This window comes from Streptomyces sp. NPDC059248 (assembly GCF_042753905.1).
Taxonomy (GTDB): Bacteria; Actinomycetota; Actinomycetes; order Streptomycetales; family Streptomycetaceae; genus Streptomyces.
Map to the genome: position 1 here is coordinate 1 of NZ_JBHYZV010000036.1, position 57500 is coordinate 57500.

A 57500-nucleotide genomic window follows, 5' to 3' on the forward strand; every position below is an offset into this window, starting at 1 on the left:
CGTGGCGCGGAAGATCGCGGCGGTGGCGGAACTGGCCGACCTGGCGGCGACGGTGGGGATCGCGTTGGCGGCGGCGCCGTTCACGATGGGTCTGATTCGACCTAGGATCGCAGGACCGCCCGCATGATCGCCCCGGAAGTCCGCCGGCTGCTCGACACGGCACGCGCCCTCCTGCCTCGCGAGACGGAGTGGAGCATGATGAACTCCGTTCCCGCCGGGCACACGGGTCGCCTGGATCCCTCCCTGCCCGAGACGTACCGCGAGTACCTCGGTGTCGTCGACGGCGGCATCTTCAGCGCGGTGGTCCTGCATGACGCCGGGTACGCCGCCCGGAGCCAGTTCCTCGCGGATACCGTCGACGGCGCCCCGGTCACTCTGGGACAGCAGGACTGGTTCTGTTTCGGCAAGATCAATGAGGACCCGCTCTTCCTGCGGCGCGCCGACGGTACCGTGTGGGGTTTTCCCGACCAGGGTGTCATCTGGTGGCAGAGCGATGTCTTCGAGCAGTGGGGCGACGACCTGAACGCCTTTCTCCGCGACACCGTCTTCGGCTCCGGCTACCGGACCATCAGCGGTACCGAAGACGAGGATCCCTGGTGGCAGGTGCTGCGGGAGATGGGGCGGGTCTGAGGCCGGGGCCGTGCGGGAGGGCGCCCGGCGCGAGGCCGCCTCCGGTGTGTCGCGGACGAACGCCACCACCGAGGGGTCGTAGAGGGCAGCGCGCCATAGGGGTTGTCGGTGTCGGGGAGGAAGGTGGCCTCGCCGTCGAAGAGGAAGATCGGATCCCCGGCCCGCGCGCCGGCTCCCATCCGGTCGGGACGCCGCCTCCTGTGCCGGTCAGAGGCCCGGTGTCGGCGTTCCGGTGCCCGGTGCTACAGTGCCGAACAGGTGCTATCAGAGCATCTGCCGACGAGGGTGGCCGTACCGGTTCCGCGTAAAGACGGCCTCGTTGGAGGCTGAAATGCCGAAGACGCCCGATCCCCTCGACCGCGACGAAGCGGTCACAGCGCGACATGAATCCCCGCACCATGAGCACGGCGACGGTCCGTCGCCTTCCCCTTCGCACTCCCACTCCCACAGTCATGGGCACGCCCACTCGCACAGCGACGCCTTCGCCGCGAAGGAAGGCAAATGGGCGCAGCTGGCCGAGGAGCGGATCTCCCTCTTCCGGCATGACGAGGAGATCCAGCGGGGCCTGGCGCACGGATTGCCCGGGTCCCCGACGCTCGTCGACAAGACGATCCCGACGTTCTCACGCGGTGAACTGCCGCACTTCGCCGGTGAACGGGGGACGTTCCTCAAGTCCCCCTTCCTGGAGGACGTGAACGAGGTCGAGGACGCCGAGGTGGCCGTCTTCGGCGCGCCCCTCGACTCCGGTGCCACCTACCGGCCCGGAGCCCGGTTCGGCCCGCAGGGCATCCGGCGGTCCACGAACCTGTTCGGTACCTACTGCTTCGAGCTGGGCGTCGATCTGCGCGAGCAGCTCAACATGGTCGACATCGGCGACGTGTTCACCATCCCCGGCAATCTGGAGAAGTCGTTCGACCAGATCAGCCAGGCGATGGCGCATGTCTACCAGCGGGGGGTGTTCCCGGTCATCCTGGGCGGTGACCACTCCATCGGATACCCCACCATCCGGGGCATGGCGCCGTACGTCGACGGGAACATCGGGATCATCCACTTCGACCGGCATGTGGACACCCAGGAGACCGATCTCGACGAACGTATGCACACCACGCCGTGGTTCCACGCGACGAACATCAAGAACGCGCCCGCGACCAATCTGGTCCAGGTCGGCATCGGCGGCTGGCAGGCGCCGCGCGCCGGGGTCAAGGTCGGGCGGGAGCGCGGCACCACGGTGATCACGGTGGGCGACGTCGAACGGGTCGGGATCGACAAGGTCGCCGAGATCGCGCTGGAGACGGCGTGGAAGGGTGCCAAGGCGGTCTATCTCTCCTTCGACATCGACGTCATCGACGCGGGCTTCGTCCCCGGCACCGGCTGGCCGGAACCCGGCGGGCTGTTGCCGCGGGAAGCCCTCAACCTCATCAGGAAGATCTCGGCACCCGGCCTCGCCGGACTGGAGGTCGTCGAGTGCGCCCCGCCGTACGACTGGGCGGAACAGACGGCGTTGCTCAGCTCGCGGGTGATCCTGGACTCGCTCGCCGTACTGGTCAAGGAAGGACATCTGGGTCGGAAGGCGGCGGTCAAGGACCGGCACGCGTGGGGGCCGCCGACGGCGCTCTGACAGCGCTCGGACAGCGCTCTGAGGGCGGTGGTCGGCCGGGGTCGTGACCCGATCCCGCCGCCGTGACGTCGGGCGCAGCCCGGCCGGGGTGCCGACGGGCCGGGAGCGGCGATCGCTCCCGGCCCGTGGTCGGCGCGCCGCGTGACCGCGCGATCCGGGGTTCCCCGGTGAACACCCGCGATCCAGCCGGCCGGCGGTGTCGGTGACCTGGACGTCGATTTTGGGGCCGTAGAAGGCGGCTTCTCCCTCGGTGGCTTCGTAGGGCAGTCCTGAGTGGTCGAGGATGTCGGTGAGCTGGATGGCCCGTACCCGGGTCAGTCCGCCGAGTACGCCGGAGAGTTCGGAGCGGTACATGCCGCCGAGTTCGGCGATGCGCAGGGGCAGTTCGCGGTAGCTGTGGGAGCGGGAGCGGTAGATCACGGCGTGGTGGGGGCAGAGGCTGGGGCGCAGGACGATCTGCTCTCCGCCGAGGTCCATCGGGGGGAACATGTCGTCGCTGTAGTGGGCCCAGTGTCCGGAGATCTCGTACAGTTCCCGCTTGCCGAGGACGGGTGAGTACACGTGCTGGTAGCCCGCTCGCCGTTCGGCGGCGCGGATGTACTCCTCGGCACCCGCGCGGCGACCTCACGGTAGGCGCCGTCCAGCGGCGCGGCCCTTGCCGCCGGGTGGGGGAGTTCGGCTCGGGGTGCGGCGCGGACAGTACCGGACGCCGCCGGGAGTCCGTGAGCAAGCCCGTGCCGATCCCGGCGGGCCCGGCCTTCTTGCGCCTCGTCAGGTCCGGCAGCGACTTCGACGCCTTCAGGACTGGCAGGCCCCCGGCTCAGCCGGAGTGTGCTGAGCCGTCGGGGTCCGTGGGGCGAGGGCGTCAGGCGTGGCGGCGGGGGCGGACCGGGGTGTCAGCCGGGCGACCAGTACGGCGAGTACCACGCCGCCCGCGACGGTCAGCGCCGCCCATCCCGGCAATGTGCCGGCGCCGGCGCCCCCGGAGAGCAGGGCGCCCCCCAGCGCCGACCCCGTGGCGGAACCGAGGTACATCGCGGCCATCTGGAGGGCGACGACGGACATGGCCTGCTCGGTGCGGTCCCGGGTGAGCGCCTGTTGCAGGACCGGCACGCTGATCCAGCCGCTCGCACCCCACACCGCGGTGGCGATCAGCCATGCCGCGGGGTCGTCGACGAGCCAGACGACGAGGAGGGAGGCGAGGAGGAAAGCCGGGACGACCGGCATCAGCCGTCGGGGGCCCAGCGTGTCCAGTGGTCTGCCGATCAGGCCGGAACCGAGTACGCCGCCGATGCCCCAGGCCCATACGAGTGCGAAGCCCCAGCCGTCCAGGCCGCTTTCGTCGGCCATCGGCAGCAGATAGGTGTAGAGACCGAGGCTCGCCAGCCCCAGGACGAAGGAGAGCGCGATGCCGAGGGCGACGCGTGGGCTCCTGAGCGCGGCGCCGTTCCCCGAGCGGCGGGAGTCGGGAAGCCGTGGCAGCGTGCCGGAGCGCAGGGCGAGGGCGAGCATACTCAGGACGCCGATGAGCACGACGAAGCCCATCGTCCCGCGCCACCCCACCTGTTCGCCGATCAGCATGCCCAGCGGCACGCCGGCGACGGTCCCGGTGGAAAGGCCGAAGGTGACCATCGCCATCGCGCGCCCGCGCTCGTGGTCCGCCACGAGGGCTCCGGCCGTCGCCGTGGCGACCGCGGTGAGCACGCCGGCCCCCGCGCCCGCGACCACGCGGGAGGCCAGGAAGACACCCAGTGTCGGTGCCAGCGCCGTGGCGAGGTTGCCGAGGTTGAACGTACCGAGCGCGACCAGCAGCCCGGTACGGGTCGACCCGCCGACCAGGACGCGCGAGAGTAACGGGCCCGCAGCCGCGTAGGCGGCTGTGAACGCGGTGACACCCAGTCCGATCGCGCCGGCCGTCGTGGCCAGGGAGCCGGCCATGTCCGGCAGGACACCGGCCAGCACATAGGCGTCGATACCCAGGGAGACCGCGGCGACGACCAGCGGCCAGATCTTTCCGATCACGCGACATCCCCCTCGGCCCCGGCCCCGGCCGCGTCCTCGTAACCGGCCAGGACCGTCCGAACCAGGCCGGGGAACCGGGCCTCGAGGTCCTCGGCGCGCAGCCGGATCAGGCACTTGCGTCCCTCGGCGCGGACGAAGACCACCCCGGACTCCCGCAGCAGGCCGGTGTGATGGGTCAGCGTCGAGCGCGGCAGGTCGGGGCCGAGCTCCAGGCTGTCGACCTCCCCGCGCTCGGTGAGGACGCGGACCATCGTCAGGCGCAGGGGCTCACTGAGCGCGAACAGCACGCGCGGGAGCGCGATCTCAGCCGTATCGGGATGGTGGTACGTGCGGGCAGCCGCCATCGCTGCACTCCAATCGTTCGGGAATTCTCGAACGAATATAGTGCGGGAATTCTCGAACGATCAACCCCCGGCGGCACGGTCTCGCACCGGTGCCCCTGTCGCGCGGGGGTCGCGGGCCGCCCCGCGAACCCGGGGTGGGTGAGGGGTGGTGGTCGAACGGGCCGATCCGTATCCGTCCCGGCCGGTGCTGGCTGGTTTCCGCTGCTCACGGCGGGTGCCCTTGCTCCCGTGGACACGTGCGACCTAGGGTGAATGCGCTTTCATCGTGCATCGGCCCCGGCCCTGCGCGGGACATCCACGAGACAGAAGAAGCGGACGGTCGGTCTGCGTGAGCGCCCCCACTGTGTACGACGTCGCCGAGAAATCCGGCGTCTCCATCGCGACGGTGTCCCGGGTCTACCGGAACCCCGATTCGGTACGCGCCGGGACCCGGGAACGGGTCCTGGAGGCCGCCCGGGAGCTGGGGTACGTACCGAGCGGCAGTGCGCGAGGGCTGGCCAGCCGGGCCACCGGTGTCCTCGGGCTCTGCTTCCCCGACTACGCCGATCCCGACGCCGAGGCGGACGCCGCCGACGCCGATGACGACGACTCCGCCGTGATGCTCTACTCGGACCAGATCATCCGGGGGATGGAGCGCGCCGCCAGGCGCCACGGCTACGCCCTGCTCATCGCGGCGTCCCTGGAAGGCGGGCCCAGAAGCCTGGTGGAGCAGGTCGCCGGACGGGTCGACGGCTTCGCGGTCCTGGCGCGTACCGTGCCCACCGAGGAGTTGGAGATCATCTCGCGGCGGCTGCCGGTGGTCATGCTGGCCGGGCCGCGCGAGATCGACCACCTCGACCACATCGAGGTCGCCAACGCCGAGGGCGAGCGCGAGCTGACCCGTCATCTCGTCCGGGACCACGGACTGCGCCGGCTGGCCTTCGTCGGCGGGGAACGGGACTCGCCGGACGCCGAGGCCAGGTTCGACGGCTTCCGCGAGGCGTGCCGGGACGCGGGGATCGCGGTGGCGGGCGAGCCGGACGTCCGGGTCACGATGATGACCCAGGCCGAAGGGGCGCGGGCGACCGATGCCCTGCTCGACCGGCCGGGACCGCGCCCGGAGGCGTTGCTGTTCGCGAACGACCAGATGGCGATCGGCGCGCTGCACGCCCTGGAGCGCCGGGGTGTCCGGGTGCCAGGCGACATGGCCGTCGTGGGGTTCGACGGCATCCCCCTGAGCCGGATCGTGCGCCCGGCGCTGGCGACGGTCCGGCAGCCGATGCGGCGACTGGGGGAGGAGGCGGTGGATCTGCTCGTCCGCCGGCTCGGCGACCGCTCGCGGGAGCCCGTCTCCTTGATGCTGCCCGTCTCGGTGGCGCGGCGGGGCAGCTGCGGCTGCCCCGTGACGTCTCCCGCCTGAGCCGCCGTACGGCGAATACCCCGCCTCCCGCCCGGCGCCGACCCGCCGGGCGGGAGGCTTTTCCGTCCCCGTGGGGAGGGCGTTCCGCCGCCCATGAGAGCCCCGCATCCGCTGCGGCGGATGCGGGATGCGCCACAGGGGCTTCCGGTTCGCGAACGGCACGATCTAGCGTGCGGAGGAGGCCATTCCGAATGGCCGCGCCGTTACGCAAGCGTTACCTCAAGGGTTCTTGTGGATGTCCGAGGGCTGGCGCAGGGTGATGTATGCGCTTACAGGCAGCGCATACATCACCGGTTTGGGATATGCCGGACGCTCAAGGAGGAGCCCCATGCACCGCACCACCGGATCAGCCTCGGCCGCCCTCGTCCTCGCGGCCCTGCTCTCGCTCTCGGCGTGCGGCGGCTCCGGTGGGTCCCAGGCGGCGGCCGACGAGGAGCAGACACTGACGGTCTGGGCCATGGGCACCGAGGGCGAGAAGCTGGGCGCCGTCGCCGACGCGTACGAGAAGAAGAATCCGCACATCACCGTGAAGGTGACCCCGGTCGGCTGGGACGTGGCCCATCAGAAGCAGGTCTCCGCCGCCGCGGCCGGGAAGCTGCCCGATGTGATGCAGATGGGCAGCACCTTCATGGGCGAGTTCGCCGAACTCGGCGTCCTGGAGCCCGTCGACACCGGCACGTTCCGCAAGGACGACTTCTTCGACGCGTCCTGGGAGAGCAATGTGGTCGACGGCGAGGTCTACGGGGTGCCCTGGTACACCGAGGCCCGTGTGCTGTACTACCGGACCGATCTGGCGCGTCAGGCCGGGATCACGAAGCCGCCGACGACCTGGGCGGAGATGTCGGCGCTCGCCACCGCCTACCAGAAGCAGGCGAAGGCCACCTGGGGCATCTCCCTCCAGCCCTACAACCTCGACGCCTGGCAGACCTGGCTGCCGTTCTTCTACTCGGCCGGCGGCGAGCTGACCAAGGACGGCAAGCCCGCCCTCGACAGCCCCGCCGCGGTCACCGCCCTCGCGGAGTACGGCGCGTACTTCGACAAGGGGCTGTCGAAGAAGAGCGTCCAGCCCGGCTACGACGTGGTCAAGGACTTCGGCAACGGCAGCGTCCCGATGTTCCTGTCCGGCCCCTGGCAGACCACGAACATCGCCGAGAACCAGCCCCAGCTCAAGGGGAAGTGGGCCGTGGCCCCACTGCCCGCCGGGGCCTCGTCCACCTCCTGGGCCGGCGGCTCCAGCCTGGTGATCTCGAAGGACAGTGAGCACAAGGCCGCCGCCGCGGACTTCATCGCCCATCTCGCCGCTCCCGCGACCCAGGCCGACTGGTACGAGCGCACCACCGACCTGCCCGCCAACAAGGCCGCCTGGGAGCAGGGCAAGCTCGCGAGCGACCCGGCGGCCCGGGTCTTCCGCACCCAGCTGGAGAGCGCCAAGGCCATCCCGGCGCTCGCGGAGTGGGCCGAGATCGGGTCGAAGATCGACGCCGCCGTCGAGTCGGTGACCCAGGGCAAGGCCACACCGGAGCAGGCCGCGAAGAAGATGCAGTCCGAGACCGCGCCGCTGGTCGGCTAGAGCATGAGCACCGTCACCGAACCGGCCGCCGGGGCCGCCGCCCCGACGTCCCCGGCCGCGCCCGCGTCCCGCGGCCCCCGGCGCTCCAAGCGGCGGGCGGGCACCCACCATCTGGCGGGCTGGCTGTTCTCCACCCCCTTCCTGGTGCTGTTCGCCGTCTTCATGGCGATGCCGATCCTCGCCACCCTGGCGATGAGCTTCACCGACTTCGGCCTCCGCAATGTCACCGACCCGCTCTCCGCGGAGTTCATCGGCTTCGAGAACTACACCCGGCTCTTCGAGGACGAGAAGTTCCTCCAGGCGCTCTTCAACACGGGGTACTTCGTCGTCGTCGGCGTCCCCCTGACCATCGGCGCGGGACTCGTCGTCGCCGTCCTGCTCAACAACGGCATCGACCGGCTGCGTACCTTCTTCCGGATCGGTTTCTACGCCCCCGTCGTCACCAGCATCGTGGCCATCGCCGTCGTCTGGCGCTTCGTCCTCGACCCGGCCGACGGCCTGGTCGCGGGGATCGCCGCCGAACTGGGCACCACCGCACCCGACTTCCTGGGCTCCGAGACCCTGGCGATGCCGTCCCTCATCGTGATGGCGATCTGGCGGAACCTCGGCACGGTGATGGTCCTCTTCATCGCGGGCCTCCAGGCCATCCCCGCCGAGGTCCGCGAGGCGGCCCGGCTCGACGGCGCCGGTATGTGGCAGGAGTTCCGCTCGATCACCGTTCCGCTGCTGCGGCCCACCCTGCTGTACGCGACCGTGATCACCACCATCGGCTATCTCAACGTCTTCGAGGAACCGTTCGTCATGACGAACGGCGGCCCCTCCAACAGCACTCTCACCGTCTCCTTGAACATGTACCGGGAAGGCTTCAGCTTCTTCCATATGGGCTACGCGAGCGCCATGGCCTATGTGCTGTTCGTCGTGATCATGGCTGTCACGGTGCTCCAGCTGCGTCTGCTGAAGGACAACACGAAATGAGCGGCACCGCCCGGACGAACCGGATGAAGAAGCCCGCCGCCTACCTCCTGCTGGGCGCGGGACTGGTCCTGATGGCTGCCCCCTTCCTCTGGATGGCGCTCTCCGCCTTCAAGACGAAGCCGGACCTGGCCGCCAGCCCCCCGGTGTGGATCCCCACCGAGTGGACCCTCGCCAACTTCCGCGAGCTGCTCGACCTCCTCGACCTGCCCCGCTACTTCCTGAACTCGACCATCGTCGCCACCCTGGTCACCCTCTCCAACCTGGTCTTCTGCTCGATGCTGGGGTACGCCCTGGCCAAGCTGGACTTCGCGGGCCGCAACAAGGTCTTCGCCCTGGTCCTGGGCGCCCTGATGGTGCCCGGGAACCTGATGCTGCTGCCGCTGTTCGTCCTCATGAGCAAGATGCAGCTCATCGATTCCTATGCCGGGCTCGTCCTCCCCTTCGCCGCGGGCGCCTTCGGGGTCTTCCTGATGCGCCAGTTCATGGTGTCGGTCCCGGACGAGCTGCTGGAAGCGGCCCGGCTGGACGGCGCGGGGGAGTGGTACATCTTCTGGCGGATCGTGATGCCGCTGGTGAAGCCGGCGCTCGCGACCCTGGCGATCCTCACCTTCCTCCAGTCGTGGAACAACTTCGTCTGGCCCCTGATCGCCACCAACGACCCCGACAAATACACCCTGCCCGTGGCCCTGGCGACCTTCGCCACCGACCCCAACCGGGCCAACGGTGCCAACGGAGTCCTGATGGCCGGGTCCTTCCTGGTCGTCCTCCCCGTGCTGCTGATCTTCGCCGTGCTCCAGCGGCACTTCACCCAGGGCATCGCCACCGCCGGGCTCAAGTAGCCCGCCGGCCGCGCCTCCGTCCCCCTTCCTTCTCCGGCTCCTTCCCCTGCCACCGGACACCCCGTCCCCGGCGGCGTCCGCCGCCATGCCCCCGACGAAGAGGTCTGTACTGCCATGAGCGACAAGTCCACCGCCCACGCCGACTGGGATTCCCGTATCGGCAAGCCCAGCGACAACCGGATCACCGGGGTCGGAGAACTGCCGCCGCCGGGCGGGCTGCTCGCCGTCGGCGGGACCGGCCATGTCCTGCTGGACTGGGAGCCCGTCGAGGGCGCGCTCGGTTATCTCGTCCACCGGGCCGACCGCGCCGACGGCCCCTACGAGCCCCTCGACCACCTCGGCGGCGATGTGCTCGCCGTCCCGCACCCGCCGTACGCCGACACCCTGGCCGAGCCCGGCCGCGACTACTACTACAAGGTCGCCACCTGGTCCGACGGCGGCGCCGGGCAACAATCCGGCACCGTCACCGGGCGGCCCCGGGCCGCGGGCGACACTCCCGCCCCGGTCGCGGTCGCCGTCGACGCCTCCGCCACGCCCGTCGCGCTCCCCCCGGTATGGAACCGGATGATCGGCGCCGAACACTTCTCCCTGCTGCTGTGGGACGAGCCCGGCCCCGGCGGCTCCGACGTCGCGGCCGAGTACGCCGAGTCCCTGGGCATCGTCCGGGACGAACTCGGGGTACGCACCGTCCGCGCGCACGGCACCTTCCTGCCGGAGACCGTCGCCGTCGGACCCGACGGGTCCTTCGACTTCACCGGCCTCGACGCCGTCTACGACCGCTTCCTCGCCACCGGGCTCAAGCCCGTGGTCGAACTCTCCTTCATGCCGCGGGAACTCACCGCCGACCCCGACTACACCGTCTTCGCCTACCAGGCGCAGGTCTCCGTCCCGGCGGAGTGGGAGCGCTGGGGCGACCTGTGCCGGGACCTCACCGTCCACCTCCAGGACCGCTACGGCCGGGACGAGGTCGCCGGGTGGGAGTTCGAGGTGTGGAACGAGGCCAATCTGGAGGTGTTCTGGAACGGCACCCAGGACGACTACCACCGGCTGTACGAGATCGCCGTCACGGCCGTCAAGGGTGTCGACGAGCGCATCCGCGTCGGCGGACCGTCCTCCGCCGCCGCGGGCTGGGTCGGCGCCCTGCTCGAACACTGCCGTCAGCACGACGTCCCCGTCGACTTCGTCTCCACCCACACCTACGGCAACGCCCCCCTCGACTTCCGCCCCATGACCCGAGGCTTCGCCGAGGCCACCGGCCGGGCCGAGCCCGAGATCCTCTGGACCGAGTGGGGCGTCACCCCGACCCACTTCCACCCCGTCAGCGACTCCGTCTTCGCCGCCCCCTTCGTCCTGCGCGGCATGCGGAGCGCCCTCGACTCCGCCGACTGCCTCGCCTACTGGGTGGCCTCCGACCAGTTCGAGGAGCTGGGCTGGCCGCCCCGCCTCTTCCACGGCGGCTTCGGTCTGCTGACCGTCGGCAATCTGCGCAAGCCGCGCTTCTGGGCGCTGCGGCTGCTGACCCTCCTCCAGGGCGGCCGGATCCCCGCCGTGGCGACCGGGGACGGGGCACAGGCCCTGGTCGAATGCCTGGCCACCAGGGTCGACGACGCCTCCTCCGTCGACGTCCTGCTCTGGAACGGCACCCTCGACCAGTCGAAGATCGGCGGATCGGCCGCCCTCGACCGGACCACGACCGTCACGGTCTCCGGTCTCGAGCCGGGCACGGCCCACTCCGTGACCTCCCACCGCGTCGACGAGGAACACGGCAACATCCAGGCCGTCTGGAACGCCATGGGCGGCGGCGACTGGCCCGACGCCGGACAGTGGGAGGCGCTGCGCGCCGCCGACCGGCTGCCGGATGAGGACCTCGGCACCCACCGGGCCGACGCGGACGGCCGTCTCACCCTCACCGTCGACCTGCCCAACCCGGGCATCCGCCACCTCCACGTCGCCCGCGGCTGACCCGGCCCGCACACCGACCCCGGGGCCGGGCGGCGCGCCCACCACGACCGCCGCACCGCCCGCCCCGGACCGCGCGAGCCACCGGACCCCGACAGCCGACGGCCCCCGTGCCCGCACCCGCACCCACGCCCGCACCCGCGGCCGAGCCCACGCCCGTGCCCCGCGCGCCCGCGGCCGACACCGCGGCCGCCCCCGGCGCCGTACCCCCGTCCGTTTTCTCGCCGCACCCCCGTCCGCACGCCCGCATCCACCCACGGGAGCTGGATCCTCATGGAACGTCTCGACCGTCGCGCACTGCTGACCGCAGCGGGCACCGGGGCCGCCGCCCTCGCCCTGCCCGTGCTGACCGCCCCGACCGCCGCCGCGCAGGCTCCCCGCCGGGGCGGGCAGCAGCCCGGACAGGGCACGGACGGCGGATGGATCACCGAAGCTCCGCATACCTCTGATACACCGCTGCTCCGCACCTGGTTCCGCGACACCTATCACTCGATCGTGGCCATGACGACGGACTTCGGTCTCACCGCCGACAAGGCCGACCTCAGCCGGCCGGGACGCCCCGTCCCCTCCCGCAACACCTCACCCACCAACATCGGCTGCGGCCTGTGGTCCACGGCCGCCGCCGCGGGTCTCGGCGTCATCGACCGCGCCACCCTCCACCGCCGGCTCGACCACATGGTCGGCGCCGTCGAGAAGCTCGACCGCCACCACGGATGGTGGGTCAACTGGTACGACGCCTACGACGGTTCCGTCCTCACCCGCTGGCCCGAGACCGGCGCCCCCGTCCGGCCCTTCCTCTCCTCCGTCGACAACGCCTGGCTCGTCACCGGCCTGAGGATCGCCGCCGACGCGTCCCCCCGGCTGCGCCGCCGTGTCGACCGGATCCTCGCCACCGCCGACTGGTCGTACTTCTACACCCCCTACGACCCCGCCGACCCGGTCGCCGGGCCCGGCCAGCTCCGCGGCGGCTTCTGGACCGACACCGGCGAACCCACGGGACACCACTACGGCGCCCTCAACACCGAGCCCCGGATGGCGAGCTACCTCGGCATCGCCGACGGCTCACTCCCCACCGACCACTACTGGCACCTGCTGCGCACGATGCTCCCCGAGCACGGCCAGGAGCAGCCGCCCGGGGGCGCGTACACCGTCGTCGACGGCGTCCGGGTGTGGAACGGCCACTACACCCACCGCGGCCGCAAGCTCGTCCCGACCTGGGGCGGCTCGATGTTCGAGGCCCTCATGGTGCCCCTCTTCGTCCCCGAACCCGAATGGGCCCGCCGCTCCTGGGGACTGACCCACCGGCGGTACGTCCGCTCCCAGATCGAGCACGGCATGGTGGAGGAGGAGTACGGCTACTGGGGCTTCTCACCGGCGAACATCCCCGACGGCGGATACCGGGAGTACGGCGTGGACGCGCTCGGCATGCAGACCGAGGGCTACCTGTCCGACGGCGTCGTCACCCCGCACGCCGCGATGCTGGCCCTCCCGTACGCCCGCGCCGAGGCGATCGCCAATCTGAAGGCCCTCGCACGGGACTTCGGCGCGTACCACGACGGCTACGGCTTCCGGGACTCGGTCGATGTCCGCACCGGCCGGGTCAGCGACTTCGTCCTCGCCCTCGACCAGGGCATGATCGCGGCCGCGCTCGCCCAGGAACTGCGGCCGGGACTGCTCCAGCGTCCCTTCCGTACCGGCGGCTTCGCCTCCCGTGTCCGGCCGCTGCTGGCCCGGGAGCGTTTCAGTATCTGAGTCCGAACGTCCCGCGCGGCGCCGGCCGCACGGACCGCACCGGACCGTCCCGCCCGGAGCACCCGGGCGGGAGGACGGTCCGACGTGGCGCGGTCTGCCCGGTCAGGCGGCGGAGCCGACCCGGGACGGGCAGGTCCGGCCGAAGAACGCGCCGTATCCCGCCGGCAGCCGGTCGATCGTGCGGGCCGTCAGCACGGGCCCGGCGACCCGGGCGACCGTCGCGCACACGGCCTCGGTGGCCCAGCGCGCCGTCGCGGTCGTCCCACCGGTCCGCTCGGCGACATCCCGGACGAAGGCGGGCGGTACGAGCGGTTCCGCCCCGGCCGCCTCACCGGCGAGTGCCCCGGCTGTCTCACCGGCGAGCGCATCGGCCGCCTCGGGCGGCAGTACGGCGGCGAGCGCCGAACGGTCGGGAGCCGCCAGCTGCCGCCCGAGGGCGGCGAGTACCGGCCTGGTCGCGCGTTCCGCCTGTGCTCTCGTGGCGTACGCGCCGTCGTAGCGGATCCTCTCCAGCATTCCGGCGAAAGCGGGGCTCGTGTGACGGCTGCCCAGGGGCAGGGGCGGGCGCGTGTCCGGCGGGGTGTGTGCGGTCTGGTGCATGACTGACGTGGAACCTCTCCCGTATCGGGTGGTGCTGTGGCGTCACTCGGGTGGACGCACCTACCCCCGTTCCGGGCGCTTACACCAGGAGGGCCACTCCGCGCCATACCCGCGACACATCCGGCCGTGTTCCGTGCCCTCCCCGCCCAGGACGGGCGGCCCGGAGAAACTCGGTGGCCCCCCGTCCCGTCCGGTGGTGAGACTGGCCGGGTGACGCTTCATCAGAACGAGATCCCGGTCGACGAGACGCTGGTCCGGTCGCTGCTGACGGCCCAGCGCCCGGAGTGGGCCGCCCTGCCCCTGTCGCCCGCGGGCGCCGGAACGGACAACACCATGTACCGCCTGGGCGACGACCTGTTGGTGCGCCTTCCGCGCACCCCCGACCACGAGCGGTCCGTACGGAAGGAACAGGAGTGGCTGCCCCGTCTGGCACCCCTTCTGCCCCGACCCGTCCCCGAGCCCGTCCACGCCGGAACGCCCACCGGCGCCTTCCCCCTGGCCTGGTCGGTCTACCGCTGGATCGACGGTGAGGTGGCGGGCCCCGACACCGTCCGGGACTGGGCCGCCTTCGGAGCCGACCTGGCCGCGTTCGTGGCCGGTCTGCACCGCGTCGACCTCATGGGGGCGATCCGCGCCAACGGCCTGGACGGGTACCGCGGCGGCGGCCTGACGCCGTGCGACCCGTGGGTCGGCCGGGCCCTCGACGACTGCCGGAGCTTCGCGGACCCCGGACTGGACGTCGACACCCTGGAACGGCTCTGGCGCGCCGGGCTCGCGCTCCCCGACCCCACCGGACCCCTCGGGTGGCTCCACGGCGACCTCAAGCCCACCAATCTCCTGACCCGGGACGGCGGGCTGCACGCCGTGATCGACTTCGGCGGGCTCTCGGTCGGCTTCCCCGACGCCGAACACGCGGCCGTCTGGGATCTGCCGCCGGCCGCACGGCAGGCGTATTGGGACGCCCTCCGCATCGACGACGCGACGTGGACCCGGGCCCGCGCCTGGGCCGTCGCGGTGGGTGTCAGCGGGCTCTCCTACTACCGGGACACCTTCCCCGCCTTCACCGCCGAGTGCCGGGCCCGCCTCGGGGCGATCCTCGACGACGCGACCGCGCGCTGACCGGCGGGGTACGCCGGCCGTCCTCAGCCCCCGAGCAGGTCCAGTACTCGCGGCCAGCCGTCGGCCTTGGCCCGCGCGTCGGCCTGCCGGGTGCCTCCCATCGAGACCGTGCCCTCGATCAGCGGACTCCGGTACCGCAGACCGATCGAGGTGTACGGAAACATCCCCACACCGTGCCCGGCTCCGGGATAGACGAGAGCCCGGTGCCGTCCGCCCGACGCGCCCCGCCGCTCACCGATGTCCCGGGCACCGACCGCCGACGGCCACAGCCCGTCGGCGTCACCGGCGATCGCCAGCACCGTGCCGCGCACCCGGTCCAGGGGGATGGGCCGGTGCTCGACCGGCTTGCCGCCCTTCGTCCAGGCGGGCTGCTTGCTGTCGGGGAAGGCGCGATGGGTGTTCTGGCTCGGCGCGTAGACGACGACGTCGTGGACGAGGTCCGGGTAGTGGTGGGCCAGGAGCTGTGCCGCCTCGGAGCCGCGCGAGTAGCCGATGACGGACGCCCGCCGCGATCCCGTGCCGTACGTCCGGTTCAGCAAACGGGCGGCCTTCGCGAAGTACTCCAGCTCGATCCGCTCCAGCTCGTCGGGGCGCTCGGGGCAGCCGAAGTAGCACAGGGTGAGTACGGGATGCCCGCGGGAGGCCAGCAGCGCGGCGGCGTGCTTGTCGCCGACACCCCCGTTCGAGCCGCCGAAGCTGAGGACCGGCGGGCGGCGGGGGACGTCGGCCGGTGGTACGTACAACGACCCCTTGACCCCGTCCCCGGCGACGGAGAGGGCCCGGTGCGTGACACCCTCGCGCATCCAGGTACGGGTCAGCGCGCGGCTCGCGACCCGCTCACCGTCGACATGGACCTCCAGCCGGATGTCGTACGAGGGCTGCTCCTCCGGCCATCGCGCGACGAACGTCGCCTCGTCGGCCGGCCCCCGGTCCGGGTTCATCGACCAGAAGAGGCCCATCCCGTCGGCCGTCCGGTACGTTCCCCCCTTCGGCGCGGCGCGGGTCGGATCCACCACGCCCTTCTCGTCGGCGGCGAAGGTGGCCCGGCCGGTCCACGACACGCCCGAGAAGTCCGTCGCCTTCGAGACGACGGTCGCCTCCCGGCCCGCGGCCAGGCCGGTCACCCGGATCCGTACCGGCTCGTCGGCGTACGCCACCGGCTTGTCGACGTCGATCCGCACCTCGCGGTCGTCCTCGCCGCCGCCACGGCCGCCGCATCCCGCGGTGAACAGCAGCGCGAGGCCCAAGGACGCTGCAGTCGCCCGCAGTCCGTGTCGCATCTTCCCCAACCCCCGTACGCCGGACGACGCCCGCCGCGAATGTCGCATCCGTCTGCCACGCGGGCCCGGATGGAGATCGTCACCGGGGCGTCGTCGCGGCGTCAAGAAATCACGTGGGCGAGCGTCCCGGGCCGGGGCGCGGCGCCGGAGCCGTAGCGCCGGGGAACCGCCGTCGGTAGCGCAGCAGGAGCAGGGCGGCGTAACAGACGGCGAACGACGTCCAGGCCGTGTACAGACCGGGGAGGCCGAGCCCCAGATGGACACCGAGCAGCCAGCCGAAGGGGATGAGCAGCACATAGTCCGAGGTGATGGACGCGATCATCACCGAGCGGGTGTCCCCGGCGGCCCGCAGCAGGGCGCCCAGCGGCATGGCGAGCACCATGGGCGCCATGCTGAGCAGGGCCAGGGGGATGGCCTCCCAGGCCAGTTCGGCGACGGCCGGGTCGTCGGTGACGGCGGAGATCAGGGGGCCGCCGACGGCGAGCACCGCGACGGCAGGGAGGGCGAACACGAGCAGGGTCAGCCGGGTGCCCGCCCGGCCCCAGGCCCGGGCGCGGACGGGGTCGCCGCGGCCGAGTTCCTGCCCGGCCAGGACCGTCACCGCGGACGCCCCGGACGCGAGGACGGTGAAGACGACGAGCAGGAGGTTGTCGACGATGCGGTAGGCCGCGAGGTCGTGCGTGCCCATCCGGGCGGCGAAGCCCGCCAGGGCGGCCTCGTTGAGATAGCCGACGCCCAGGGTGCTCATCTCCGGCCAGCCGATCCGCCACAGACCGCGGGTGATCTCCCGGGAGTCGCCGCCCGTCCCGCCCGTGTCGGCGGGGCGACGGAGCAAGCGCGGCCGGGAGTACGCCAGCAGATAGCCGGTCCCGGCGGCGGTCGCGGCGAGGGTGGCGAGGGCGGCACCGGTGACACCGAGGCCCGTTCCGAAGATCAGCAGCAGGCCCAGGGGCAGATTGACCGCGTTGGCCAGCAGCGCCGTGTACATCGATACCCGGGTGGCGCCGATTCCGGCGCAGGCGGCCTGGAGGGTGAAGGAGACCGCGGCGACGGGCACGGCGAAGGCGAGGACCCGCAGATAGGCGGTACCGGGCCCGATCAGATCGTCCTCGGCCCCGAGCAGGGTCAGTACGGGCGTGGCCGCGACGAACAGCACCGCCCCGACGACGGCTCCGGCGGCGACCGCCGTCACGGTACCGGCCCTGGCCACCCGCGCGACCTCGTCGGGGCGGCCCGCCCCGTGGCACTGGGCGACCCGCACCTGGACGGCGGTCGCCCAGCCGCGCACCACGATGAGGGCGATCAGATAGACGGGGGCCGCGAGCGCGAAGGCGCTCAGGGCCCGGGTGGACAGCCGGGCGAGCATGACCGTGTCCACGACGTTCAGGGTGATCTGGGTGAGGCCGGCGATCAGCAGGGGATACGCCGGCGCCCAGACCCCGCGGACGGACGGGCGTACCGCATCACCGTCCGCGGGGTTCTTCGAGGGAAGCGGCGCGTCGCCGTCCGTCTTCGGACCGGCTCCCGTGGGATGGCCTTCGTCGTCGCGGTCGTTCACAGGGCGGCCTGGGCGGCTTCCAGGAGTTCGGCGTCGCGGTCGAGGAGGATCAGGGTGTCGACCCGGGAGTCCTTCCAGGCGAGGATCCGGTCGACGATCGCCGGAAGGGGGCCGAGGAGCGTCGTCTCGTCGAGCAGGGTGTCGGGTACGGCCGCGACGGCGTCCGCCTTGCGGCCGTCGGCGAGCAGCGCCCTGATGTCACGGGCCCGGCCCTCGTACCCCATCCGACAGGCGACGTCGAAGTAGGTGTTGCGGGCCCCGGGGCCGACCGCCCCCACCAGATGGGCGAAGAGCGGCCGGAGCGCGTCGCGGCCCTCCGCGACGGTATCGGCGCGGGCGACGTACAGGATCGGGCAGATCTTGACGTCGGCGGGCGTACGGCCCGCCCGGGCGAGGCCCTCGTCGAGGGGGCGGGTCAGGTTCGTCTCGTGCTCGGGTGCGTAGAGCCCGGCGAGCCAGCCGTCGGCGATCTCGCCGGTCAGCGCCACGCTGCGGGGGCCGATCGCGCCGAGGTAGAGGGGGATCGAGGGTCGCAGGGGTGCCATCTCGGACCGTACGGGGCGGGCCTGCCCGCTGGAGCCGGGGCCGCGATAGGGGAGCTGGTAGATCTCGCCGTCGTAGGCGAGGCGTTCGGTGCGGGCGACGGCCTTGCGGACGATGTCGGCGTACTCGCGGATCCTGCGCATCGGCCGGTCGTACGGCCGGCCGTGCCAGCCCTCGACGATCCACGGGACGGACAGTCCGAGGCCGAGCCGGAAACGGCCGCCGGAGAGCATGTCGAGGGTCATCGCCGTCATCGCGGTGGCGGCCGGGGTGCGGGCCGGGATCTGCATGACGGCCGTACCGAGTTCGATCCGCCGGGTCCTGGCGGCCAGATATCCGAGGACGCTGACGGCGTCGGGGCCGTACTCCTCGACACTCCAGACCGAGTCCACACCGATCCGCTCGGCGTGCTCGACGATCGGCAGCACCTGTTCGATGGGTTCTCCGCCGTAGCCCAGGGCCAGACCGAGGCGCATGCGCCGGCTCCTTTCTCGCGGGGTGTCGTCGGGTGTCGTCGGGTTTCATCGGGGGCGTCGGGGGAGGCGCTGTCAGGAGAACGGCAGCGGGTCCAGTACCAGGTCGTCCTCCCGGAGGGGGCCCGCGACCCAGCCGCGGCCGACCGGCTCCTCGTACAGACGGCGCCCGCCCAGGAACGGGAAGGCGGCCGGGGCGTTGCAGCTGAGGCCCGGCACCAGGACCCGGGTGACATGCAGGCCCGCGGCCCGTACCTCCGGTGTCGTCAGATCGACGGCGACGGCCCGGAATCCCTGTTCGGTGAGGAGCCGCAGGCCGTCCGCGAGTCCGCCGCCGCCGACCGGGCCGGGGAGCCGTACGGCATCGGGGACGCGGAGCCGGTCGAGCCCGGAACCCTGCGTGCCCGGGTCGAGACGGAGCTGGAGGTGGAGGCGGACGTCGTTGACGTCCCGCAGATCCGGCCGGAAGTCCCGCCGATAGGCACGGTCGGGCCGGTAGGGGCGGTACGGCCGGTGATCGGCGCGTCCGGCGCGTACGGCGGACCAGAAGGGTCCTTCGTGGTCGAGGAGTTCGAGCCCGGTCTCGTGCATCCCGATCGCCTCGGTCAGCGCCTTGGCCGCCGCCGCGTCGCCGGTCGGGCGGCAGGCGCTGCCGAACGCGACCAGTCGCCGGGCCGGGTCCTCGACGAACGCGCCGACCACGATGACGTCGAACGTCGAAGGGATACGGAGGAAGGTGACCCGGAGTCCCGCCGCCCCGGCCTCCCGGACGGCGGTGGCGACCCGGCCGCCCGGCGCGGGCGACAGGGACGCCGCCGGGGCGCCGCTGAGCCACCACAGGGTGACCGCGTCGCGCTCGAACACTTCCTCCAGGGCCGCGCGCCGCGCCTCCCCGGGACTCGGTCCCGACGCCGTTCCGGCCAGCAGCGGATAGTTCGTCGGGGGCTCGCCGGAGCGGGCGCCCCGGAAGTAGTTGACGTATGCCAGCGACGCCGGGACCAGCACCTCTTCCCCGTCCATGAGATCCGTGCCCGGTACCCAGGCGATCTCGAGCCCGGAGGTGAACGGTACGAAGGGGAAGCCCCGGTGCGCGTACTGCGACGGCGCGTACAGGGCGAACTCACGGGGGTCGACCGCCGGTACACCCGCCCGTCTCAGCCGCCGGTACGAGGCGCCGCGCAGGGTGTCGGGGACGGCGTTGCCGCAGTAGCGCTCGACGGCCTCGCCGAGCGCCGCGGCGCGCGCCTGCTCGTGGTCGCCGAGGGCGGCGCCGCCGGTGACGGCGTCCACGACCCGCGGGGCGAACTCGGGCCGGGCCGACAGCCGGGCGCTGTACGAGACACAGCTCGGGACGGTCACCACCCGGGGCCGGTCACGGGTGACGCGTTCGACGAGGTCCGGCAGCACGGCGCTTCGCGTTCCTCTCGGGAGGCGGACAGGGCGCGCGGCGGGAACGATACGCCGTCCCCGCCGCGCTCTTCGATCAGTCTCGATCAGTCTTCGCTCTGCTCGTCCTCGATGTCCTCACGCCACTCGAACGGTGCGTCGACCGCGGGGGTGTGGGACTTCAGCCCCTTCTGGGGCTCCTCGGGTTCCGCCCAGCCGTGGTGCGCCATGTGCGTTCTCCTCCGATCGGCACAGGACACGCCGCTCACCAGCAACCTGCACATCCCGTGCGCTTGCGAATGGTTGGCACTCCCAGGCTAGGTCGGACGCGCCGGATTTCTCAATGGCGATTTCAGGACAGGGGTTGCGGGAATTCATCGAGCCAGTACGCAGTCGCCGCATTTCTCGCCCTGCGGTACCCGGTAATAGAGGCAGCAGCTCCGGCGTCGAAAGGCGAGGCTCGGGCCCGTTATTTTTCCCGACCCGATCAACAGGCCGGTGTTCAGGAGGCCGTCGACGAGGCCGGTGACGGGCCCGGTCAGATCGGGTCGCGCGGCCAGGACAGCGCGGCCGGCCTCGGCGAGCGCCGACGCCGTGTTCCCGGCCAGCAGTCGGGGCGCGACGGAGGTCCTGAGCCCGGCGGCCAGCGCGTCCAGCCGCCGGGTGACCACGACGGCGTACAGGGCTTCCGTCTGCTCGGCGACGCCGTCCGCGTACCAGCCGGTGGGGGCGGCGGGCAGCCGCAGGGCCGGGCCGTCGACCGCCCGTAGCAAACCCTCCAGATCAGGGACGATGCCATGGGCGACGGTACATGCCAGGACCGGGGACCACAGGCGGGCGGCGTGCCCGAGTTGGGCGATGGAGGCGCCGATCCGCGCCTCACCGGTGTCATGGCGGGCGCAGACCGCGGCGACCAGGTCCGCGTATCCGTCGGCGTACGTGTCGTCGACCGGGCGCCAGCCCGGGTCCGGGCCGCCCAGCTCGATCCGGAAGAACGTACCGAGGCTCGCGACCTCATCGAGGGCCGCGGCGACGGCTCGGGCCGGGGCTTGCCGCAGGGCGTGCACATCGACTCCCACAGGTCTGATGTCGGACGGGTTCGGGCGGGTGATGAGAAATTCCGGTCGGTTCGTCGGTTCGTCGGTTCGTCGGTTCGTCAATTCGTCGGTCGTCGGTCGTCGTCGGGATTTCGTTTCGAATTCGTCGGCGAACGAACGGAATTCACGGGACAGGCATGGCGGTGGCCGCATCCCGGTATTCATCGGTGCCGGGACGGGGCGATGGTGCGGAATTCGGTGGTCAGTTCTTCGGGGCACTCCTCTGTGTCTGCGCGGAGCGGCCCGGCGCCGACGGAACGGTCCGTCGGTGGCCGGGATCGGAGACGCGTCGAAAGGCGAGCGGATCAGCCCGCGCGGAGGCGCGGCACGGGCCGTGAGCGATACGGCGGGGTGACCGCGTGGAGACAGCGGAGACAGGGGGCGCCGGGGCGTGTCACGGCATCAGGTCCGCTCGTCACACCCCGGCACGATCCCGGGGCGGCGGGCGACGGACGTCCGGCCATCCTGAACGGCTCTCCTCTCCGGGGAAATCCGCCCCAGTTGCGTCGAGGAGGCGACCGCGTGAGTCTCCTGGCTCTCGGGTCGTCGCTCGCCCCGGCCTTCCCACCCCTCCGGGGCAGTGGTCTGTACGGGATCCGCTCGCCGATCACAGTGGCGGGACCGCGCCGGAATCACACCGGCTTCCTCGTTCCGCCGTCGCCTGTCGCACAGCATCATGACAGAAGGCCACCCCCGCCATAAGGCCGCGCCCGCCCCGGCGATCTTCATCGGACACCTGGATACGATCCCCGGAGACCGCCGGCGAATGACGGAGAGCAGCCGCGTGACGCGTACGACGCCGGAACGGCCCCTGGACATCGAGGCGGTGTTCCCCGCCCTCGCGGCGTACCGGGGCACGACGACGCGTCTCCACCCCCGGCCGGGATCCCCCGGTGTACGGGACAGCTCGGTGGGCGGCCCGTTCCTGTGGCCCGCCGACGAGCCGTGGCCGGTCTGCACCGCGCCGCACGACCGGACCACCGGCCCCCGGCCCGCCGACGTCCGCCGGGAACGGTCGCCGCACGCCCGGGCGCTGCCCCCACCCGAGAGCGCCGCCCCCGCCCGGATCCCGTACGCCCCGGACCCCGGCGAGCGCGCCCCGATCCCGTTGCTGGCACTCGCCCAGCTGTACGGACGGGACGTCCCCGGTCTGATGGGCCCGGACGGCCGCGATTTGCTCCAGGTGCTGTGGTGCCCCTTCGAGGCGCACGGCCCCCGGGGCCACGCCTTCGACGTCGTCCTGAGGTGGCGCAGGTCGGCCGAGGTGACGGACGTTCTGGCCCCCCAGCCGGAACCGCCCGTCATCGGCCGGGCCCAAGGGCTCCCCGCCCCTTGCGTACTCGACCCCGAGCGGGTCGTGGAGCACCAGTGGGGCGAGCTGTTGGACGACGACCTCCAGCCTCCTTGGAAGAGGCGCGGAGGCTGCGGTCGATCATCGAGGCCACACCCGCGACGGCGCCGGTGACGGTGGTGGGGGCCGGTTCGACCGGTAGTGATGGCGGCCCGTGTCGCAGACGGACGTATCGCCGGTCCCTACTACGTCCGCAACCCCGAGAAGCCGTCCCGCGTCGGGTCCGAGACCCCGCTCACCCGGCGCTGAACCCCCGGCGGTCACCGCGCGGCGAGGTGGAGTTGTTCGAGGCCTGCCCGCCGACCCGGTGGTCGGCGTGGCTGAGGGCTTCCACGACCAGCCGCCGCAGGTGTCCGTCGCTCAGGCTGTAGTACATATGGCGCCCCTGGCGGCGGGTTTCCACCAGGCCGGCCAGGCGCAGTTTGGCCAGGTGCTGGCTCACGGCGGTGCGAGAGGCGGAGACCTGCCCGGTCAGGGAGCCGACGTCCGCCTCCTCCCGGGCGAGCAGCCACAGCAGGTGCAGCCGGGTCGTGTCGGAGAGCAGCGCGAAGACCTCGGTGGCCTCGCGGAGGCGAGCGCTGTCGGGGGCCCGCAGATGCGCATGCGGCGCAGGTGTCGCGGGTTCGCTCTTGGTCATGTCGACAGCCTACGGCCGACTCGGAACTACTGGTCCGAAGCGATTAGGTTCGACAGGTGCGCATGTATGCACATGTTGCTTATGGTGGAGTCGCCGCCCGTTCGCACCGGTCAGGGAGTGCCTTTGCATGCTCTTCGTGCTGCGCAACCGCGCCTACCGCCGCCTCTTCACCGCCCAGGTTGTCGCCCTGGTCGGCACCGGTCTGGCCACGGTGGCACTCGGGCTGCTCGCGTACGACATCGCGGGCTCCGATGCCGGGGCGGTGCTCGGCACCGCGCTGGCGATCAAGATGGTGGCCTATGTCGCCATCGCCCCGGCCGTCGGCGCACTCGCCGACCGGCTGCCGCGCCGGACCCTGATGGTCGGTGCGGACGCGACCCGGGCCGCGGTCGCGCTGCTGCTGCCGTTCGTGGACCAGGTCTGGCAGGTGTACGTCCTGATCTTCCTGCTGCAGGCCGCGTCCGCGGCGTTCACGCCGACGTTCCAGGCGGTGATCCCCGACGTGCTCCCGGCCGAGCGCGACTACACCCGGGCGCTGTCCCTGTCCCGTCTCGCCTACGACCTGGAGAGCCTGTTCAGCCCGGCCCTGGCCGCCACCCTGCTCTCCCTGATCACGTACAACTGGCTTTTCCTGGGGACGGTGTTCGGCTTCGTCGCCTCGGCGGCACTCGTGACCGGAGCCGTACTGCCGAAACCGCTCGCACCCGCCGCCGCGCGCTCCGGCAGCGTGTACGCCAAGGCCACCGCGGGCACGCGTCTCTTCCTCGCCGCCCCGCAGCTGCGTGCCCTGCTCGCCCTCGACCTGGCGGTCGCGGCGGCGGGGGCCGTGGTCACCGTCAACACCGTCGTCTATGTGCGCGACCACCTCGGCCGCGAGGTCGCCGACGTGTCCTGGGCCCTCGGCTCCTACGGGGCGGGCTCGACGGCCGTGGCACTGCTGCTGCCGCGCGTCCTGGACCGCGCCTCCGACCGCGCGGTCATGCTGCGCGGTGCCCTGCTGCTTCCCCTCGTCTTCGGAGGGCTGGGTGTCATCACGGCGGCCGACAGCGGAAACTGGCGCTGGCCCGCGCTCCTGACCGCATGGGCCCTCTTCGGCGGAGCCGGCTCGATGGTGCTCACTCCGGCCGGACGACTGCTCCGTCGAGGGGTCGCGCCGCAGGAGCGCACGGCCGCGTTCGCCGCGCAGTTCTCGCTCTCGCACGGCTGCTGGCTGCTGACGTATCCGCTGGCCGGCTGGCTCGGCGCGACAACCGGCGCGCAGTCGGCCGTGCTGGTGCTGGGCGCGACCGCGCTCGGCGCGGGACTACTGGCGGTGCGGCTGTGGCCGCCACGGGAACAGGCCGGTGCCGAGCACGATCACACCGACCTCCCGGACGACCGCCCTCACGTGGCGGGAGCTACCCGCGCCGCCACGACGCACCACCACATCCGAACGGTGGACCATGCGCTCACCGGGCCGCCCCCGCACCCTGTCGACGGCACCGCGGACGAAACCCTCATCCGCTGAGCCCGCCCCATGCCGTGCGCGCTTGTCCGGGCGGTTGTCGGTATGTCAGATTTCGATGGCGCGCATGCGCGCACATCCTGTGACCGACCTGCGCCCACCAGGCCATGCGAAGGGACGTAATGAGCACCGAGACGCTGGAGTTCCAGGCGGAAGCACGGCAGCTCCTACAGCTGATGGTCCACTCGATCTATTCGAACAAGGACATCTTCCTGCGCGAGCTCATCTCCAACGCCTCCGACGCCCTCGACAAACGGCGTCTCACGGGCCTCACCGACGACGCGGTGCGGGCCGACGACCTGCACATCGACATCGAGGCCGACGGCGAGGCCCGCACCCTGACCGTGCGGGACAACGGCATCGGCATGTCCCGCGAGGAGGTGGTGGGCCTCATCGGCACCATCGCCCGCTCCGGTACCGCCGAGACCCTGCGCCGGCTCAAGGAGAACAAGGAGTCGGCAGATCTGATCGGCCAGTTCGGCGTCGGCTTCTACTCCGTCTTCATGGTCGCCGACAAGGTCAGCCTGCTCTCGCGCAAGGCCGGTACGCCGGACGGCGTCCGTTGGGAGTCGGACGGTGACGGCACGTACACCGTCGAGACCGTCGAGGACGCGCCGGAAGGCACCTCGGTCACCGTCCACCTGCGTCCCTCGGACGAGGAGGACGCGCTGTACGACTATGCCGACAGCGGGAAGATCCGGGAGATCGTCAAGCGGTACTCGGACTTCATCTCGTTCCCCATCCGGATGGGCGACGACACCCTCAACTCGATGAAGGCGCTCTGGGCGCGGCCGCGGTCCGAAGTCGAGGACGAGGAGTACCGGGAGTTCTACCGGCACATCAGCCACGACTGGGCGGATCCGCTGGACGTCATCCGGATGCGGGCGGAGGGCACCTTCGAGTACGAGGCGCTGCTCTTCATCCCGTCGCGCGCCCCGCACGACCTCTTCCAGCGCGACGCCCGGCACGGCGTCCAGCTCTACGTGAAGCGCGTGTTCATCATGGACGACACCCGCGAGCTGCTGCCCGACCACCTCCGCTTCGTCAAGGGCGTCGTGGACGCGGCCGACCTGTCGCTGAACATCTCCCGCGAGATCCTCCAGCAGGACCGGCACATCCAGCTGATCCGCCGCCGTCTGGCGAAGAAGGTCCTGTCCACCGTCAAGGACCTCATGAAGAACGACGCCGAGAAGTACCGCACGTTCTGGCGCGAGTTCGGCTCCGCGGTCAAGGAGGGTCTGCTCGACGCGTCCGAGGACCACAAGGCGATCCTCGACATCGCGTCCTTCGCCTCCACCGCGGGCGAGGATCCCACCACCCTGGCCGACTACGCGGCCCGTATGAAGGACGGCCAGGACAAGATCTACTTCATGACCGGCGAGAGCCGGGCGCAGGTCGAGAACTCCCCGCACCTGGAGGCCTTCCGGGCCAAGGAGTACGAGGTCCTGCTGCTCACCGACCCGGTGGACGAGATCTGGGTCGAAGGGGTACGGGAGTACGACGGCAAGGAGCTCCGGTCCGTCACGCGGGGCGCGGTCGACCTGCCCGCCGGCGAGGAGCTGTCGGAGGAGGAGTCCGGGACCTACGCGCCGCTGCTCGGCTGGCTCAAGGAGACCCTCGACGATGTGAAGGACGTCCGGCTGACGACCCGGCTGACCAGCTCGCCCGCCTGCCTCGTCAGCGACGCCGAGGGGCTCACGCCGACGCTGGAGAAGATGTACAAGGCGATGGGGCAGGAGGTCCCGCCGGTCAAGCGCATCCTGGAGCTGAACCCCGAGCACCCGCTGGTCACCGGGCTCAGGTCCGCGCACGAGCAGCGCGCCGACACCCCCGAGCTGACCGAGACGGCCGAGCTCCTCTACGGCACCGCCCTCCTCGCGGAAGGAGGCGACCTGGCGGACCCGGCGCGCTTCGCCAAGCTGCTCGCGGACCGTCTCGCCAGGACGGTGTGACCGGTACCCGGCTGTGCGGGTCCACACGGAGTGACCGCGGTCGGAGCTCGTGACCGGTGGGGTCGTGAGATTCGTCGCGCAGCGGCGGGCGTGGAAGACCGCGCCCGCCGCCGGGCGGTGTACGGCACCGTGTGAACACGGCCTCCGTCCCGTCCCGCGCCTCGGCCGAAGAGGCACGGACCGGGACGGATGCCGTGGCGGAACGAGTCCGCCGGATCACGTTCTCCTGTGGGAGGTGTTCGGCGTGGCGTCACACCTCCTGGAAGGTGTTCAGATCGTCCTGCGGCGACGGCGGCCGAAGAGCAGGGCGCCCACGGCGAACATGGCGGCGCCCCCCGCCCAGGTCACGGCGCCCACCAGCGTGGAGTTGGTGGACTGTGCCTCGGCGGCGACCGGTGCGGGGGCGTGCTCGTCCCCGCCGTGGCCGGCGTGACTCACGGTCGAACGCGACGCGCCCGCGTCGATCTTCGCCTGGGTCGGGGCCTTGGCCGTGGCGGCGGACCCCGTGCCGTAGACGACGTCCGAGCAGCCGTAGAACGCCTCGGTGCTGTCGTGGCGCTGCCAGACCTTGTAGACGATGTGGCGGCCCGTGCGGGCGGGGAGTGTGCCGGTGAACCGGTAGTAGCCGTTGTCGCTGGCACGCGGCGTCGCGTACCTGGCCACCGGTGTCGTGTCGAGGTCCGACCACTTCAGCGGCTTGGTCGGGTCGTAGCCCGGCTTGGTGATGTACATCGTCATCGTGCCCAGATGAGCCGCGGTGATCCGCACGTTGAAGTTGTAGGAACCCGCGGACACCGCGGTGGCGGGCCAGTCGGTACGGGCCCAGTCCAGGGCGCGGTACTTCTGGCGGTTGGCGGAACAGAGCTTGCCGTCGGGGATGATCTGCTGGTGCTTGCCGTCGGCATTGGCGATGTTCACCTCGTTCCAGTCGTACAGGGGCTGGGTACCCGAGTCGGCGACGAGGTCCTTGCAGACCTTGGATTTCGGTGTCTCCGGACCTTCGGCGAAGCAAGCGCTCACCCGGCTGGCCGGACCGAAGACGGAGCCGTGCGCGGTCGCGGGTGAGGGCGTCAGGGACAGAAGTGTCGCGGCGGACACGACAGCCGATGCGGCGGCGACGCGGCGGCGTGTGGCAGACATGGTTGCTCACTCTCGTACGTGTAGGGACGTCGGGAGGTTCTTGTCAACACCGACCCATACGTGGGGTGTTGGGACGGTGATCTGCTCCAGCAGGATCGCATTGGTACATACCAATAGCAAGGAGGTATGTGCCCGGACGCCCTCGCGACGGCGAACCGGCCCAGGTCCTCGGCCTCACGCCCTGATCGGAGAGAGACGGCCTGGTGAGTGTCGCGGGCTGAGCTCCGTCGTCCGTACCCCGGGACCCGCAGGCCGGATGGCCCTTGCAGCCGGCTCCGGGATCGCCACGCGGAGGATGCCGTCGTCAGCTGGAGACTCCGGCCTTGACCTGTCTCACGCCTCCTTGCATCCGCACTGGTCACGGGGTTGGTCATCGGCACGATCGAATGAGACGGGACAGGTCAGCCCGGTTCGGCTCCCGTACCCCCCGCTGACGGCGGTCGGGGTCGCGGGGGCGTCTCTCCCCGCTGTCGGCTAAACCTGCCTACCGCTGTGCACCTTGATGGTCATCAGCTGAGGGAGCGGACGGGTGACATCGGCGGCGGATGACGGGGCACGCCTCACTGCCTGACCTCGGGCAGCCTGCTCATGCGGCAGCGTGGGCCAAGTGTCGGCGTCGCGTCGCCGTCGGGCTGGTGGAGAAAAGAATGGGGCATCGGTGGACAGCAGTGAGGAGGGGAAGGAGCCCTCGGAGTCGGAATCCGGGCCCCCAAGACGGGATGCATCGCCCGGCGAGGAGCCGGCTTCCGACGATGGCGGCGGGGCTCCCTCGGAAGGCCGTCGTCCCGCCGAACGACCGGACGGAACGACCGCCCGAATCGGCAGCCGCGGAACTGCCGTCCCCGCCTCGGCTCGGCAGGAGCCGACCGTGCGACAAGGAGTGCCGTCGGGCGAGGCGGATCGCTCCGAGCGAACAGGTGCCTCGTCCCGGAAGCCGGCCGACGAGACTCCCGGCGGTGGACGGCGGCTGGTGCCGCGCTTCCTTTCCGCCGTGCCGCCGCCGGGGCCGGCGCGTCCCGGGTTCTGGCGCAGTCCTCTGCGGGGGCCGTGGCTGACGGCCGTGTTCGGGCTGATTCTGCTCTTCGGCGTGACCGTCCTGTTCGTGACCGGGCTGCTGTCGTACGCCTCCTACAACCCGGACCTGGCCCGGACCAACGACGAGACACCCGACAAGGGGCTGCTCGGCTTCTACCTGTTCCCCTGGCCGACCTCGCCGTACTGGATCTACCGGGTGACCCAGGGCATCCATGTCACCCTGGGGATCGTGCTCGTGCCGGTGCTGCTGGCGAAGCTGTGGTCCGTCATTCCCCTGCTGTTCTCCTGGCCGCCGGTGCGCTCGCTCAGCCACGCGGTGGAGCGGCTGTCGCTGCTCCTGCTGGTGGGCGGCGCTCTGTTCGAGTTCGCCACCGGCATCCTCAACGCGCAGCTCCATTACATCTTCCCGGGCTCCTTCTACACGCTTCATTTCTACGGTGCGTGGGTGTTCATCGGCGCGTTTGCGGTCCATGTGGTCTTCCGGCTGCCCAGAGCGCTGCGTGCGGTACGCGCCGGTGGTGCGGGCACCGGCGCTGCCGTGGACCGGTCCGCCGCACTGATCTCGCCTCGTCCGGCGGCGCCGACCATCTCCCGCCGCGGCGCCGTCGCGATGGTGGGCGCGGGGTCAGGGGTGCTGCTGGTGGTCACGGTGGGGCAGAGCGTGGGCGGCTGGTTCCGCAGGACGGCGGTGCTCGCCCCGCACGGGCGGGACCCGGGGACGGGGCCGAACGGGTTTCAGATCAACAAGACGGCGGCCTCCCTCGGTATCCGCCCCGGCGACACGGGTCCGGCCTGGCGGCTGACCGTGCACGGCGGCGGCCGTCGGACCGTGCTCACCCTCGACCAGCTGCGCGCCCTGCCCCAGCACGAATCCGCACTCCCGATCGCCTGCGTGGAGGGCTGGTCGACAACGGATCAACTGTGGCGAGGAGTACGGCTGGCCGATCTGGCCGCACTGGTCGGACTGGAGACGGATCCGCCCCAGGTCCTGGTGGAGTCGGTCCAGCGCGGAGGCGCGTTCGCCTCGGCCGTCCTGCGGGACAACCAGGTCCGGGATCCACGCTCCCTGCTGGCCCTGCGGGTCAACGGGGCGGTGCTGTCGGCCGATCACGGATATCCGGCCAGGATCATCGTCCCCGGCGCGCCCGGGGTCCACAACACCAAATGGGTCACCCGCCTCACCTTCGGCGAGCCGGTATGAGCGCCTTCCGCGACCGCTACGGCGCCTCCCCGCTGCATTTGCTGCTCGTTCTCGCGTCCTTCGCCCTGGCCATGTACGCGGGGGTACGGCTGCTCCGGGGCGACACACTGGGCGTACTGATCTGGTTCGCCGGAGCCGCCCTGATCCACGATCTGCTCTTCCTGCCCGCCTACTCCGTCACCGACCGGCTGGCACAGCGTCTGTGCCGGCCGCGCTCGGGCCGGCCCGTGCCGAAAGGCGGCGGGTCCGTGCCGGAAAGCGGCGGGTCCGACGCCCCCTTGGCGGACACGGCCCCGGCCCGCCGCGTGGGCGTCAACCATCTGCGGGTGCCCGTCTTCCTCTCGGGACTGCTGCTGCTCGTCTGGTGGCCACTGATCCTGCGCCGGGTGCCCCACTACACGGCCGTGACAGGGCTGCCCGCCGATGTGTTCCTCGGCCGGTGGCTGCTGATCAGCGCCGGTCTGTTCGCCGTGTCCGCGATCTGGCTGCTGATCCGGCTGCGTCGGCCCGGCCGGTCGGCCCAACCGGAGTGATCCGGGCCCGGTTCGCGCTCAGGACAGGGCCGCCAGCGCGGAGAAGTGACGTCCACGGAATGTGGTCCAGTGGTCCATGTCCGTCCACCCCGCGGTGAGCGCGTGGCGGAGCAGTGCCCGGCGCCCGACACGGGCCCAGGGGAAGGCCGCGCCCCGCGCCCCGAGAGCGTCGTCGATACGGACATGGTGGAGGGTGTCGATGTCGGCGGCGGCGGTCTCGACGAGCAGGAGGCCACCGGGGCGGACCAGTTGACGAGTCCGTTCGAGGAGCGCGAGCGGGGCGCCGCCGATCCCGATGTTCCCGTCGATCAGCAGGGCGGTGCCCCAGCGCCCCTCGTCGGGGAGCGGGTCGAAGACCGAACCGAGACGGGCACTGCCCCCGCGCCGGAACGTCGAGACGACGGCCGATGCGCAGACATCGATGCCCAGGGCACGGTGCCCGCGCGAGGCCAGCGCCTCCACGAGCCGGCCGGCGCCGCAGCCGATGTCCAGCACCGGCCCCTCGCAGCGCCGCAGGACGGCCAGATCGCATGAGTCCGCCCGCCCGCACCACCGGTCGAGCTCCAGAGGCAGCAGCCACCCGTCCGCGCCCCGCAGAAAGAGCCGGCCCCCGCCGGCCAGCAGCGCGGAGCCGTAAGCCGAGCCCGTCCAGGGTTCTGTCACGGCTGCCCCTCTGGCGGCGGCCGGTCGCGGTTGCGTCCGGGCCGCGCGTGGCACATGGCGGGAAAGACGCCGGTGGACGCATTACGGCCAGTCTGTGCACCGGGAGGCCGGCCGGCTCGGCCGGCGGGGCTGTTCGGGTGAGCGTTCCCACCGGGCGAAGGCGCCCGGTCCTCACCCGTCCGGGGGATAGGGCCGAGCCGGCCGGTCGGTACCGAGGGCGGGGACATCACGATGACCCGGTGCTCGCCCCGGAAGCGCCCCGCCGGTAGGGGAACGGCGTACCGCCCAGCCCACGAGTACCCCACCCGCCGCGATGGCATAGGCGCAGGTGCCCACCGCGTATCCGTCGTCGAACGCCGGGGCCAGGACGTACTTGGCCGCACCCGCCAGCGCGACCCCCAGCCACTCCCAGCGGCCGTCGAGAGCGACCAGGGCGACGAGCAGCAGCGCGTACCAGGAGTAGCCCGGCGTCAGCAGCAGAAAGACGGTGCCGGTGACCAGCAGGGCACCGCTCCACGGCCGGTCCGGATCACCACGCCGCACCACCCACCCCACCACGGAGACCAGCACAACCACCAGGACGGGCAGCGCCCAGTCGTCCGGCAGCACCAGACGCAGCAGTGCGAACCGGTTCTTGGCGGACGAGGTGTCGTCGTACCCCTCCTCGGCTGCATAGCCGCCGAGATAGCCGAGCACCGAATCCCGGGACACCACCACATAGGGCAGATAGACCAGTGCGGTCACCAGGGCGGCGGGCAACAGGACGGCCGCCGCGTCCCGGACCCGCCGCACCCCGCTCAGCGCACCCGGAACCACCACCACGGGCAGCAGTTTCGTGGCCACGGCGCCGCCCAGCAGCGCACCTCCCCAGCTCCGGTGCCGGACGACGACACCGAGCGCCACGACGGTGAGCAGCGCGCCCAGTACATCGACGTGCGCGTTGTTGACCGCCTCGATCGGGACCGCCGGACACCACGCCCAGTACGCGGCCCACCGGACATCGCCGCGCCGCCGCAGCACAAGGAGCAGGGCGGCCGTGGTCCCGATCGAGATCAGCGCACCGCCCACCTGGAGCGGCTTGTGGCGGGAACCGTCCGGGGAGACGGAGTGGACCAGCAGGAAGTACGTCTCGGCGACCGGCGGATAGATGGTGTGCACTCCGGGCCGGTTGATCCGGGTGCAGTGGATCTGCCCTGCCGGGCCCGGAACACGTGCCGTGTCCGGGCCGGCGCACGCGGAGCCGGAAGGGAAGAGCCAGCCGTCGCGCAGGGAGACCAGCGCCGGATCGCGAGGCGTGTGATCGTACGGGGAGACACCGGCGGCCTGCACCCGGCCGTCCCATGCGTAACGGAACATGTCGGTGCTCGTACGGGGCGCGGCCGTCAAGCCTGCGGCCGCCACCGCGATACCGCCGAGGAGCACCACGGCTGCCGTCTGCCGGACGGGGACCCGGCGGAGCGACCACGCGGCGCCGGCGAAGAGCACCCAGCACGCCCCGTACCACCGGAACAGCGCCGCCGGATCGCGGTGGTAGCCGTCCTGGCGGACGGTCAGGACCAGGACGGCGACCAGTGCGGCAAGGAACAGGGCGGTACGGATGGTCCGTGTACTGGTCATGGGGCCTGCTCTCGCGGGAGGGACCCCCGGCCGGCTGAACTCGGCTCCCCGACGGCCACCGCCGAGGCGCACCGTGGTACGCCTCCACCGGCCCAGGTCCTCCTCAGAGGGCATCACCTCCGGTGAGCGGCAGGCGGGCCAGGGCCCTGGCGAATCGGGTGTGCGGTGCCTCGGCGGCCACCGCGAGCGCGTCCTCAGCGGTGTCGACATCACGGACGACCCGCAGATCACGCACGGTGAGACCGGCGTCGACCAGCCGTCTTCGCTGCAACGCGCCCGTGTCCGGCCGGGACATCGGCACCCCGCGCACCAGCTCGGGCTCGGGTACCGCGAACCCCAGCGCCCAGAATCCGCCGTCGGCCGCCGGTCCGAACCACGCGTCACACCCCTGCCAGGCGTCCCTCGCGAGTGCGGGGGCGAGCAGCCCCGGAGTGACCTGCGGGGTGTCCATCCCGATCAGCACAGCCGGTCCGGCACAGAGCGCGAAGGCGGCGGCCAGCCGGACGTCCAGCGACCCGCCGCACTGGGCCACCACCTCGAAACCACGCGGGAGCCACCTGCCGGGCGTCCCGTCGAGGACGAGGACCCGCCGCTGTACGGGGGCGTCCGCGACGGCCGCCAGTGAGTCGGTGAGCGCGGCCTCGGCGAGCAGGGCCGCCTGGCTCGGGGAGTAGGGCGGGGTGAGCCGGGTCTTCACCCGGCCCGGAACAGGTGCCTTGGCGATCACCAGGAGCGTGGTCACGGGACGTCTCCACGGCTGGGCAGCGGTGGCGGCAGGGCGAGCACCTCCCGTATGTCCCGCACCGCCTGCCAGGTACCCCGCCAGGTCCCGGTGACCTTCGACTTCCCCGCTCTGGGGAGATAGGGGACATCCTTCTCCCGCACCCGCCAGCCCGCGTCCGCGGCGCGGACCACCATCTCCAGCGGATAGCCACTGCGCCGGTCGGTCAGTCCCAGACCGAGCAGAGCTTCCCGGCGCGCGGCGCGCATGGGCCCGAGATCGCGCAGCCGCAGCCCCGTACGCCTGCGCACCATCCGGGAGAGCGCCAGATTCCCCAGCCGGGCGTGCACGGGCCAGACACCCGGGCCGGCCGGGCGTCGCCGTCCGAGCATCAGATCGGCCTGACCTGCCGTCACTGCGCCGACCAGTGCGGGCAGCAGCCCCGGATCGAGGGAGGCGTCGCAGTCGCAGAAGCAGACGATGTCGGCGGTGGCCGCTTCGAGTCCCGCGTGGCAGGCGGCGCCGAAACCCCGCCGGGGCTCGTGCACCACGGCCGCGCCATGGGCCCCGGCGATCCCCGCCGAACCGTCCGACGAACCATTGTCGACGACGATGGCCCGCCAGTGCGGCGGGATGCGCGCCAGCACCCAGGGCAGCGCGGCGGCTTCATTCAGACAAGGAAGGACGACATCCACCCCCGCGGAAGTGGGCTCGGACACCCACCCACCCTAGGGGGTAAACGGCAGGTTTACGGGCATTTCGCCTAAAGCGCTCGCCGAGTCCCGCCGTTCGGCGCCCGGAGGTCGCTGTGCGCGAACTCCGTCATCCCCTCCGCGAATCCCACCCGCGCCCGCCACCCCAGCTCCTCGGCCAGCCTGCGCGAGGAAGCGGTGATGTGCCGGACATCGCCCAACCGGAACTCCCCGGTGACCACCGGCTCCGGGCCGCCGTGCGCACGGGCCAGAGCGCATGCCATCTCCCCGACGGTGTGCGGCTCGCCGCTGCCGGTGTTGTAGACGGACAGCGCCCCCGGCTCCCGGCCGGACACCGCCTCCAGCGCGACCGCACCCGCGGCGGCCACATCCCGGACATGAACGAAATCCCGCCGCTGCCCGCCGTCCTCGAAAACCCGCGGCGCCTCGCCTCGGTCCAGCGCCGAACGGAAGAAGGAGGCCACCCCCGCGTAGGGAGTGTCCCGGGGCATCCCGGGCCCGTACACATTGTGGTACCTCAGTGAGACGGCCCGCCCCCCGGTCGACCGCGCCCATGCCGCGGCCAGATGTTCCTGGGCCAATTTGGTCGTGGCGTACACATTCCGCGGATCGGCCGGCGCGTCCTCGCCCACCAGCCCGGGGACGAGCTCCGCACCGCACTCCGTACAGCGGGGTTCGAAGCGGCCCGCCTCCAGATCCGCGGCCGCGCGCGGACCCGGCCGGATCTCACCGTGGCGGGGACAGTCGTAACGGCCCTCCCCGTACACCACCATCGACCCGGCCAGCACCAGATCCCGGACGCCCGCCTCGGCCATCGCCGCCAGCAGCACAGCCGTCCCCAGGGCGTTGCAGCCCACATACTCCGGTGCGTCGGAGAACCCGGTGCCCAGTCCCACCATGGCAGCCTGATGGCTCACCGCGTCCACCCCGCGCAACACGCCGGCCAGCGCGATCCGATCCCGTACATCCGCATGGACCAGCTCCGCACCCGTCGCCGGGGATGTCCCGTGTGACGACGGCAACAGGGCATCCAGCGCAACCGCCTCGTGACCACGGGCGGTCAGCGCCGCCACGATGTGCGAGCCGATGAAACCCGCACCTCCGGTGACCAATACGCGCATACCGAGGACTCTATGCCGCAGCGTCGCGGACGCATCGCAGGCGGCACGGTGTCCCCAGGCCCTGTATCAACCACCTTGCGGCGGATCGCGATCTGCCCTCGGTCCGGGCACTCGGGCGATCTGCCGGCCGCCGGTGCAGCCGCCGTCCGCGCGGTCCACGCCCCGCCGGCCTGGTGCCCTTGGGAACCGGCGGGCCCGGCTCCGCGCCACCCGGAGTGCCGGACGCTGATGGCGGGTTTCCGGTCATGCCGGATGGTTTGCCCGCGGGGTCGGTGCGTGGCCGTGAGGATGGTCCCGATCCTCGTGGCTCCTGCGGATGGTTTCGTCCGTGTAGGGCTGCCAGGGGCTGCCCGTGGTCCGTCCCGGTTGGTCGCAGGAGCCTGCCGTGCTCCGCCGCCGGGCCGCGGACCGCGGAATGGGGAGAGTGCACATGATGCAGTCGACCGCACTGCCGAAACCCCTGTACAGGCGCTGGCGGCGCCGGATCTCGGCCGCCGCCTCGGTCATGCTCGCCGCGACCGGCCTGGTCGCTCTGACCGGGCCGTCCGCGCAGGCGGTACAGCCCGGCCACACCACCGCCTACATCACCAACAGCAACGGCCAGACCATCTCGGCCGTCGACACCGCGACCGGCACCGTGACCGCGTCCATCTCACTCAGCGGCTACGCCCAGGACGTGGCGGTCAATACCGCGGGCACCACCGCGTACGCGGCGACCGGGTTCGCGAACGCGGTCGCGGTGATCGACATCGCGACCAACACCGTCACCGCGACCGTTCCGCTCGCGGGCATCCCCACAGGGATCACGCTGAACCCCGCGGGGACTGCCGCGTATGTCACGGACACCACCGCGCATGTCGTGGAGGTCGTCGACACGGCCACCAACACCCTCACCGCCAGCATCCCCGTGGCGGGCGGCCTCCAGGGCATCACCCTCAACCCGGCCGGGACCACCGCGTACGTCGCCGCCTCGGGGCCGAACCGGCTGGTCGTCATCGACACCGCCACCAACACCGTGACCACGAGCATCCCGATGTCGGCCACCGCCTACGGCTCCGTCGTCAACCCGGCGGGCGCCGCCGTCTACGTCGCCACCGCCGGCGCGGGCATCACCAAAGTCGACACCGCCACCAACACCGTCAGCGCGACCATCCCCGCCGCCGTCAACACCACCAGCGTGGCCCTCAGCCCCAACGGCAGTACCCTCTACGGCGGCAGCCCCCTCAGCAGCGGCGTTCACGTCGTCGACACCGCCACCGACACCCTCACCACCACCGTCGGCGGCCTCGGCATCCCCCAGGACGTCGCCGTCAACTCCACCGGAACCACCGTCTACGTCACCAACCCGGTCAACGCGGCCGCCAGCGTCCCCGGGTACCTCTATGCCATCGACACCGCCACCAACACCGCCACCACCGCCGCGAGCGGGCTGAGCAGCCCCCGTAAACTCGCCCTGCACACCATCCCCGCCCCCGAGATCACCGGCATCTCACCGACCAGCGGAACCACCGCAGGCGGCACCGTCGTGACCATCACCGGCACGGACCTGAACGGCGCGACCGCGATCACCTTCGGTGGAACCCCCGCCACCGGCGTCACCTGTACGGCGACCTCCTGCACCGCCACCGCGCCCGCGCACGCGGCCGGTACGGTCGACGTCAGGGTCACCACACCCGGCGGCACCAGCACCATCACACCGGCGGGCGAGTTCACCTATATCGTCCCCGGCGCGGATCTGGCGGTGTCGGTCGCCGATTCCGCCGACCCGGCACCGCTGGGATCCACGTTCACCGACATGGTCACCGTCACCAACAACGGCCCGGCCACCGCCACCGGCACCACCACGACCGTCACCCTGTCCGGAGCGTCCGCCGGGATCGTCTCCGCCACCCCCTCCCAGGGGTCGTGCAGCGTGTCCGCGCCCACCGTCTCCTGCTCGCTCGGCACCCTCGCCCCGTCGGCGGACGCGACCGTCACCGTGGTGCTGTCCCCGGCCGCGACCGGGACGGTCACCGCGACCGCGAACGTCGGCGCCGCCCAGAGCGACCCCGCCCCCGGCGACAACACCGCCGCGCAGAACACCACCGTCGACAACTCCCTGGGCTGCACGATCACCGGCACCAACGGCAACGACACCCTGAACGGAACCAACGGCAGCGACGTCATCTGCGGCCTGGGCGGCGACGACACCATCAACGGCGGCAACAACAGTGACACCCTCCACGGCGGGCCCGGGAACGACACCGTCGACGGCCAGAACGGCGACGACACCCTCCGCGGAGGCGGCGGCAACGACATCCTGGGCGGCGGCAACGGCGCCGACTACCTCTACGGCGACGCCGGCAACGACACCAACTACGGCGAGACCCTCCTCGGGTCGCTGCTCCACCTGTTCGACAACGGCAACGACCACGTCTACGGCGGGCCGGGCGACGACGATCTCGACGGCCAGAACGGCAACGACGTCCTCGTCGACACGGACGGCACCGACACCATGAGCGGCAGCCTCGGCAACGACAGCATCGACGTCCAGGACGGCGCGGGCGGCGACACCGCCAACGGCGGCCTCGGCAGCGACACCTGCGCCGTCGACACCGGAGACACCGCAACCAGCTGCTGACCACCACCGCAACCACCCGCGGCCGGCCCGGACCCGACGGCACCCCGCCGAGGTCCGGGCCCGGGCCGTGAGCGCACTCGCGCACCACCGAACACCGGCCCCAAAGGCCGGGGGATCCTGCCGGACATGGACGCCATGCGGTCGGTAAGCGTCCCCGTCCGATCAGATGATGAATTCCCCGTTCGAGGGCTGCCGGTCCGTTGTCAGTGTGGCGAGGCCGCCGCGGGCCGGGCTCTTGCCGCGCTGGTGTGACCGCATCGTTGCTGGTTGTCGGGGTCCGCCGGGTCCCGCCCGTGGTTGGTGCGCTACCCCTGGCCCTGGCCGCCGGAGCGTTACTGGCCGTTCCCCAGGCAGTCCACGCAGCCTCCAGCGTCAGCGTCTCCTCCACCACCGTCGCCTGCGGCGACACGTTCACCATCACCATCGCCAACGGGGCCGGCGCGGCCAGATCTCTCCCCAGGGCCCACGGGGGTCGGAACCGCCCAATCCTCCGTTGTGACCCGGTGCCGCCATTCGCAGGCGGCCCCGCCGTATAGCCTGGAAAAATGCTCACTGAAGTCACGGCGACCCGCTATGTCACGCCCTTGCGTGAGGGCGGCTCGCTCCCCGGGATCGTCGAGGCGGACGACCTCGGTACGTATGTCATGAAATTCACCGGTGCCGGGCAGGGGCGCAAGACCCTGGTCGCCGAGGTGGTCTGCGGGCAGCTCGCGCGGCGGCTCGGGCTGCGGGTGCCCGAGCTGGTCGCCATCGAGCTGGATCCGGTCATCGGGCTCGGCGAGCCCGACCAGGAGGTGCAGGAGCTGCTGAAGGCCAGCGGAGGGCTGAACCTGGGGATGGACTATCTGCCCGGGTCCATCGGGTTCGATCCGCTCGCCTACGAGGTCGACCCGGTCGAGGCCGGGCGCGTGGTCTGGTTCGACGCCCTGATCAACAACGTCGACCGTTCCTGGCGCAACCCCAATATGCTGGTCTGGCACGGCGACCTCTGGCTGATCGACCACGGCGCCACCATGATCTGGCACCACAACTGGCCCGGCGCCGAGGCGTCCGCGGCCAAGCCGTACGACGCGTCGGACCACGCCCTCGCGCCCTTCCGGCCCGATGTGGCCGCCGCCGCTGCCGCGCTCGCCCCGCTCGTCACCGAGGAACTGCTGGCCGAGGTCACGGCCGACGTACCGGACGAATGGCTCGTCGACGAGCCCGGGTTCGGCTCCACCGACGAGGTGCGCCGGGCCTACGCGCGGGCCCTGTGGTCGCGGGTCGCGACGATCCACGAGCGCATCGTCCTTGACGAGCCCACCAAGCCCCGGCCCTCCCAGGCGCCGGGCTGGCTGGTCGGCCGACTGCCGGTGACGGGCAAGGGCCGGGGACCGGCGGCCGACGGGGAAGGGGCGCTCACGGGCGCCGCCGACGAGGAAGGTGCGGGCGCGTGAACGAGCGGGTCGTCTTCGAGTACGCGCTGTTGCGCGTGGTGCCGCGGGTGGAGCGCGGGGAGTGCTTCAACGCGGGGGTCGTGCTGTACAGCCGCGCCCACTCCTTCATCGGCGCCCTCACCCAGCTGGACGAGGTCAAGCTGAAGGCCCTCGACCCGGCGGCCGACACGGCCGGGGTGCGGTCCGCCCTGCACGCCGTCGAAGGGGTGTGCGCGGGCGGCGACGGGGCCGGGCAGGCCGCCGGGGACGACGCGGGCCGCCGCTTCCGCTGGCTGGTGGCGCCCCGGTCGACGGTCGTCCAGCCCGGGCCGGTGCACACCGGGCTCACCGCGGATCCGGCGGCCGAGCTGAACCGGCTGCTGGAGCTGCTGGTGCGGTGACGCCGTATCCGTGTGCCCGCCCGTGACCGCGCCGGTGACCGCGCCCGTGACCGTGATGCCGTCTCCGCGGGACTGACCGCGACCCGGCGCACCCGGTGGGCCGTTGACACCGGGTGCCCCGGCTTCTAGCGTCACGTCTGCGGAACGATACTAAGCGGTCGCTCATCCGGGTGGCGTACGGAGTGCGCGGCGGAACGGCACCTCCGTGCCGGCGCCGTCGTACGGGCCACGCGGACGAGCCCCACCCCAGGGCGAGGAGAAGCAGTATGTCCACCACCGAGCAGCGCGTCGCCGTCGTGACCGGCGCCGCGCGCGGCATCGGCGCCGCCACCGCGGTCCGGCTGGCCGCCGACGGCCGTGCCGTCGCCGTACTCGACCTCGACGAGGCGGCCTGCGACGAGACCGTCGGGAAGATCACCGCGGCGGGCGGCCGGGCCCTCGCCGTCGGCTGCGACGTCGCCGACGCCGCCCGGGTGGAGAAGGCCGTCGCCCGGGTCGCCGGCGAACTCGGCCCGCCCACCGTCCTGGTGAACAACGCGGGTGTACTCCGGGACAATCTGCTGTTCAAGATGAGCGAGTCCGACTGGGACACGGTGATGGACGTCCATCTGAAGGGGGCGTTCCTGATGTCCCGCGCGTGTCAGAAGCATATGGTCGACGCCGGATTCGGCCGGATCGTCTCGCTCTCGTCGTCGTCCGCGCTCGGCAACCGCGGCCAGGCCAACTACGCGGCCGTGAAGGCCGGACTCCAGGGGTTCACCAAGACGCTCGCCAAGGAACTGGGCAAGTTCGGCATCACCGCCAACGCGGTCGCCCCCGGCTTCATCGTCACCGAGATGACCGCCCAGACCGCCGCCCGGGTCGGGATGGGCTTCGAGGACTTCCAGGCCGCGGCCGCCACCCAGATCCCGGTCCAGCGCGTCGGCCGCCCCGAGGACGTCGCCGGAGCCATCGCCTTCTTCGCCGGCGACGACGCCGGATTCGTCTCCGGACAAGTGCTGTACGTCGCCGGCGGACCGCTCGACTGACCGGGGGAGACGAGATGCCGAACGAGACGACGGGGGACCCGGGCGCGGTCCCCGACAGCGGACGGGTCGCCCTGGTCACGGGCGCCAGCCGGGGTATCGGCTACGCGATCGCCGAGGCGCTGGTCGCCCGGGGGGACCGGGTCTGTGTCACCGGCCGCGACGAGGAGACGCTCGCGGCGGCGGTGGCCGCGCTCGGTGCCGACCGGGTGATCGGCGTCGCGGGCCGGGCGCACGACGAGGCCCATCAGGCGGCGGCCGTCGAGCGGGTGATGGACGCCTTCGGCCGGGTCGACTTCCTGGTGAACAACGCGGGCACCAACCCGGTCTTCGGCCCCCTCGCCGATCTCGACCTGGGAGTCGCCCGCAAGGTCTACGAGACCAATGTGATCTCGGCGCTCGGCTTCGCCCAGCGGACCTGGCACGCCTGGCAGAAGGAGCACGGCGGGGCGATCGTGAACATCGCCTCCGTCGCCGGGCTCGCGCCCTCGCCGTTCGTGGGCGCGTACGGGATGAGCAAGGCGGCCATGGTGAATCTGACCCTCCAGCTGGCGCACGAGTTCGCCCCCGGGGTCCGGGTCAACGCCATCGCGCCCGCCGTGGTCAAGACCCGGTTCGCCCGCGCGCTGTACGAGGGACGGGAGGCGGAGGCGGCGGCCGGCTATCCGCTGGGGCGGCTCGGGGTGCCCGAGGACATCGGGGGCGCGGCCGCGTTCCTCACCTCCGCGCAATCCGATTGGATCACGGGGCAGACGCTGGTCCTCGACGGAGGTATCTTCCTCACAGCCGGAGTGCATTGAGCCATCGCGCCGAGGCCGTGTCCGTGCGCGTGCGCCGCCCCCGGGCGGCATGAAAACGCGGTCGTACGGACACGGCCCGAGGGTGCCCCCACGATGCGAATGCCCTGCCGGGATCCGGAGGTTGACCCGGCGCGGCCCTGCGGTAGGGTCTGCCGGATCCAGGTCGAACGAGGAGCGTGCGCACGTGTTCTACCGGAACTGTCTGCGGGGCGTGGGGGCCCTGGCATCCCTCTCACTCCTGGTGGGATGCGGTCTGTTCGCCGACGCCGAGGCCGAGGGGAACCGGAAGATCGTCGTCGGAACCATCAGCGAGCCCTCGACCCTTGATCCCGCGGCCGCGTACGACGGTTCCTGGGAGCTGTACCGGAATGTCTTCCAGACCCTGCTCAGCTTCCCGACCGGCAGTACGAATCCCCGGCCGGACGCCGCCACCTGCGCCTTCACCGACGGTACCAGCAAGGTGTACCGCTGCGAGCTGCGCCGGGACCTGACGTTCTCCAACGGCGAGAAGCTGAACGCCGCCGCCGTCAAGCACACCGTGGACCGGATCCGTACCATCAAGTCCAACACCGGACCCCAGGCACTGCTCGGGTCGCTGGCCACCGTGGAGACCCAGGGCGAGCGGATCGTGATCTTCCGTCTCAAGGCGTCCGACGCCACGTTCCCCTTCATCCTCGCCACGCCCGCCCTGTCGCTGGTCCCGCCGGGCGAGTACCCGGCCGACCGGCTGCGCACCGACGGGAAGCTGACCGGATCGGGGCCGTACGTCCTCAGCTCGTACACCAAGGGCGACCGGGCCGAACTCGGCAAGAACAAGGACTACAAGGGGTTCGCCGATCGCAAAAACGATTCGGTGACCATCCGGTACTTCAAGAAGTCCGATGCGATGGTCGACGCTCTCGCGCTCCGGCAGATCGACGCGGTCTACCGCGGACTGACCGCCGAGGAGGTCACCGAACTCCAGCGGGGGCTGCCCGAGTACAACCATCTGCGGCTGGTCGAGACGGTCGGCGCGGACATCCGCTACCTCGTCTTCAACGCCGACGACCCGGTGGTCGGAAAGCTCCCGGTGCGCCGGGCGATCGCCCAGGTCATCGACCGCGGCCGGCTCGTCGGTGCCGTCTACCGGGGCACGGCGGAGCCGCTGTACTCGATGGTCCCCAAGGGCATAGCCGGGCACACCACCAAGTTTTTTGATGTTTTCGGCGAGCCGGACACGGAGAAGGCCCGGGACATCCTGGAGGAGGCGGGCATCGAGACGCCCGTTCCGCTGGAGCTGTGGTACACGACCGACCGGTACGGCACATCGACGGCGGAGGAGTTCGCCGAGATCAAGCGGCAGCTGGACGCCTCGGGGCTGTTCGAGGTCACGGTGCAAGGCAAGCCGTGGGCGGAGTTCCAGAAGGGGTACGCCGCCGGGAAGTACCCGGTCTTCGGCCGCGGCTGGTTCCCCGACTTCCCCGACCCGGACAACTTCGTGGCCCCCTTCGTCGGCGAGCGGAACGCGCTGAACACCCCCTACGACGAGCGGGAGATCACCGACAAGCTGCTGCCCGAGTCGCGGCGCGAGAGCGACCGGGGCGCCGTCTCGAAGCAGTTCGGGCAGGCCCAGGAGATCTTCGTGAGGGACGTCAGGCATCTGCCGCTGTGGCAGGGCAAGCTGTACGTGGCCACCACCGAGGAGGTCGGCGGCGCCGACCGGGCCCTCGACCCGCAGACCGTGATGCAGATGTGGGAGCTGTTCCGCAAGGGCAAGTGGTGACGTCCGGCTGATCCACATCCACATCCGCATCCGTACCGCGCCGACCGGGGGATTTCCCGGGCGGCGCGTCCGTTGTCAGTGGCCCCCGGTAGGTTCTGTGTTCGTAACGCGACGCACCCCGGAGGTTCTTGACGTGACCGACACCGACCTGCTGCCCGAGTCCTGGCGCGGAGTCCTCGGCGACGAACTGCAGAAGCCCTATTTCAAGGAGCTGACCGAGTTCGTCGAGGAGGAGCGGACCAGGGGGCCGGTCTATCCGCCGCGCGAGGAGGTCTTCGCCGCCCTGGAGGCCACTCCGTACGACCAGGTCAAGGTCCTCGTCCTCGGCCAGGACCCCTACCACGGGGAGGGGCAGGGGCACGGGCTGTGCTTCTCGGTGCGGCCGGGTGTCAAGGTCCCGCCGTCGCTGCGGAACATCTACAAGGAGATGAACGCGGAGCTGGGGCTGCCCGTCCCGGACAACGGCTATCTGATGCCGTGGGCGCAGCAGGGCGTGCTGCTGTTGAACGCGGTGCTGACGGTCCGCGGCGGCGAGGCCAACTCCCACAAGGGCAAGGGCTGGGAGAAGGTGACGGACGCGGTGATCCGCGCCGTGGCCGAGCGGCCCGACCCGGCGGTCTTCGTCCTGTGGGGGAACTACGCGCAGAAAAAGCTGCCGCTGATCGACGAGACCCGGCACGTGGTGGTGAAGGGCGCCCACCCCTCCCCGCTGTCGGCGAAGAAGTTCTTCGGCTCGCACCCCTTCACCCAGATCAACGAGGCGGTCGCGGCGCAGGGCCATGAGCCGATCGACTGGCGCATCCCGAACCTGGGCTGAGATCCACGACGGCCCGGCCCGTGAGCGGGTCGGGCCGGGTCGTCCCGGAGCCCGGTGTCGCGGTACGGCGCCGGCCCGGATGGTCCTCGACAGGCGGACAGACACAAAGGCGGACAGATACACAGACAGACAGGCCGGACGCTCGCGCCCGGCCTGCCCCGGTTCCGGGCGCTCTGCGGTTAGCGTCGCTCCCAGTGGAAACGGCGGCACCGCCGGTGCCGTCCGTAGGGACGCGGGAGGCCGCAGTGACCCAGCAGCGGGCGTACGACGACGCCCTCACGACCCGGATCGGGCAGACGGCGATGCTGCTGCACGGCGGCGACCGCGAGGAGGCACGGCAGCGGTTCGGAGTGCTCTGGACGGAGATCGGCGAGACCGGCGCCGCCCTCCACCGCTGTACGCTCGCCCGCTATCTCGCGGACGCCCAGGACGATCCGGGCGACACGCTCGCCTGGGATCTGCGGGCGCTCGCGGCCGCCGACACCGGACTGGCGGACCGGTCCGAACCGGCCGGCCGGGCGCTCCGCGTGCTCTATCCGTCCCTCCACCTCGATCTCGCTGCCGACTATCTGCGGCTGCACCATCCGGAGGCGGCCCGCCTCCATCTGGACCGCGCGCGGCGCGCGCTGGGCGTCCTGGGCGACGACGGTTACGCCCGCGGGGTCCGGACGGCGGTCGAACGCCTGGCCCGTCGCCTGGAACGGAACGGTGAGGGACCGGAGAGCTGGCCGGGGAGCTGACCGGGCCGCCCCGGAGCTTCCCGGCCGGGGGCTCCCGCGGGTCAGAAGCGTGCCGCGTCGCGGCAGGCGCGGGCCTGGGGGCTGTTCCGGTGCCAGCCGCCGTGGGCCTCCGCCAGGCCGCAGACGTCCGGGATCCCGCCCGGTGCCACCCGGGGCGCGGGCCGACGGGGCGGTGGGGCCGGCCGGCGGCGCGGGGGGTCGGTGACGGGGTCCCGGTGCCGGGGGACGCGGGGCGCGGGGGGTTTCGCCGCCGCGGGCGGCGCCGGGCGGGCGCCGGGGGAGCGGGTGGCGCCGGGCAGCCGGTCCAGGGACTCGACCGCCGGTTGCCGGACGATCTGGGGACGTACGGCGGCGGGCGGCGGGCCCGTGCGGGCCGGCGGTGCGGGGTCGGGGGCCCGGTGCGGGGTCACGTTCACGCATCCGGTGACCGCGAGTCCCGCGGCGGCCCAGATCGTGAGCGCGCCGAGGGCTCTGGCGGCGTTCGTCGTTCGCGGCACACGGCCACTCTGCTGCGCCCGGGGGCGCGTACGCCGTCGTACGCGCGCAGTTTGCTCCGTACGAGTGACTCCGGGTTTCCCCGGGCTTACGGCTCCGTTGTGCCGAGCATGCCGCGGAGGACTTCCGCGAACCCCGTGCGCAGCTCGTCGGCGCTCGGTACGGAGGCGTGGTACGAACCGGCCGCGCAGGTGAACATCAGGCCGTCCGTCCAGGCGATCAGGGACAGGGCGTGGCGCTCGGGTGCCGCGGAGCCCGCCCCGGCCAGCAGGGTGACGAGGGGGGCGCGCAGCCGGGCGCCCGAGGAGTCGTAGACGGCCCGCAGTTCGGGGCGGCGGGTGGCTTCCAGGGCCAGTTCGTAGCGGGCCACCACCAGGGCGCGATGGTGGACGAGATAGCGGTGGAGGGCGAGCGCCAGCGCGTCGGCGAAGACCGCGACACCGCTGTCGGGCGGGGGCAGTTCATGGACGCCGAGGACGGCGGACTCGCGCTCCGCCAGCCGCCTCACCGCCGTCTCCAGCAGCGCGAGCCGGGTCCTGGCGCCGTTGGAGGTCGAGCCCTGGGGGAGGCCCGCGGCCTCGTCGACGGCGCGGTGGGTGAGCCCGCGCATCCCGCGTTCGGCCAGCAGCCGCAGGGCGGCGTCGGCGATCAGTTCGGCGCGGGTCGCGGCGGGGCCGGATCCGGCCGGAGCGGCGGTGGTGGCGCGTGGCGTCATGGCGGCCAATCTACCGCCCGCACTACAGGTGTAGTAGCGTGAACGTCGTTACTACAGGTGTAGTTGACCTTGGAGGAGCCATCATGCCCGAGCGGCACGCGCTGGTGATCGGCGGCGGAGTCGGAGGGCTCACCGCGGCCCTCGCCCTCCACCGGAGCGGCTGGCGGGTCACCGTCCTGGAACGGGCCGCGACTTTGGAGCCCGTCGGCGCGGGAATCGGCCTCGCCCCCAACTCCCAGCGCGCCCTCGACACCGTCGGACTCGGCGACGAGATCCGCGCCCTCGCCGCCTGGCAGGGCGACGGCGGGCTGCGTACCCCCGCCGGGCGCTGGCTCACCCGGCTGAGCGCCGACGCGATCGCCGCCCGCTACGGCGGCCCCATGGTGCTGCTGCACCGCGCCACCCTGCTGGAGCGGATCCTGAACCGGCTGCCCGCCGACGTGGTGCGGACCGGCACGGCCGCCCGGGTCACCGACCCCGGGATCGCCGGGGGACGCCCCGCCGTGGTCGCCGTCGACGACGGCGAGCTGACGGCGGACCTCGTCGTCGGCGCCGACGGCATCAACTCCGGCGTACGCGGCCACCTCTTCCCCGGCCATCCCGGGCCGCGCTACTCGGGCTTCACCACCTGGCGCATCGTCGTCCCCGGCCTCCCCGGCGGCTTCCGCCCCCACGAGACCTGGGGCCCGGGACGGATCTGGGGCAGCCAGCCGCTCAAGGACGGCCGGATCTACGCCTACGCGGCGGCACTCGCCCCCGAGGGCGAACGCGCGGACGACGAGAAGGCCGAACTGCTGCGCGGGTACGGCGACTGGCACGACCCGATCCCGCGGCTCGTCGACGCCGCCACGCCCGAGGGCGTGCTGCGCCACGACGTCCACCACATGATCGATCCGCTGCCCGCCTTCCACCGCGGCCGTACCGTCCTGATCGGCGACGCCGCCCACGCCATGGCCCCCACCCTCGCCCAGGGCGGCAACCAGGCCATCGAGGACGCCGTCGTCCTCGCCCACCACTGCGCCCCCGAAGGCGACCAGGGCGCGGCCCTCGCCGCGTACAGCGCCGACCGGCTGCCCCGCACCACGGCCGTCGTCCGCAAGGCGGCCCTCGTCACCCGTCTCCAGTCGCTCAGCAGCGCCCCCGCCGTCGCCGTACGGGAGAGCCTGATGGCCCTGTCCGGGCGGCTGGGCCCCGGCGCCGCCGTCCGCGCCTTCGACGGGATCGCCGACTGGCAGCCACCGGTCCGCACGTATGCTGACCGCACCCTGAACGGGTGAACGGGCCGGGCCCGCGGGGGCGACCGGCGACGACACGGCGACGGATCGCCGACGCCGGCCGGACGACGGCCGGCCGGCGACCGCAACGGGAGGCTCAGTGAAGGTCGGCTGCATCGGACTCGGCGACATCGCCCGCAAGGCGTATCTCCCCGTCCTCGGCACCCTCCCGGGCGTCGAACTGCACCTCCAGACCCGCACCCCGGCCACCCTCGCCCGGGTCGGCGACGACTACCGCGTCCCCGGCCGGGCCCGCCACACCGAGCTGGAGTCGCTGATCGCGGCGGGCCTCGACGCGGCCTTCGTCCACGCCCCGACCGCGGCCCACCCCGGGATCGTCACGGCCCTCCTGGAGGCCGGGATCCCCACCTATGTCGACAAGCCGATGGCCTACGGGCTCTCCGACGCCCGGCGCATGGTGGAGCTGGCCGAGTCCCGGAACACCACCCTGACCGTCGGGTTCAACCGCCGGCTCGCCCCGGGCTACGCCCAGTGCCTGGAGCACCCGCGGGATCTGATCCTCATGCAGAAGAACCGCGTCGGCCTCCCCGAGGACCCGCGCACCTTCGTCTTCGACGACTTCATCCACGTCGTCGACACCCTCCGCTTCCTGGTCCCCGGCACCATCACCCACACCGATGTCCGGGCCCGGATGGAAGGGGGGCTGATGCACCACGTCGTCCTCCAGCTCTCCGGCGACGGCTTCACCGCCATCGGCACGATGAACCACATGAGCGGTTCGACGGAGGAGATCCTGGAGGTCTCGGGACAGGACACCAAGCGCGAGGTACGCAATCTGGCGGAGATCGTCGACCACAAAGGGCAGCCGAGCGTACGGCGCCGGGGCGACTGGGTGCCCGTCGCCCGCCAGCGGGGCCTCGAACAGGCCGTCCTGACCTTCCTCGACGCGGTACGCGCGGGCAAGGTCCTCGGCGCCCGGGACGCGCTGCGGACCCACGAACTGTGCGAACAGATCGTCACCCGGGCCCTCGAACAGGCCGGCTGAGACCCTCGGGTCCTCAGGCGCCCGGCCGGGCGTCCGGCCTGGCGGCCGGTGTCCGCGCGCCGTGCCGCCGCCGGACGAGCGCGGCGGCCCCCGCCGCCAGGATCGCGGCTGCGGCGTACACCGCCCAGTTCCCGTACCGGACGAAGAGCGTCGTGCCCGTCGCCAGCGGTACGTCGTAGACCACGGCCGTGGAGGCGTCCACCGGTACCCGGGGCCCGGTGGACGCGCCGTCGGGGCCGAATGCGGCGCTGATCCCGGTCAGCGTCGCGTGCACCATCGGACGGCCCGTCTCGGCGGCCCGCAGCGCGGCCAGCGACGCGTGCTGCGCCGGGGCCCAGCTGTGCTGGAAGGTCGAGGTCGACGACTGGGCCGTGAGGACTTGGGCGCCGTCGCGGGCCAGATTGCGGCTCATATCGGGGAACGCGGTCTCGAAACAGATCAGCGGCCCGATCCGCAGCCCGGCCGGGTCCCCGGGCCCGGGCGGCAACTCCATCACGACCTGGTGAGTCCCCCGCAACCGGTTCTCCCGCGCGGCCCGGCCCAGCGCCGTCACCCAGCCCAGGACCGAACGGAACGGGATGTACTCCCCGAACGGCACCAGGCGCATCTTGTCGTACCGCTGTCCCGTCAGCCCCGAAGGCCCCACCAGGACTGCACTCTTGTAGATCCCGGGAGGAGCCCCGGGCCCCATGCGCCGGGCGTCCACGTTCACCAGAAGATCGGCGCCCACCGCGCGGGAGAGGGCCGCCAGCCGGGCCGTCAGGTCCGGGCGCGTGTACAGATCGGTTCCGACGCTGCTCTCGCCCCACATCACCAGGTCGAGCCGGTGTCCGGCCAGTTCGCGGGTGAGCCGCTCCTCCCGGGCGAACCGGGCGTCCGCGCCGTCGATCACCCCCGGCTGGACCACCGCGATCCGCGCCGTACCGGCCGGGCGCGGCCGGGGCGACCACGCCGCGACCGCCCCGGCGGTCAGGGCGCCGGCCACGATCACCCCCGTGGTCACCCGGCGGGCCCGCGGCACGGTGATCAGAACGACGATCGCCGTGTTCACCGCCACCACCAGCAGGCTCACCAGCCACACCCCGCCCACGGACGCCAGTCGCAGGGCGGGGGAGACCTGCCACTGGGAGGCGCCCAGCAGCCCCCAGGGGCCGCCGAGACCCTGCCAGGAGCGGACCAGCTCGATCAGCAGCCAGCCCGACGGGACGACGGCGACGGCCGCCACGGCCCGTGCCACCGGCGGAGTCCGCCGACGATAAGGGCCCGTGTCACCGGTCCGCCCCGGACCGCCCAGCCACCGGCGTACCAGCCATCCCCACGGCGCCCACAGCAGCCCCAGCAGCGCGGCGAGCAGCACGATGAAGACATGAAGACTCGGGATCAGCCAGCTGTGCACGGCGATCAGGAAACCCGTCCCGCCCAGCCAGCCCTCGTACGCCGCGCGGCGGCCGGTCGGCGCGGTGCGCAACAGCAGCAGCCACGGCACCAGGGCCGCGTACGCGAGCCACCACAGCGACGGCACCGGGAAGGCGAACACCGGCAGCGCGCCCGCGAGGAGCGCTGCGGCGGTACGCCGGGGGGCGCCCGGAACGCGCATACGGGGCCTCCTCCCGCGCCGGACCGTGGGCGTACGGGGTCCGGCCCCGTACGCCCACAGTCTGGCCCGGAAGGACCGGCACCGCCCGGGCACGGATCACGCCGGGCGGGCACGGATCACGCCCGGCGGGCGCCGATCACCCGGCCGGTACGGATCACCCGGCCGGGGCGGCGGGCGTCCCCGTGGCGCGCCCGGCTCAGCCCGGTCCGCGCCGCCACCGCTCCTCCACCACCACCCCGCTCAGCCGCCAGCCCGCGCCTGTCCGGGCCAGGGTGAAGCGGTACCGGCCGCCGCACACCAGGTCCGTCCCGGCGTCCAGCCGCATCGGCGAGACGTAGTCCGCCGTCACCTCGGCCCGGTCACCGGGGTAGCCGCCCAGGTCCTCCAGGCTCACCCGGCGGTTGACGATCAGGTGCTGGCGTACCGGAAAGCCGGACATCGCCCCGGCCAGCCAGTCCGCGATCTCGGTCACGGGGCCCTCGGCCCCGCCCGCCGAACGGTAGTCCGCCCGGCCGTCGTCGGTGAACAGCGCCCGGTAGGCGCTCCAGTCGCCGTCGTCCACGGCGACCGCGTACCCCGTGACGAGATCGTCGATGGCGAGCCGGTCCATCACGGTCGAAAGATCCACGCGCTGCGTCATCGGCTCAGTGTCCGGCAGTGGGACCCGCGGGCCAAGACCCGTGCAGGTCGGTCAGCGCGTCCCGGTCCGCGAACGGCCGGTCCCGCCGGACGCCGGGGCCACCGCGCGCAGCACCACGAACTTGGGATGGCCTGCCACGGTCTCGCAGTCGCCGAAGATCCGGCGCAGCCGGACGTGGTAGCCCAGATGGCGGTTGCCGACCACCCACAGCTCACCGCCGGGCCGCAGCACCCGCCGGGCGTCGGTGAACATCCGCCGGGCGGTGGTGTCGGTGGTCGCCCGGTGGGAGTGGAAGGGCGGATTGCAGAGCACCAGGTCCGCGGAGTCGTCCGGCAGGTCCGCGAGGCCGTCGCCGACGAGGAACGCGGCCCGGTCGTCACCGCCGGGCACATTGTCGCGATACGTCTCCCGGGCCGACGCCACGGCCGAGAAGGACTCGTCGACGAAGGTCACCGAGACCCCGGGCGAGGCCACGGCCGCCGCCGTGCCGACCACTCCGTTGCCGCATCCCAGGTCGACCACGTCCACCGGTCCTTCCGGGGCCGGCAGCACACCGAGGAAGAATCGGGTACCGATATCGAGCCGGTCCGCGCAGAACACGCCCGAGTGATTGGTCACGGTACGCCCCGACATGGCGCCGATGTCGTCCGGCAGGGCGTACCGCAGCGGCCAGGGGCTCGGCGTCCTGGGCAGCGCCGGATCGGGCGTACAGAAGATCAGCCGCGCCTTGCGTACGGCGAGGGACGTCCGGGTCGGCCCGACGAGGCGCTCGAACAGTCGCAGTGTGGAGGTGTGGATCTCGTTCACCATCCCGGTCCCGATCACGACCGTGTCCGCGTGGATCGCGGGTGCCAGCCGGTGCAGCTGGTCCTCCAGCAGCGCCAGGCTCTTGGGTACCCGTACCAGCAGGACGTCGATCCGCTCCGGCGGCTCGTCGCGGACGCTCCGCAGGACCACCGGCGGCGCGCCCGGGGCGGACCCGGCGTTGCGCGCCAGATTGGCCGAGGTGGCCCGCCGGCCCAGGTAGGAGTCCGTGAGCTGGACGGGACCGTGCGCGGCGAGCGATACGGTCAGCGCCCCCCAGCGGTCCCCGAGGACGACCAGGGAGCCCGACAGATCCGTCCCCTCGTCGGCGAGGTGCCGCAGCAGATACTCGTCGGCGGCGTCCCAGGCGCGCAGCGGGTCGCGAGGGTCCTCGGGGAAGCGGGTGAGGGCGGTCTCGCCCCATGACGTGATCAGACGGTTCATCGTGCGGATCAGGCTAGCCCGACCCGGGCGGACCGGCCGACCCGGGAGCCGGTGGCCCGGAGGCGTACGGGCCGGTCGGCGAGCCGGTGGGTGTACAGGCGGGCCTGCGGGCGGGTGGTCCGGTGGCCGTACGGCCGGTGTCAGGCGGCGCGCTCGATGTGCTCCAGCGTCGTCGCCCACTTCAGTACGAGCGCCTCGTACTCCCCGCGCCGCTCCTCGGGCAGCCGTCCGTCGGCCCACAGCTCCCGGATACGGGCGTTGAGCTCGGCGGCTGACTGGGCGGACGCCGACGGCGCGACGGCCTCGGACTCGCGTTGAAGGGGGGACATGCCCCCAGATTACGGCTTCCCGCACGGACGTGAACCCCCGCTGCACCACCTGAACGCCTCCGATTCCGGGCGTTGTGCCTCCGATTCTTCGGGGTGAGCCTGTTTGAACAGGGCGAATGCCGGGTAATCGCGGCCGGGTTGCCTTCAGGGGCCGTCGAGTGCCGTGATGAATGTCATCCGGCTCCGGCGCCCTCGGCGCCCACCCGCGGCACACGGTACGGACCAGCCATGACTCACCCGCCGGACTCACCCGCGTGCGGGCTGAGCACCCCCGCCCCGACCAGGGCGAAGATCAGGATCCCCAGCAGGATCCGGTAGATCACGAACGGCATGAAGCTCTTGGTGGTGATGAACTTCATAAACCAGGCGATGACGGCATATCCCACGATGAAGGCGACCACGGTCGCGAAGATCGTCGGTCCCCAGGAGACATGTCCCTCGCCCGCGTCCTTCAACTCGTACGCGCCGGAGGCGAGGACGGCCGGGATGGCGAGGAGGAAGGAGTAACGGGCCGCCGCCTCGCGGGTGTAGCCCATCAGCAGACCGCCGCTGATGGTCGCGCCGGAGCGGGAGACGCCGGGGATCAGGGCCATCGCCTGGCAGAAGCCGTAGATCAGACCGTCCCGTACGGTCAACTCCTTCAGGGTCTTGCGCTGTTTGGCGGCCCGGTGCCGGCCGCCGGACTCGTCACGGGCGGCCAGCCGGTCGGCGATACCGAGGACCACGCCCATGACGATCAGCGTCGTCGCGATCAGCCGCAGATCGCGGAACGGGCCCTCGATCTGGTCCTTGAGGGTGATGCCCAGCACCCCGATGGGGATCGAGCCGATGATGACCAGCCAGCCCATCCGGGCGTCGTGGTCGGCGCGCATCGCCTTGTCGGTCAGGGAGCGGAACCACGCGGAGACGATTCTGGTGATGTCCTCGCGGAAATAGATCAGTACCGCGGTCTCGGTACCGATCTGGGTGATCGCGGTGAAGGCCGCCCCGGGGTCCTCCCAGCCCGCGAACGCGGCCGTCAGCCGCAGATGCGCGCTCGACGAGATCGGCAGGAATTCGGTCAGTCCCTGGACGAGTCCGAGGATGAGGGATTCAAACCACGACATGAAGAAGTACGCCACCCAAGGGAAGAGTTCGCGATCCGGCGGCCCGGGGGCGTCCCGGGGCGCGCGCTGTCCGTCCTGCGCCGATGGGCAGGAAGAGTACCGTCCCGCAGGGAGATGTACGCGCATGCCCCCGAAGGGGTGAACGTCCGGCTAATTCCCGCCCAACCGATGACGCTTGCGCCAGGCGACGACCGTCGCGACCAGCCCGGTGAGCACGATGAACCCGGTGGAGATGAGGAAGGCCGGCGAGGTGGGCGAGCTGGCACGGCTGCCCGCGACCACATAGGCCGCCGTGTTGGGGATCGACCCGATGGCGGTGGCCAGGAGGAACGGCGTATAGCCCATCCTGGACACGGCGGCGCAGTAGTTCGCCGCGGCGAACGGCACCCCGGGGAAGAGCCGGATCGCCAGCATCGAGCGGAATCCATGCGCGCTGAGCTGGTGGTCCGCCGCCGTGAGCCAGCGGCCCCGCAGCAGTGGACGCAGGGCGTCCTGCCCCAGCAGCCGACCGAGGGTGAAGGCGATCCCCGCGCCCAGGACCGTGCCCGCGACCGCCGAGACCAGACCGGCCTGGGAGCCGAAGAGGGCACCCGCGGCCAGGTTCAGCAGCGGGCGCGGAACGAACGCCGCCGTACAGATCCCGTATGCCGCCGCGAACAGCACCACCGCGGCCGGTCCGCTCAGCCGGAACGGCGGCCAGCCGTCGGCCAGCAGCCGCTGGGGCTCGTACAGCAGGACGAGCGCCCCGGCCGACAGCAGGACCAGCGCCAGCAGCGACAGCCGTGACCACGGGGACAGGAGCGCCCTGCCGCAGCGGAGGGCGAGAGCGGCGGCGGGCCGGGGGCCCACGGCGGGTCCGGGCGCGGGTTCGAACATCCGGGGAGCGTAACCGACGCGGCGGGCACGCCGCCGTAACGCGGGCCTCATCAGCTGTCCCGGACGGGTCGGGAACGCGGGCCTCATCGACGGCCCCGGACGGGTCGGGGCCATGCCCGGGGCCGCCGAAAACCGTTCGACGCGGCGCCTCGGGCTCGGACATGATCGGCGCATGTTCAGGTACGCCCCTCCCGCTGATCGCCGCGTCGTCGCGGCGGCGGTGAGGGCTGCCTTGTTCCTCGTCGCCGACGGCGTCCGAAGCTGACCCTCCCCGGATCGTCCGGTGGGACCCCGCAGGGGGAGGGTCGGCCGGCCCCAGGGGTCCCGTTCCCACCGAACGACTCAGCGATTCGAGGACGATCATCATGGCGAAGACCGCCTACGTACGGACCAAGCCGCATCTCAACATCGGCACCATGGGCCATGTCGACCACGGCAAGACCACCCTCACCGCCGCCATCACCAAGGTCCTCAGCGACCGCGGCAGCGGCAGCTTCGTGCCCTTCGACCGGATCGACAAGGCGCCCGAGGAGGCCGCTCGCGGTATCACCATCAACATCGCGCACGTCGAGTACGAGACCGGGACCCGGCACTACGCCCATGTCGACATGCCGGGACACGCCGACTACGTCAAGAACATGGTCACCGGGGCCGCTCAACTCGACGGGGCGATCCTCGTCGTCTCCGCCCTCGACGGTGTGATGCCGCAGACCGCGGAGCACGTCCTGCTGGCCCGTCAGGTCGGCGTCGACCACATTGTCGTCGCGCTCAACAAGGCCGACGCGGGCGACGACGAACTCACCGACCTGGTGGAGCTGGAGGTCCGCGAACTGCTGGACCGCTACGGGTACGGCGGCGACACCGCGCCGGTGGTACGGGTCTCCGGGCTGCGCGCCCTGGAGGGCGACCCCCGCTGGACGGCGGCGATCGAGGCGCTGCTCGACGCGGTCGACACCTATGTCCCGATGCCGGTCCGGTACACCGACGCGCCGTTCCTGATGCCGGTGGAGAACGTCCTGACCATCACCGGCCGGGGCACCGTGGTCACCGGCGCCGTCGAGCGGGGCACCGTTCGCGTCGGCGACCGGGTCCAGGTCCTGGGCGCCGACACCGAGACCGTCGTCACCGGCCTCGAGACCTTCGGCAAGCCGATGGAGCACGCCGAGGCCGGGGACAACGTGGCGCTGCTGCTCCGCGGCCTCCACCGCGACGCGGTCCGACGCGGGCACGTCGTGGCCGCGCCCGGCAGCACCACCCCCAGCAGGCGCTTCACCGCGCAGGTGTATCTGCTCTCGGGCCGCGAGGGCGGCCGGTCGACCCCGGTCGCCACCGGCTACCGGCCGCAGTTCTACCTCCGCACCGCGGACGTCGTGGGGGACGTCGACCTCGGTGAGCGGGCCGTCGCGCGCCCCGGTGAGACGGTCACGATGACCGTCGAGCTGGGCCGGGACGTGCCGCTGGAGCCGGGTCTCGGCTTCGCGATCCGCGAGGGCGGCCGTACGGTCGGCGCCGGGACCGTGACGGCCCTGGTCTGACCGGTCCCGGCCCGGCCGACCGGTCCCGGCCCGGCGACTGGTCCCGGCCCGGCGACTGGTCCTGGTCCGACCGGTCCGGCGACCGCCGGGGAGACGGCCCCGGGAACCCCGCGCGGTTCCCGGGGCCGTACCGCGTCCCGCGACGGCCCGGCCCCCGGTACGGCGGCCCTCCCGGCGCACCGACAATGGGGGAGTGGAGAACAACGAGCGCCCGGCACCCGCGGTGGACCCCGAGGCGGAGGCGATACCCGTCGTCCGGACCGTCGACCACGGCATCGCCCGGCTGCTGCCCGATGTGGACCGGCCGCGGGCCGTGCTGCTGACGGTCGACGGAGCCCCGCAGTCCTATGTCGACCTCGACGATCCGACGTACCTGGAGTTCGAGTACGCCCGGCGGATCGCCCACCTCCTGGACTCCGTCGCCCCCGAGGGCGCGCCGCTCGACGTCCTCCACCTCGGTGGCGGCGCGCTCACCCTGCCGCGCTACACCGCCGCCACCCGGCCGGGGTCGCGGCAGGTGGTGGTGGAGGCGGACCGGGCCCTGCTCGACCTGGTGACCGAGCGTCTGCCGCTGCCCGGGGGCTCCGGGATCGCCGTCCACGCCGCCGACGCCCGCGCCCACGTCGAATCCGCGCCCCCGCACAGCGCCGATGTCGTCGTCGCCGACGTCTTCGGCGGCTCACGGGTGCCCGCGCAGCTGACGTCCGTCGAGTTCGCGCACGCCGCCGAGCGGGTGCTGCGACCCGACGGCGTCTACGCGGCCAATCTCGCCGACGGCGCGCCCTTCGGCTTCGTCCGTTCCCAGCTCGCCACCTTCGGAGCCGTATTCGAGGAGCTGGCGCTGATCGCGGAGCCCGCGGTGCTGCGGGGGCGGCGGTTCGGCAATGTGCTGCTGCTGGCCTCGCACCGGCCCCTCGACACGGCGGCGCTGGCCCGGCGTACGGCGGCGGACGCCTTTCCGGCCCGGGTCGAGTACGGCGCGTCCCTTGCCCGGCTGACCGGGGACGCCCGGCCGGTCCGCGACGCCGAGGCGCAGGGGTCGCCGGAGCCGCCGGCCGGCGCGTTCGGCATCGGCTGACACGGCCTACGGCGCGGTGGCCGCCTCCGCCGGGCGGACGGAGCCGATGATGCGCTGGATCGTCGCGTCCGGAAGCTCGCCGGCGACGCCCGTGTTGGCGTGCAGCACGAACGACTTGATCTCGCCCCGCGCGTCCTTGAAGCTGAAGGCGGCCGACTTGCCGTCCGTCTCGCACTTGTGGTGCTTCTTCGTACCGGACGCCCGCGCCGTGGCGACACTGCCGGACAGGCCCGACGCGGTGGTGAACGGCTTGGCCTTGGTGACCTTGACCGTGCCGTCGGGATCGGTCTGGGCATAGGGCGCCCAGGCCCAGTTGTACGCCTCGTTGACGGCGGCGTCGGCGGTGTTCTTGGCGCCCCGGCCGCCCTTGGTGCCCGCGCCGGCCAGGCTCCAGTCCTCCATGGTGCCGTCCTTGTTGATGTCGAAGAGGCACCAGGTCGGCTTGAGCCGCGCCGGGGCGGACATCACGACGGCGGGCGAACCGTCGCCCTTCTTCTCGTCCTCGAATCCCGACTGCATCCCGGAGCCCATCAGATTCCACTCCGGCGGGACGTCGAACATCGTGCCGTGATTGGGGTTGACGACCACCTTCCAGCCGGGGACCGTCGGCTCGGCGTCCTTGCCCGCACGCGGATTGTCCCCCGTCGGCTGCGGCGGCGGGGGCGCGGC

The 57500-nt window shown here is 72.1% G+C and carries 51 protein-coding genes, 1 pseudogene and 2 riboswitches (1 of these 54 running past the window's edge); of the genes and pseudogenes, 26 read left to right on the forward strand and 26 right to left on the reverse strand.

Annotated elements, in window-relative coordinates; genetic code table 11:
• The first annotated feature begins 123 nt into the window (after positions 1-123).
• Together ACFXG1_RS17455 and ACFXG1_RS17460 are read left to right on the forward strand one after the other, a co-directional pair.
• Positions 124-630 (forward strand): hypothetical protein, encoded by a 507-nt coding sequence (locus tag ACFXG1_RS17455; protein ID WP_384710030.1) that lies wholly within the window; start codon positions 124-126, stop codon positions 628-630.
• A 253-nt stretch (positions 631-883) separates the two neighbouring features.
• A riboswitch (guanidine-III (ykkC-III) riboswitch) is annotated at positions 884-950 on the forward strand.
• Between the two features lie 11 nt (positions 951-961).
• Complete coding sequence (locus ACFXG1_RS17460; protein WP_384710033.1) at positions 962-2248, forward strand: agmatinase family protein; 1287 nt, start codon at positions 962-964, stop codon at positions 2246-2248.
• Positions 2249-2434: 186 nt separating this feature from the next.
• Here the strand turns inward: ACFXG1_RS17460 and ACFXG1_RS17465 are convergent.
• From ACFXG1_RS17465 to ACFXG1_RS17475, 3 genes and pseudogenes are all read right to left on the reverse strand, one after another.
• Positions 2435-2854, reverse strand: a pseudogene (locus ACFXG1_RS17465) (aminoacyl--tRNA ligase-related protein); the annotation flags it as partial.
• 192 nt (positions 2855-3046) lie between these two features.
• Entirely contained in the window at positions 3047-4270 is a 1224-nt protein-coding gene (locus ACFXG1_RS17470) for an MFS transporter (protein ID WP_384710036.1), read from the reverse strand.
• Positions 4267-4614, reverse strand: coding sequence for an ArsR/SmtB family transcription factor (locus ACFXG1_RS17475; RefSeq protein WP_384710039.1), 348 nt, complete (start codon positions 4612-4614; stop codon positions 4267-4269). The genes ACFXG1_RS17470 and ACFXG1_RS17475 overlap by 4 nt, the downstream gene beginning before the upstream one ends.
• 328 nt (positions 4615-4942) lie before the next feature.
• Here ACFXG1_RS17475 and ACFXG1_RS17480 point away from each other — a divergent pair, with 328 nt between their 5' ends.
• The 6 genes from ACFXG1_RS17480 (at position 4943) to ACFXG1_RS17505 (ending at position 13108) form a co-directional block, all read left to right on the forward strand.
• Positions 4943-6013, forward strand: coding sequence for a LacI family DNA-binding transcriptional regulator (locus ACFXG1_RS17480; protein ID WP_384710042.1), 1071 nt, complete (start codon positions 4943-4945; stop codon positions 6011-6013).
• A gap of 328 nt (positions 6014-6341) precedes the next feature.
• Complete coding sequence (locus ACFXG1_RS17485; RefSeq protein ID WP_384716969.1) at positions 6342-7583, forward strand: sugar ABC transporter substrate-binding protein; 1242 nt, start codon at positions 6342-6344, stop codon at positions 7581-7583.
• Between the two features lie 3 nt (positions 7584-7586).
• On the forward strand, positions 7587-8558 hold the full coding sequence (locus ACFXG1_RS17490; protein ID WP_384716972.1) for a carbohydrate ABC transporter permease: 972 nt from the start codon (positions 7587-7589) through the stop codon (positions 8556-8558).
• Positions 8555-9397, forward strand: coding sequence for a carbohydrate ABC transporter permease (locus tag ACFXG1_RS17495; protein WP_384716975.1), 843 nt, complete (start codon positions 8555-8557; stop codon positions 9395-9397). The genes ACFXG1_RS17490 and ACFXG1_RS17495 overlap by 4 nt, the downstream gene beginning before the upstream one ends.
• Positions 9398-9511: 114 nt before the next feature.
• Positions 9512-11359, forward strand: coding sequence for a glycoside hydrolase (locus tag ACFXG1_RS17500; RefSeq protein ID WP_384743342.1), 1848 nt, complete (start codon positions 9512-9514; stop codon positions 11357-11359).
• 270 nt (positions 11360-11629) lie between these two features.
• Complete coding sequence (locus ACFXG1_RS17505; RefSeq protein ID WP_384743345.1) at positions 11630-13108, forward strand: glucoamylase family protein; 1479 nt, start codon at positions 11630-11632, stop codon at positions 13106-13108.
• A 102-nt stretch (positions 13109-13210) separates the two neighbouring features.
• Here ACFXG1_RS17505 and ACFXG1_RS17510 read toward each other — a convergent pair whose 3' ends face one another.
• Positions 13211-13708: a DUF2267 domain-containing protein gene (locus ACFXG1_RS17510; RefSeq protein WP_384743348.1), complete on the reverse strand. Its 498-nt coding sequence runs from the start codon at positions 13706-13708 to the stop codon at positions 13211-13213.
• A 210-nt stretch (positions 13709-13918) separates the two neighbouring features.
• Here ACFXG1_RS17510 and ACFXG1_RS17515 point away from each other — a divergent pair, with 210 nt between their 5' ends.
• A complete protein-coding gene (locus ACFXG1_RS17515; protein ID WP_384743351.1) occupies positions 13919-14827 on the forward strand; it encodes an aminoglycoside phosphotransferase family protein in 909 nt (302 codons plus the stop codon).
• 23 nt (positions 14828-14850) lie between these two features.
• Here ACFXG1_RS17515 and ACFXG1_RS17520 read toward each other — a convergent pair whose 3' ends face one another.
• The 6 genes from ACFXG1_RS17520 to ACFXG1_RS17545 all read right to left on the reverse strand — a co-directional run bounded on the left by ACFXG1_RS17520 (position 14851) and on the right by ACFXG1_RS17545 (position 21146).
• Positions 14851-16107: an acyl-CoA thioesterase/bile acid-CoA:amino acid N-acyltransferase family protein gene (locus ACFXG1_RS17520; RefSeq protein WP_384720204.1), complete on the reverse strand. Its 1257-nt coding sequence runs from the start codon at positions 16105-16107 to the stop codon at positions 14851-14853.
• 109 nt (positions 16108-16216) lie between these two features.
• A complete protein-coding gene (locus tag ACFXG1_RS17525; protein ID WP_384743354.1) occupies positions 16217-17665 on the reverse strand; it encodes an MATE family efflux transporter in 1449 nt (482 codons plus the stop codon).
• The gene (locus ACFXG1_RS17530) at positions 17662-18684 is read right to left on the reverse strand and encodes an LLM class F420-dependent oxidoreductase (protein WP_384743357.1); all 1023 of its coding nucleotides are present in this window, start codon (positions 18682-18684) and stop codon (positions 17662-17664) included. Before ACFXG1_RS17530 ends, ACFXG1_RS17525 begins: the two co-directional genes overlap by 4 nt.
• A gap of 72 nt (positions 18685-18756) precedes the next feature.
• Positions 18757-20088: a YcaO-like family protein gene (locus ACFXG1_RS17535; RefSeq protein WP_384743360.1), complete on the reverse strand. Its 1332-nt coding sequence runs from the start codon at positions 20086-20088 to the stop codon at positions 18757-18759.
• A gap of 86 nt (positions 20089-20174) precedes the next feature.
• Positions 20175-20297, reverse strand: coding sequence for a hypothetical protein (locus ACFXG1_RS17540; protein WP_384743363.1), 123 nt, complete (start codon positions 20295-20297; stop codon positions 20175-20177).
• A gap of 144 nt (positions 20298-20441) precedes the next feature.
• A complete protein-coding gene (locus tag ACFXG1_RS17545; RefSeq protein ID WP_384709780.1) occupies positions 20442-21146 on the reverse strand; it encodes a (2Fe-2S)-binding protein in 705 nt (234 codons plus the stop codon).
• A gap of 540 nt (positions 21147-21686) precedes the next feature.
• A riboswitch (cobalamin riboswitch) is annotated at positions 21687-21855 on the reverse strand.
• A gap of 93 nt (positions 21856-21948) precedes the next feature.
• On the opposite strand from ACFXG1_RS17545, the gene ACFXG1_RS17550 reads away from it, so the two are divergent.
• Complete coding sequence (locus ACFXG1_RS17550; RefSeq protein WP_384709783.1) at positions 21949-22629, forward strand: hypothetical protein; 681 nt, start codon at positions 21949-21951, stop codon at positions 22627-22629.
• A 121-nt stretch (positions 22630-22750) separates the two neighbouring features.
• Here ACFXG1_RS17550 and ACFXG1_RS17555 read toward each other — a convergent pair whose 3' ends face one another.
• Positions 22751-23152 carry an ArsR/SmtB family transcription factor gene (locus ACFXG1_RS17555; RefSeq protein WP_384709786.1) on the reverse strand — a complete coding sequence of 134 codons (402 nt, stop codon included), beginning with the start codon at positions 23150-23152 and terminating at the stop codon, positions 22751-22753.
• A 127-nt stretch (positions 23153-23279) separates the two neighbouring features.
• On the opposite strand from ACFXG1_RS17555, the gene ACFXG1_RS17560 reads away from it, so the two are divergent.
• The gene (locus ACFXG1_RS17560; protein WP_384709788.1) at positions 23280-24659 is read left to right on the forward strand and encodes an MFS transporter; all 1380 of its coding nucleotides are present in this window, start codon (positions 23280-23282) and stop codon (positions 24657-24659) included.
• Between the two features lie 119 nt (positions 24660-24778).
• The gene (gene htpG / locus ACFXG1_RS17565) at positions 24779-26608 is read left to right on the forward strand and encodes a molecular chaperone HtpG (RefSeq protein WP_384709791.1); all 1830 of its coding nucleotides are present in this window, start codon (positions 24779-24781) and stop codon (positions 26606-26608) included.
• Between the two features lie 270 nt (positions 26609-26878).
• Here the strand turns inward: htpG and ACFXG1_RS17570 are convergent, their stop codons facing one another.
• Positions 26879-27748, reverse strand: coding sequence for a lytic polysaccharide monooxygenase (locus tag ACFXG1_RS17570; RefSeq protein WP_384709794.1), 870 nt, complete (start codon positions 27746-27748; stop codon positions 26879-26881).
• A gap of 970 nt (positions 27749-28718) precedes the next feature.
• Between ACFXG1_RS17570 and ACFXG1_RS17575 the strand changes: the two genes are divergently transcribed.
• Complete coding sequence (locus ACFXG1_RS17575) at positions 28719-29984, forward strand: molybdopterin-dependent oxidoreductase (RefSeq protein ID WP_384709818.1); 1266 nt, start codon at positions 28719-28721, stop codon at positions 29982-29984.
• A complete protein-coding gene (locus tag ACFXG1_RS17580) occupies positions 29981-30517 on the forward strand; it encodes a hypothetical protein (protein WP_384709797.1) in 537 nt (178 codons plus the stop codon). The genes ACFXG1_RS17575 and ACFXG1_RS17580 overlap by 4 nt, the downstream gene beginning before the upstream one ends.
• An 18-nt stretch (positions 30518-30535) precedes the next feature.
• Here the strand turns inward: ACFXG1_RS17580 and ACFXG1_RS17585 are convergent, their stop codons facing one another.
• The 5 genes from ACFXG1_RS17585 to ACFXG1_RS17605 form a co-directional block, all read right to left on the reverse strand.
• Complete coding sequence (locus ACFXG1_RS17585; RefSeq protein WP_384709800.1) at positions 30536-31180, reverse strand: class I SAM-dependent methyltransferase; 645 nt, start codon at positions 31178-31180, stop codon at positions 30536-30538.
• Between the two features lie 171 nt (positions 31181-31351).
• Positions 31352-32797, reverse strand: a complete 1446-nt coding sequence (locus ACFXG1_RS17590; protein ID WP_384709803.1) for a glycosyltransferase family 87 protein — start codon at positions 32795-32797, stop codon at positions 31352-31354.
• Between the two features lie 103 nt (positions 32798-32900).
• A complete protein-coding gene (locus ACFXG1_RS17595; protein WP_384709806.1) occupies positions 32901-33539 on the reverse strand; it encodes a DUF2064 domain-containing protein in 639 nt (212 codons plus the stop codon).
• Positions 33536-34237, reverse strand: a complete 702-nt coding sequence (locus tag ACFXG1_RS17600) for a glycosyltransferase family 2 protein (protein ID WP_384709809.1) — start codon at positions 34235-34237, stop codon at positions 33536-33538. The genes ACFXG1_RS17595 and ACFXG1_RS17600 overlap by 4 nt, the downstream gene beginning before the upstream one ends.
• A gap of 44 nt (positions 34238-34281) precedes the next feature.
• Positions 34282-35352, reverse strand: coding sequence for an NAD-dependent epimerase/dehydratase family protein (locus ACFXG1_RS17605; RefSeq protein ID WP_384709812.1), 1071 nt, complete (start codon positions 35350-35352; stop codon positions 34282-34284).
• Between the two features lie 430 nt (positions 35353-35782).
• On the opposite strand from ACFXG1_RS17605, the gene ACFXG1_RS17610 reads away from it, so the two are divergent.
• The 8 genes from ACFXG1_RS17610 (at position 35783) to ACFXG1_RS17645 (ending at position 44932) form a co-directional block, all read left to right on the forward strand.
• Entirely contained in the window at positions 35783-37972 is a 2190-nt protein-coding gene (locus tag ACFXG1_RS17610; protein ID WP_384709815.1) for an IPT/TIG domain-containing protein, read from the forward strand.
• Positions 37973-38517: 545 nt separating this feature from the next.
• Positions 38518-39408 carry a HipA family kinase gene (locus ACFXG1_RS17615; RefSeq protein WP_384743372.1) on the forward strand — a complete coding sequence of 297 codons (891 nt, stop codon included), beginning with the start codon at positions 38518-38520 and terminating at the stop codon, positions 39406-39408.
• Positions 39405-39788, forward strand: coding sequence for a DUF3037 domain-containing protein (locus ACFXG1_RS17620; RefSeq protein ID WP_384719194.1), 384 nt, complete (start codon positions 39405-39407; stop codon positions 39786-39788). The genes ACFXG1_RS17615 and ACFXG1_RS17620 overlap by 4 nt, the downstream gene beginning before the upstream one ends.
• A 266-nt stretch (positions 39789-40054) precedes the next feature.
• Positions 40055-40816 (forward strand): 3-oxoacyl-ACP reductase FabG, encoded by a 762-nt coding sequence (fabG, locus tag ACFXG1_RS17625; RefSeq protein WP_384719192.1) that lies wholly within the window; start codon positions 40055-40057, stop codon positions 40814-40816.
• Positions 40817-40830: 14 nt separating this feature from the next.
• Positions 40831-41613, forward strand: a complete 783-nt coding sequence (locus tag ACFXG1_RS17630) for an SDR family oxidoreductase (RefSeq protein ID WP_384719190.1) — start codon at positions 40831-40833, stop codon at positions 41611-41613.
• Positions 41614-41797: 184 nt separating this feature from the next.
• Positions 41798-43375 carry an ABC transporter substrate-binding protein gene (locus tag ACFXG1_RS17635; protein WP_384719188.1) on the forward strand — a complete coding sequence of 526 codons (1578 nt, stop codon included), beginning with the start codon at positions 41798-41800 and terminating at the stop codon, positions 43373-43375.
• A 133-nt stretch (positions 43376-43508) separates the two neighbouring features.
• Positions 43509-44192, forward strand: coding sequence for a uracil-DNA glycosylase (locus tag ACFXG1_RS17640; RefSeq protein ID WP_384743377.1), 684 nt, complete (start codon positions 43509-43511; stop codon positions 44190-44192).
• Between the two features lie 245 nt (positions 44193-44437).
• Entirely contained in the window at positions 44438-44932 is a 495-nt protein-coding gene (locus ACFXG1_RS17645) for a hypothetical protein (RefSeq protein ID WP_384721555.1), read from the forward strand.
• Between the two features lie 41 nt (positions 44933-44973).
• On the opposite strand, the gene ACFXG1_RS17650 is transcribed toward ACFXG1_RS17645, so the two are convergent.
• Both ACFXG1_RS17650 and ACFXG1_RS17655 read right to left on the reverse strand, forming a co-directional pair.
• Positions 44974-45429, reverse strand: coding sequence for a hypothetical protein (locus ACFXG1_RS17650; RefSeq protein ID WP_384721552.1), 456 nt, complete (start codon positions 45427-45429; stop codon positions 44974-44976).
• Positions 45430-45515: 86 nt separating this feature from the next.
• Positions 45516-46142, reverse strand: coding sequence for a TetR/AcrR family transcriptional regulator (locus ACFXG1_RS17655; protein WP_384721549.1), 627 nt, complete (start codon positions 46140-46142; stop codon positions 45516-45518).
• Positions 46143-46225: 83 nt separating this feature from the next.
• Between ACFXG1_RS17655 and ACFXG1_RS17660 the strand changes: the two genes are divergently transcribed.
• Together ACFXG1_RS17660 and ACFXG1_RS17665 are read left to right on the forward strand one after the other, a co-directional pair.
• Positions 46226-47419 carry an FAD-dependent monooxygenase gene (locus ACFXG1_RS17660; protein WP_384721546.1) on the forward strand — a complete coding sequence of 398 codons (1194 nt, stop codon included), beginning with the start codon at positions 46226-46228 and terminating at the stop codon, positions 47417-47419.
• Positions 47420-47516: 97 nt separating this feature from the next.
• Positions 47517-48422, forward strand: a complete 906-nt coding sequence (locus ACFXG1_RS17665; protein WP_384743382.1) for a Gfo/Idh/MocA family protein — start codon at positions 47517-47519, stop codon at positions 48420-48422.
• Positions 48423-48435: 13 nt separating this feature from the next.
• On the opposite strand, the gene lnt is transcribed toward ACFXG1_RS17665, so the two are convergent.
• The 6 genes from lnt to ACFXG1_RS17695 form a co-directional block, all read right to left on the reverse strand.
• Entirely contained in the window at positions 48436-50019 is a 1584-nt protein-coding gene (lnt, locus tag ACFXG1_RS17670) for an apolipoprotein N-acyltransferase (RefSeq protein WP_384743385.1), read from the reverse strand.
• Between the two features lie 196 nt (positions 50020-50215).
• Positions 50216-50659 carry a nuclear transport factor 2 family protein gene (locus ACFXG1_RS17675; protein ID WP_384721816.1) on the reverse strand — a complete coding sequence of 148 codons (444 nt, stop codon included), beginning with the start codon at positions 50657-50659 and terminating at the stop codon, positions 50216-50218.
• A gap of 51 nt (positions 50660-50710) precedes the next feature.
• Positions 50711-51907 (reverse strand): methyltransferase, encoded by a 1197-nt coding sequence (locus tag ACFXG1_RS17680; protein WP_384743389.1) that lies wholly within the window; start codon positions 51905-51907, stop codon positions 50711-50713.
• Between the two features lie 140 nt (positions 51908-52047).
• Positions 52048-52236 carry a hypothetical protein gene (locus ACFXG1_RS17685; protein WP_384720671.1) on the reverse strand — a complete coding sequence of 63 codons (189 nt, stop codon included), beginning with the start codon at positions 52234-52236 and terminating at the stop codon, positions 52048-52050.
• 233 nt (positions 52237-52469) lie between these two features.
• Positions 52470-53342, reverse strand: a complete 873-nt coding sequence (locus ACFXG1_RS17690; protein ID WP_384720674.1) for an undecaprenyl-diphosphate phosphatase — start codon at positions 53340-53342, stop codon at positions 52470-52472.
• 150 nt (positions 53343-53492) lie between these two features.
• Positions 53493-54218 (reverse strand): TVP38/TMEM64 family protein, encoded by a 726-nt coding sequence (locus ACFXG1_RS17695; protein ID WP_384720677.1) that lies wholly within the window; start codon positions 54216-54218, stop codon positions 53493-53495.
• Between the two features lie 365 nt (positions 54219-54583).
• Here ACFXG1_RS17695 and tuf point away from each other — a divergent pair, with 365 nt between their 5' ends.
• Positions 54584-55753: an elongation factor Tu gene (gene tuf / locus ACFXG1_RS17700; protein WP_384724263.1), complete on the forward strand. Its 1170-nt coding sequence runs from the start codon at positions 54584-54586 to the stop codon at positions 55751-55753.
• Positions 55754-55946: 193 nt separating this feature from the next.
• The gene (locus ACFXG1_RS17705) at positions 55947-56831 is read left to right on the forward strand and encodes a spermidine synthase (protein ID WP_384719764.1); all 885 of its coding nucleotides are present in this window, start codon (positions 55947-55949) and stop codon (positions 56829-56831) included.
• A 6-nt stretch (positions 56832-56837) separates the two neighbouring features.
• Here ACFXG1_RS17705 and ACFXG1_RS17710 read toward each other — a convergent pair whose 3' ends face one another.
• A protein-coding gene (locus tag ACFXG1_RS17710) for a hypothetical protein (RefSeq protein ID WP_384743394.1) crosses the window boundary here: on the reverse strand, positions 56838-57500 show its 3' portion. The gene runs 435 nt beyond the window's last position; 663 of the gene's 1098 nt are visible here — the last part of the coding sequence; its start codon lies off the right edge, out of view — the gene reads right to left on this strand; the stop codon is at positions 56838-56840.

Coding starts and splice junctions, on each gene's coding strand:
- ACFXG1_RS17570 (WP_384709794.1), bottom strand. CDS start 27,748: ATGTCTGCCACACGCCGCCGCGTCGCCGCCGCATCGGCTGTCGTGTCC.
- ACFXG1_RS17580 (WP_384709797.1), top strand. CDS start 29,981: ATGAGCGCCTTCCGCGACCGCTACGGCGCCTCCCCGCTGCATTTGCTG.
- ACFXG1_RS17510 (WP_384743348.1), bottom strand. CDS start 13,708: ATGCACCAGACCGCACACACCCCGCCGGACACGCGCCCGCCCCTGCCC.
- ACFXG1_RS17495 (WP_384716975.1), top strand. CDS start 8,555: ATGAGCGGCACCGCCCGGACGAACCGGATGAAGAAGCCCGCCGCCTAC.
- ACFXG1_RS17455 (WP_384710030.1), top strand. CDS start 124: ATGATCGCCCCGGAAGTCCGCCGGCTGCTCGACACGGCACGCGCCCTC.
- ACFXG1_RS17520 (WP_384720204.1), bottom strand. CDS start 16,107: ATGCGACACGGACTGCGGGCGACTGCAGCGTCCTTGGGCCTCGCGCTG.
- ACFXG1_RS17485 (WP_384716969.1), top strand. CDS start 6,342: ATGCACCGCACCACCGGATCAGCCTCGGCCGCCCTCGTCCTCGCGGCC.
- ACFXG1_RS17590 (WP_384709803.1), bottom strand. CDS start 32,797: ATGACCAGTACACGGACCATCCGTACCGCCCTGTTCCTTGCCGCACTG.
- ACFXG1_RS17655 (WP_384721549.1), bottom strand. CDS start 46,142: ATGACGCCACGCGCCACCACCGCCGCTCCGGCCGGATCCGGCCCCGCC.
- ACFXG1_RS17675 (WP_384721816.1), bottom strand. CDS start 50,659: ATGACGCAGCGCGTGGATCTTTCGACCGTGATGGACCGGCTCGCCATC.
- lnt (WP_384743385.1), bottom strand. CDS start 50,019: ATGCGCGTTCCGGGCGCCCCCCGGCGTACCGCCGCAGCGCTCCTCGCG.
- tuf (WP_384724263.1), top strand. CDS start 54,584: ATGGCGAAGACCGCCTACGTACGGACCAAGCCGCATCTCAACATCGGC.
- htpG (WP_384709791.1), top strand. CDS start 24,779: ATGAGCACCGAGACGCTGGAGTTCCAGGCGGAAGCACGGCAGCTCCTA.
- ACFXG1_RS17630 (WP_384719190.1), top strand. CDS start 40,831: ATGCCGAACGAGACGACGGGGGACCCGGGCGCGGTCCCCGACAGCGGA.
- fabG (WP_384719192.1), top strand. CDS start 40,055: ATGTCCACCACCGAGCAGCGCGTCGCCGTCGTGACCGGCGCCGCGCGC.
- ACFXG1_RS17505 (WP_384743345.1), top strand. CDS start 11,630: ATGGAACGTCTCGACCGTCGCGCACTGCTGACCGCAGCGGGCACCGGG.
- ACFXG1_RS17680 (WP_384743389.1), bottom strand. CDS start 51,907: ATGAACCGTCTGATCACGTCATGGGGCGAGACCGCCCTCACCCGCTTC.
- ACFXG1_RS17685 (WP_384720671.1), bottom strand. CDS start 52,236: ATGTCCCCCCTTCAACGCGAGTCCGAGGCCGTCGCGCCGTCGGCGTCC.
- ACFXG1_RS17530 (WP_384743357.1), bottom strand. CDS start 18,684: ATGCGCCTCGGTCTGGCCCTGGGCTACGGCGGAGAACCCATCGAACAG.
- ACFXG1_RS17490 (WP_384716972.1), top strand. CDS start 7,587: ATGAGCACCGTCACCGAACCGGCCGCCGGGGCCGCCGCCCCGACGTCC.
- ACFXG1_RS17695 (WP_384720677.1), bottom strand. CDS start 54,218: ATGTTCGAACCCGCGCCCGGACCCGCCGTGGGCCCCCGGCCCGCCGCC.
- ACFXG1_RS17460 (WP_384710033.1), top strand. CDS start 962: ATGCCGAAGACGCCCGATCCCCTCGACCGCGACGAAGCGGTCACAGCG.
- ACFXG1_RS17475 (WP_384710039.1), bottom strand. CDS start 4,614: ATGGCGGCTGCCCGCACGTACCACCATCCCGATACGGCTGAGATCGCG.
- ACFXG1_RS17690 (WP_384720674.1), bottom strand. CDS start 53,342: ATGTCGTGGTTTGAATCCCTCATCCTCGGACTCGTCCAGGGACTGACC.
- ACFXG1_RS17555 (WP_384709786.1), bottom strand. CDS start 23,152: ATGACCAAGAGCGAACCCGCGACACCTGCGCCGCATGCGCATCTGCGG.
- ACFXG1_RS17540 (WP_384743363.1), bottom strand. CDS start 20,297: ATGGCGCACCACGGCTGGGCGGAACCCGAGGAGCCCCAGAAGGGGCTG.
- ACFXG1_RS17615 (WP_384743372.1), top strand. CDS start 38,518: ATGCTCACTGAAGTCACGGCGACCCGCTATGTCACGCCCTTGCGTGAG.
- ACFXG1_RS17500 (WP_384743342.1), top strand. CDS start 9,512: ATGAGCGACAAGTCCACCGCCCACGCCGACTGGGATTCCCGTATCGGC.
- ACFXG1_RS17605 (WP_384709812.1), bottom strand. CDS start 35,352: ATGCGCGTATTGGTCACCGGAGGTGCGGGTTTCATCGGCTCGCACATC.
- ACFXG1_RS17610 (WP_384709815.1), top strand. CDS start 35,783: ATGATGCAGTCGACCGCACTGCCGAAACCCCTGTACAGGCGCTGGCGG.
- ACFXG1_RS17560 (WP_384709788.1), top strand. CDS start 23,280: ATGCTCTTCGTGCTGCGCAACCGCGCCTACCGCCGCCTCTTCACCGCC.
- ACFXG1_RS17660 (WP_384721546.1), top strand. CDS start 46,226: ATGCCCGAGCGGCACGCGCTGGTGATCGGCGGCGGAGTCGGAGGGCTC.